A 54,223-nucleotide genomic window follows, 5' to 3' on the forward strand; every position below is an offset into this window, starting at 1 on the left:
TGCACTACGGCTTCGTGATCTTCGGCTGGCTGGCACTGGCCGTCATGGGCACCCTGACCCAGACCTTCTACAGCTTCTCGCACCTGTTCGAACGCGACCTGTGCCCGGACATCCGCTGATGCCGGCGTAGGTCCCCAAGGGCAGCCGCCTCCCGAGGGAGGCGACGATGCCGAAAAACCAGGGAGCCACCGTCCGCGCCCCCGGCTCGGGCGGTGGCTCTTTTCGTTCCAGTTTCACCGCCGCCGCCCTCGGGCGGGATAGGACATCCACCCATCCTCGTTTGCATAACTACTGACTCATTGTTACGATCGCGTTTCGACGCCCTGCGGCGCTCACCGGCAAGGCTCCACGCAAACACGAGACGACGCCTGTCGATGCCGCCCGATAACCGCACGGGGATGGAAAAACAAGAAAAAAAACGAGCCGCCCTGCGATGGGGGAAAACCGCGATCGGCGGGCGCTGGGGCTTGGTGGCTTGGGGCATCTCCGGCGCCAGCGCCATGGCGGTAGCCGTCTGGGGGCTGCAAACCGTGGCCATACCGCTCATCATGCTGAAGACCGCCTCCTGGGGAATCTGGGGATTCGGCGTTTTCAGGGAATCCCGTGCCCATCTGAAACAAGCCGGCCACGATGGCAAATCGGTCCCGCCGCGGGACTGATGCGGCGACGTACGTTCGGTCTGGCGGCAGCCTCGCCCGATCCGCTAGACTAGTCACCCCATTCAGGTCCTCGGCATCATGCAGCAAGCACGGGACATCTTCTCCTATCGAAAATTCTGGGCCAGCCGTTTCGGCATCGCCCCGCAATTGCCGCTGTCCCGCGCCGACATGGAGCAGCTCGGCTGGGACGCCTGCGATATCGTCCTGGTCACCGGCGACGCTTATGTCGATCATCCCAGCTTCGGCATGGCGCTGATCGGCCGCCTGTTGGAAGCCCAAGGCTTCCGGGTCGCCATCCTGGCCCAGCCGGACTGGCATTCGGCCGAGCCGTTCAAGGAATTCGGCCGCCCCAATCTGTTCTTCGGCGTGACCGGCGGCAATATGGATTCCATGGTGAACCGCTACACCTCGGACCGCCGCATCCGCTCCAACGACGCCTACACCCCCGACGGCGCCGCCGACCGCCGCCCGGACCGCTGCGTGCTGGTCTACGCCCAGCGCTGCCGCGAAGCCTACAAAGACGTACCGATCGTGCTGGGCGGGATCGAAGCCAGCCTGCGCCGCACAGCCCATTATGACTACTGGTCGGACAAGGTCCGGCGTTCCGTACTGGTCGACGCCAAGGCGGATCTGCTGGTCTACGGCAATGGAGAACGCCAGGTAGTCGAGATCGCTCACCGCCTCGCCGGGGGGGAACCGGTCTCCGCCCTCACGGACATCCGTGGCACGGCCTACCTCCGCCGGACGCCCGCTGCCGGCTGGCGCGAAATCGATTCCACCCAAATCGACCGGCTCGGTGCCATCAGCGCCGTTCCCGACCCCTATCGGGAATCCCCCGCCGGCTGTGCCCCGCCGGCGCCGGAACCCCGTGCGCTCGTCCACTTCGCCACCTCCGCCCGCGACCGGGGCAATACGGTGATCCGCCTGCCGGCTTTCGAGGCGGTGCACGACGACCCGGTACTGTACGCGCATGCCTCGCGGGTGTTGCACCAGGAAACCAACCCGCACAATGCCCGGGCCCTGGTCCAGCGTCATGGGGCCATCGATGTCTGGCTCAACCCGCCGGCGCTGCCGCTGACCACCCGGGAAATGGACCGGGTCTACGGCCTACCCTACAGCCGCCTGCCCCATCGCAGCTACGGCGACGCCCGCATTCCGGCCTTCGAGATGATCCAGCATTCGGTGACGATCATGCGCGGCTGCTTCGGCGGCTGCACCTTCTGCTCGATCACCGAACACGAAGGACGGATCATCCAGAGCCGCTCGGAAGAATCCATCCTCCGCGAGATCGAAGCCATCCGCGACACCTCACCGGCCTTCACCGGAGTGATCTCTGATCTGGGGGGGCCGACAGCCAACATGTACCGGCTGGCCTGCAAAAGCCGCGCAATAGAAGCGAGCTGCCGCCGGCCCTCCTGCGTCTACCCCGGCATCTGCAAGAATCTCGGCACCGACCACGGCCCACTGATCCGCCTGTACCGCCGCGCCCGCCAACTCCCTGGCATCAAAAAGATCCTGATCGGCTCGGGGCTGCGCTACGACCTGGCGGTGAGGTCGCCGGAATACGTCAAGGAACTGGTGACCCACCATGTCGGCGGCTACCTCAAGATCGCACCCGAGCATACCGAACCGGGGCCGCTTTCCAAGATGATGAAGCCGGGGATAGGCACCTACGACCGCTTCAAGGCGATGTTCGACCAATATTCACGCGAAGCAGGAAAGGAGCAGTACCTGATCCCCTATTTCATCGCAGCCCATCCCGGCACCACCGACGCGGACATGTTGAACCTGGCCCTGTGGCTCAAGAAAAACGGCTTTCGCGCCGACCAGGTGCAGGCCTTCCTACCCTCACCCATGGCGGTGGCCACGGCCATGTACCACAGCCGCAAGAACCCGCTGCATCGCGTCTCGCGCACCAGCGAAACCGTCGAAACACCCCGCAAGCTCACGCAACGCCGGCTGCACAAAGCCTTTCTGCGCTACCACGATCCGGAGAATTGGCCGCTCCTGCGGGAAGCGCTGAAGCGGATGGGCAGGACCGACCTGATCGGCAATGGCAAGCACCATCTGATCCCGGCCTGGCAGCCGCAGAAGCCGGGCACCGCCGAGACCGTGACGCACCACGGCACCAGGCCGTTCCGGACCCGGCACGCCGTCCTGCCCCTGCGAGCCCGAAAGCCGGCGGGCCGCAAACTGAAAAAAGGGCGCTGAGCTCCCAGCCTCCGGATTTCGAGCCAAATGATAAAGAAGAGGTCTTCCGTCATGTGGGGTTTCAATCTGCTTTCGGCCACCCGCACCCTAGAAAAGAGCATGGCCTTCGTGCTCCATCGCTGGCTCATCTATCTCGGCGTCGGGCTGGCCTACATCTTCGGCGCGATCATCGGTGCCGGCACCACCATCGGAATCGGCTCGCTGAGCTCCAACCCGATCGCGTTCGCCGGCACGGGTGCCTGGATCGGCATGGGCGTCGTCGGCTGGATCCTGTACAAGTTCCGCAACGGCTTCCTGACCGGCGTTCAGGCCCGCAACGCCGCGCTGCTCGGCGCCGAGGCACTCAGGGAGCCGGTCCCCAAAGGCAAAGCACAGATCGACTACGCCCGCCGCCGGGTAGCGGAACGTCTCCCTCCTCCGCCGGCGCTGAGCCCGTTGATCGCGGCGATACGGTCGGTAGCCTCCGCGCTTCCCGGCTGGAAGGAACCAGCGCCGCAAACGCTGCCGCAACGCTGGCTGCTCCAGGCAAAAGGCCTGCTTGTCACCACCGAGACACTGACCCTGCTCGGCTATCACTTCGCGCAGCCGGCCAACAGTTTCGCCCGCTCCGCGCGGGACGGCCTGCTCCTCCTGGCCGCGCATCTCCCCACGATCCTGCGTAACCGGCTGTACCTGTCCGGCTTCGGCTGGCTGGGCTGTTTCGCGGCCTTCCCGGTCCTGCTGGCAGCGATCCAGGGCATTCTCGCGGGTCTTCCGCTCGATCCCGGCATCTGGCCCTATGTGTTTGCGTTCCTGTTGGCCTGGACCATCAAGGCCGCTTTTCTGGACGCGATCGCCATGGCCGCCATGCTCGACTTGTTCCTGAAGCTCCCCGCCCCCGAGAATGGCAGCGAGCTCTCGGACGCCCTGGCGAGGGATTTCCCTGCGTTCGCCGGGATTTGCGCCCAGACGGACATCTGAACCGCCGCCGGCTCCACGCGGGGTCGGGCTCGGCGGGGCGGCAGGCATCAGACGGTTCACACGGCCCAGAAAAAAGTTATAATGATAAATTTTTACCTGCCGGGAGCATACCATGCGTATCGAACAAGAAGCGCTGACTTTCGATGACGTCCTGCTGGTTCCTGCATATTCGAACGTACTCCCCCGCGACGTTTCCCTGACCACCCGGCTCACCCGGGCCATTCCCCTGAACATCCCGCTGCTCTCGGCCGCCATGGACACAGTGACCGAAGCCAGGCTCGCGATCACCATCGCCCAAGAAGGCGGCATCGGCATCATCCATAAGAACATGACCACCGAACGCCAGGCGGCGGAAGTCAGGAGCGTCAAGAAATACGAAAGCGGCGTGATCAAGGAACCGATCACCGTGCCGCCGACCGCGACCATCCGCGAAGTCATGGAACTGACCCGGGCCCGCAACATCTCCGGCGTTCCTGTGGTGGACGGCGGCGAACTGGTCGGCATCGTCACCAGCCGCGACCTGCGTTTCGAGACGCGCTACGAAGAACCCGTCACCCGGGCGATGACGCCGAAGGAACGGCTGGTCACGGTGCAGGAGGGCTCCAGCAAGGAAGAAGCCATCCGCCTGCTGCATCAGCACCGCATCGAGAAAGTCCTGATCGTCAACGAGGCCTTCCAGCTCCGCGGCATGATCACCGTGAAGGACATCCAGAAATCCAAGGACTACCCGCAGGCCTGCAAGGACGAATTCGAACGCCTGCGGGTAGGCGCGGCCGTCGGCACCGGCGCCGGCACCGAGGAACGGGTCGAGGCACTGGTCGAAGCAGGCGTCGACGTGATCGTGGTCGACACCGCCCACGGCCACTCGCAGGGCGTGCTGGACCGGGTCCGCTGGGTCAAGACCCACTTCCCGCAGGTCCAGGTGATCGGCGGCAACATCGCCACCGGCGCCGCCGCCCGGGCACTGGCCGAAGCCGGCGCCGATGCGGTCAAAGTCGGCATCGGCCCTGGCTCGATCTGCACCACCCGCATCATCGCCGGCGTCGGCGTACCGCAGATCACCGCCGTCTCCAACGTCGCCCAAGCACTGGCCGGCACCGGCATCCCCGTCATCGCCGACGGCGGCATCCGTTATTCGGGCGACGTCGCCAAGGCGATCGCCGCCGGCGCCCATTGCGTGATGATCGGGGGGCTGTTCGCCGGTACCGAAGAATCGCCCGGCGAAGTCGAACTGTACCAGGGCCGTTCCTACAAGGCCTATCGCGGCATGGGCTCGATGGGCGCCATGGCCCAGCAGCAAGGCTCCAGCGACCGCTATTTCCAGGACAGCACCGAGGCCGAGAAACTGGTGCCGGAAGGCATCGAAGGCCGGGTCCCACACAAGGGCAGCCTCGTCGCCATCCTGCACCAGCTCGTGGGCGGCGTCCGCGCCTCCATGGGCTACACCGGCTGCCGCACCATCGAGGAAATGCGCGAACATGCGCGCTTCGTCCGGGTCACCACCGCCGGCATGCGCGAAAGCCATGTGCACGATGTGACGATCACCAAGGAAGCGCCGAACTACCGCCTCGACTGAACCCGTCCACCACACCCCCCGATGACCGACATCCACGCCCAAAAAATCCTGATCCTGGATTTCGGCTCCCAGTACACCCAGCTCATCGCGCGGCGGGTGAGGGAACTCGGAGTGTACAGCGAAATCCATCCCTACGACTGTGGCGACGATTTCATAACCGAATTCGCCCCGCAGGGCATCATCCTGTCCGGCGGCCCCGAAAGCGTCACCGGCACTGGCACGCCCCGCGCCCCGGCTTCGGTGTTCACCCTCGGCGTGCCGGTGCTCGGCATCTGCTACGGCATGCAGACCATGGCGGCCCAGCTCGGCGGCAAGGTGGAAGCCGTCGAACACCGCGAATTCGGCTATGCCCAGGTCCGCGCCCGTGGCCACTCACAGCTTTTGAATGGGATCGAGGACCACACCACTCCCGAAGGTCATGGACTGCTCGACGTGTGGATGAGCCACGGCGACCAAGTCGTCGGCCTGCCGCCCGGCTTCAAGCTGATCGCCAGCACCGAAAGCGCGCCCATCGCCGGCATGGCAGACGAGGAACGCCGGTTCTACGCCCTGCAGTTCCACCCCGAGGTGACCCATACCCGCCAGGGCAAGCGCATCCTGGAACGCTTCGTGCGCAAGCTGTGCCAGTGCGAGGCCCGCTGGACCACGGGCAACATCGTCGAAGACGCCATCACCAGGGTACGGAATCGGATCGGCGCCGAACGGGTGGTGCTCGGCCTCTCCGGCGGCGTGGACTCGTCCGTGGTCGCCGCCCTGCTCCAGCACGCCATCGGCGAACAACTGACCTGCGTGTTCGTCGACACCGGCCTGCTGCGGCTCAACGAAGGCGACCAGGTCATGGCCACTTTCGCCGAACACATGGGCGTGCGGGTGATCCGGGTCAATGCCGAAGAACGTTTCCTGCAGGCGTTGCAGGGTATCGCCGACCCCGAAGACAAGCGCAAGATCATCGGCCGGCTGTTCGTGGAGATCTTCGACGAAGAAGCCGCGAAGATCGAAGACGCCCGTTGGCTGGCCCAGGGCACCATCTACCCGGACGTGATCGAATCCGCGGGCTCCAAGACCGGCAAGGCGCATGTCATCAAATCCCACCACAACGTGGGCGGCCTGCCGGAGACCATGAAGCTGCAACTGGTCGAGCCGCTGCGCGAACTGTTCAAGGACGAGGTGCGCCAGATCGGCCTCGAACTGGGCCTGCCCTATGAGATGGTGTACCGCCATCCCTTCCCCGGCCCCGGTCTCGGCGTGCGCATCCTCGGCGAGGTCCGGAAGGAATACGCCGACCTGCTGCGCCGCGCCGACGCCATCTTCATCGAAGAGCTCTACCGCCACGACCTGTACGACAAGGTCAGCCAGGCCTTCGCCGTGTTCCTGCCCGTGAAATCGGTCGGCGTCATGGGCGACGGCCGCCGCTACGACTACGTGGTCGCACTGCGCGCCGTGGAAACCATCGATTTCATGACCGCCCGCTGGGCCCACCTCCCTTACGACTTCCTCGACCTGGTCTCGCGCCGCATCATCAACGAAATTCACGGCATCTCCCGGGTCACCTATGACATCTCGGGGAAACCGCCGGCGACGATCGAATGGGAGTGAGCGAACCCGGCTCGGACGAAGCATGGATGCGCCATGCCCTGATGCTGGCCCGCACCGCCGAAACGGCAGGCGAAGTCCCGATCGGGGCCGTGCTGGTCAAGAATGGCGAAATCTTGGGCGAGGGCCATAACCAACCCATTTCCACCCACGACCCCGCCGCGCATGCCGAAATCGTCGCCTTGCGCGCGGCCGGCGCGCGCCTGGGCAACTATCGGCTGGTGGATACCACGTTGTACGTCACGCTCGAACCCTGCGCCATGTGCATGGGTGCGATCCTGCATGCCCGCGTCGGCAGGCTGGTGTTCGGCGCCGCCGATCCCAAGCGCGGCGCGGTGGTGAGCGCGCTCCGGCTGAACGAGGCCGAGTTTATGAACCACCGCGTCGAGCTGTTGGAAGGCGTGCTGGCCGAGGAATGCAGCCAGCTCCTCCGCGACTTCTTCCGGAACCGCCGCTAGCCCCGCCCGGACGGGCCGGAGCGTTTCTTCTCGCTGAGGCGCACCAGCAGATCGTAGTAATGTCGCACCCGGTTGACGTATTGGACCGTCAGCTTCCCCCGGGCCGAAGGGTGGCGGAAACGGCCGCCGGAGCGTCCAGCTCCGACCAACGGCAGGGTCTTCTTGACCTCGGCCCATTTGTTGGGATCGCGCCCCAGCTTCTTCGCGAGCCGGCGTGCAGTCTCGACCCGGCCCGGGCCCAGGTTGTAGGCGGAAAGAGCAAACCAGGTCCGGTCGGGTTCGGCGATCTCTTCCGGCAGGCGCGACCACACCGCCTTCAGATAGCGGGCCCCGCCATGGATGCTCTGCCCTGGGTTGTTGCGATCGACCCCCAGTTCGCGGGCCGTCGCGCCGGTCAGCATCATCATGCCGCGCACGCCTTCGGCCGACACCGCATAACCGTCCCATCGTGATTCCTGGAAAGCCACCGCGGCCAGCAGCCGCCAGTCCAGACCATGGCGCGCCGCCGCCTCGACGAAGGTCCTGCGGTATTTGCCCAACTGGCGGCCGTAAGATTCACGCAGATTCCGATCCAGAGCAGGGTCCGCACCCTCGTTGTGACCGAAATGGCGGTCGAGCAACGGGTCGAGACCTTTCCGCTCGCACATATCGCGCAGGAAATGCTCGGCCATCATCGCCAGATGGTCCCCCTCCGGCTCAGCGAACATCCATGCCAGCGCACGCGGGCCGCGAACGCCGGCGTTTTCGGGGAAGGCCCACTTCAGTGTGTGTACACGGCGTGGCGAGTATTCCGCAAACGCCATCCGCGGATTGAATTTTTGCGCACTGTTTCGAGCCATGCCCTTCAGACCGCCAGCAAGCGCGCCGACCCAGCCTCCCACGGGCGTCACCCCGGCGAATGGCGGAAGCCCGCCAGCCGGCAAGACATCTCCGGCAACGGAACGGGAAGGCATCACCGCGAAATCGGCCTCCCCGTGAAGCAGCCGCTCCGTCACCGGGCGCGCATTGGCTGGGATGAACCGGAGCCTGACGCCGAGGTGACTGGCGAATCCATGAAGCAGGTCACGCTCGAATCCCACCGTCCCCGAAGCGGGGCGGGACGAGGCAAAACGCTTGTCGCGGACCAGCACCCGCAATTCCCCGGCCGCCCTGATCCTGTCGAAGTGGGACAGCTTGCGCTGCTCCGGAAGCGGAGCACCGCAGCCGTAAAGCTGGGACACCAGAAGCACCGCGGCCCCTGCGCCGAGGCAGCGCCGACGGGTACGGCGACTGAACTTGCGAAACAAAAGCCTGACTTGTCCGACTTTCAGAACGCCGTCCGCCATGAACTTCGAATTCATGTCACGCACCGTTCGTATGTCTGTAACGAATCAATTATGATATCATTACCCGTGCGGGAGAGGTACCGAAGCGGTCATAACGGCGCCGACTCGAAATCGGATGGTCGGGGAAACCCGGCACGAGGGTTCGAATCCCTCCCTCTCCGCCATTTACCTGTATCACCCCGTCTGCATGACGCATCAGAACCCGCGAGCCACGAGGCTTGGCGGGTTTTTTGCCGTCTCACCCCTTCTCACCGGATGAGACCGTCGGAAGGACCCGCCGCTCGGCGGCTTTGTCGCACTTCGTACACTCGACGAGCGCCTCACTCCCCCACGCTCAGAACAATAACAATGAGTTGAACACAGCCACCGGCATGGCATCAGTCCTGCTTGGAGGGATTCATTTGCAAGGTTCTGAAGCATGGAGACACAACTCGACTGGTCGGCCTACGACAGCTATGGCGCGGGCGATGCCTATGCGGCCGTGCCTTCCGAAGGCGGCGCCTACGGCAAGGCGGCGGCGGTCTGCATCGGCAACCGGCAGTGCCAGCGCACCGAAAAGGGCGTGATGTGCCCGAGCTTCCGGGTCACACGGGATGCGGCGCACTCCACCCACCACCGGGCCCAAACGCTGAAGGCGGCACTGAATGGCGAATATGGCCCCCAGCCCTTCGTCGGACCGGAGCTGGATGCCGCCATGGACCTGTGCGTGGGCTGCAAGGGCTGCAAACGGGAATGCCCCAACGGGGTTGACATGGCCCTGCTGCGCATCGAAGCGCTGGCGCAGCGCTGGAAACAGCTCGGCGGCGTGCCGCTGCGGGAACGCCTGCTGGCGCACATTCCGCACTGGGCGGGGAAGCTGGCCCGGCTGAACTGGCTGGTGAGGCTCCGCGCACGGATGCCGCTCCTGGCCAGGCTGGGCGAGCGCTGGATCGGCATCGCCGCCAAACGCTCGCTGCCCCTGAGCGCACCGATGGCGTTCCTCGCCACCGCCCCGACCGAACCGGTCGGCAACGCCGACGGACGCGAGGTCGTCCTGCTGGTCGACACCTTCTCCAACCATTTCGAACCGGAAACCGCGCAGGCGGCGCTCGACGTGCTCACCGCCGCCGGCTACCGGGTCCATGTCGCCCGCCCGCTCACCGGAGAACGACCGTTGTGCTGCGGACGCACCTTCCTCTCCCATGGCCTGATCGAGCAGGCGCGGACGGAGGCCGGACGCATGGTGGAAGCCTTGCGACCCCATGCCGAGCGCGGACTGCCCGTCCTCGGCCTGGAACCGTCCTGCCTCTTGATGCTGCGCGACGAATACTACGCGCTGGGACTGGGCGAGGCCGTGGCCGCCGTCGCGAAATCCGCCCTGCTGCTGGAGGAATTCCTGGCCCGCGAACACGACGCCAAGCGGCTCGAACTTCCGCTCCGCCCCTTGCCGCAGGCGCGGGCACTGGTCCATGGGCACTGCCACCAGAAAGCCTTCGGCGCGATGAAGTCGATGCGCAAGGTGCTCAGCCTGGTACCGGAGCTGCAGGCGGAACTCGTCGAATCGAGCTGCTGCGGCATGGCCGGCGCCTTCGGACTGGAAGCCGAACATTACGAAGTGTCCATGCAAATGGCCGAACTCGCCTTACTGCCACGGATACGCGAAACGGACAAAAACACTTTGCTGATCGCCAACGGCGTCAGTTGTCGCCACCAGATCCGCGACGGCGCGGGGCGGGAGGGCCTGCACTTGGCCAGGGTGCTCAAGGCCGCGCTCGCGGGCGGTGGTTCGGGAACCGGCAAAGCGAACGCTCAGCCCGCCTGTCCTGGCTCCTTTTCCGATCGACCCTGATCCTGCTGCCATTCCCCCGGACGGCCCATCCGCCCCTCCGCGCCCGGCCCAGCCTTCTGAAGAAAGGCCGATCGCACCACAAACAATCAATATGTCGCACCATATTGGTGCATTGCACTTTTTATGTGCGCGACATATTGACGCACCTCGCGCCATGCTCTAACGTAAGCCTGCTCGTATTGAATCGACACTTACAAAAAAAACAATCGGCGCTTCGAGCCGGCCGGATCGATCCACTGCGATCCGGCATGCCGACGCAGCCTGGAGTCCCGGCCCTCGCCTTGGCGAAAGGATGCCGGAGACCCTTGCACCCTACCCGAGGATTGATGCCATGACAGGAAGCATCGTTCCGGCTTCGCGCGCGAAGCCGCGAGTTCTTTTGGAACTCATGCTGGCCCCGTTGCGGTTCACCAACGCCCTGGCCCTGGTGATACACGGCCTGGGCCATGCGCTCGCGTTGTTCGCGGTTACCCGCGATCCGTCCGCTTTCTCCGCCACCACGATTCTGGAAGGAATCCCGTTCCGACACCTCGGCAGGAGCCTTCTGCCATTCGGCCCGATTCCCCAGTTGTCCTCGCATTCTCCCCGCATTCCGGCATCCTCGTGCGAGGGCTGGCGCTGCCGGGTGGTCGCGGCGGCCGGCACCGTCGCCAATCTGTTGGCGCTCGCCGCCGCCTCCCGGTGCCTGGAAAGCTTTGACGGGATCGTGGCAGTGCTCGGCTGGACCTGTTTCTGCGTCAGCTCGATCCTTGCAATGCTTTCGGTACCGGATGTCCTGGCCGTGGTCCGCGGTTCTACGCCTTACTGGGCCTGTGGCCCGGCGTTCGCGGTCCGTTGCAACCTGCAAGGGGAAGAGAACGATCCCCTGCTGATTTCTGACCGTCTTCGGGAAATGGCGCGGATACTGGCGCGTGAGGCATCGACCCGCGGCGGCCAATCGGCGGGATTCTCGGTACTGGTGGACAAAGGCGGCGCCCAGTCGGTCATCTTCGACAAAGTCGTCAAAGGCAAGCGGGACGACATCGTGGAAGTGCTGTCCGGGCGCCTGGACGGCCTGCTCGAGAAAGCCGGCCGAGAAGGCTACAGGCGCCCCCCGGACTTCGAAGCCATCCTGCTCCATCTGCGTTACGCCACCGGCGGAGCGACGCATTGGCACAATGCCCAGCCGCACTGGTACGAATACTACGACGCGATGATGCACCACCGGGTGGAAGGCCAGACCCTGGTATCCCAGCCCGGCGAAGTGTTCAACATGATCGCCCACAATGGCGACATGGACGGCGTCTACCTCGAGTTCACCGTGGACGGCGAGAAACGCCGGCATTTCTTCACTCAGCAAGAAGCCCGTGGGGTATTCCTGAGCATGATGCCCAGGACCAGTTCCAGGGGCGACTCGGATTCCCGCAGCGTCGCCGAATGGGTGGATTTCATCTATACCCAAGGACTGAGCTACAAAGCGCTGCGTTACGCCTATTTCACCGCCGCATTGGATTACAACCGTGACATCGCCGGCGGGAACTTCAACCTCGATCTGCTCCTCCGCTGGGCCGAAGCCACCGATCTGGCGTTGTTGAATCTACGCAAGGAACTGGGCCAGCGCGCCCTGGCGGCCCCGGCACGATCCCTGGCGGACCTCTCCGCCGAGTCCAGGCAACGGTTGCGCGAAGTACTGACCCGGGAAGTCGGAACCGCCCTGGAAGCGGACGTCCTCCCCGGCTTTCTCGCCACCTTCGAGGAAGCCTTCTGCCATCACGACCTGACCTGGGTGATGCGCACCGCTTCGCGCGACCTGGTCGGGGAATTCGCGCTGATGGTCTGTTCCACCCTGGAGCCCCGCATGGGCGTGTTTTCCCTGACCCAGGCCTTCTCCCTCGGCCACAACCGCACCCGTGGGGAAATCTTCGGCAGCGCGGAACCCTTGGGCGTCACCTCGGCCCTGCACCAGGGGGAGCCGGACGACGACGCGCTGCAGATCTACCTGGAAGACGGCCAGTACGCCACCATCGAGTATCGTGCGGCGAGTCCTTCGGAATTCATCCGCATCTATGACCGCGCCAAGGTGGGCGACGATTTCCTGCAAGCGCCCCGGCCCTCGCCCAAGGCATTGCAGCCGGGAGCGGAACAGCGGGCGGCGGGCGTCCGGTCCAACTGGTTCGCCGTCAACGACAACGCCAAGATCAGCCGTATTCATCAGCTGCCGGCGCCGGGGAATGCCGTGGAAAAAGACCTGCGGGAGATTCCTTTCGTGCTGAAGCGGGTGCTCGACTCGTTCGAACCCGGCGGCGAGAACCACGCCACGATGAACCATTTCGGCGAACTGCTGTTCCAGAATCTGCTGAATCCGAACCGGGACCCGCGAATGCACGACCTCGTGCTCTACGGGGTGGACTTCAACCAGGACCTGCTCAACGAATTCGCGATCGCCCTGCACTCCGTCCTGCCGGGCCTCCGCATCCGGGCGGAAAATTCCGGCAACGTCCTGAAAGAGATGAAGCGCACCCAGCGGGAAGGCATCGGCTGCTACGGTCCCTCGACCGTGTTCCTGGGCGTGAGCAATTCCGCCCAGACCCAGTCCACACTGGCCGTGGTGCGTAAGGCGCGCGACCTGGTCGGCGCGGAGCGCTGCTTCGTCCTTTCCCAATCGTTCCTGAACTCCATGACCGAAGCCCTGGGCCAGGGCTATCAGCCCGATGATCCGATTCTGCCCAACACCTTCGTCAACCTCAGCCACCTCTCCCCCGATGGCACCAGCGGCCGGCGTCGGGCCGAAGCGGCGACCATCGTGGTGGTGGCGACTCAGGCGGTGCTCACCGAAATTCTCATCCACCTGGCCCGGAAGGCCATCGAAGCCTATAGCACGCTGAGCCGGGAAGTCCTGACCGGACAAAGCGGCGATTTCGAACTGCGCAGCGACCTGCAGATGTCCGACATCAAGGCTTTCCGGGAATTCCAGGCCGCGGTCTACGGCGTCGACATTCCCAACCGGGTCGGCTGCAACGCGGCCGGTGAACGCATCGACTCGCCGGATACGGAGGCGTTGAACCGCGAAGCCGCGGCGCGGGCGGAAAACCAGGTGGAGTTCGTGCGCTCCTATGCCATTTTCGCGGCCTACATCGTGATCGCCACGGTGTTCGGGGTGCCGGTGTTCGGCCTGCTGTTCTCCCCGTTCGATTTCCTGGCCGGCGTCGGCTTGGCGGCCCACGTGCTGGACGCGGCGCTGTTCCTCACCGCGCTCTGGCTGATCCATCTCGGCGTCCGCCGTTGGCAGGGGCGGCCGGTGTTCGAGCGGATCGGCGCGCGAGCGGAAGTCTATATCGACCGTAAGTACATCGCCCGCATCGTCGAGCGTTACAACGCCACCCTGTTCTCCAACATGCCGGCGTTCCTGACTCCGTTCTTCTACTGGGCCGACACGGTACGTGACGCCTTGCACCGCTATGGCATCCGGGCCCATCGGGGAGTGGTGACCATTCACCGCCTGCCCGACGAACGCATGGGCATCGAGGAAGCCAACAACGCCGCCGAGGAGAACATGGTCTACGCCCAGCTCGGCGGCATCCGTTTCAACGGCGGGCAGCCGCAATCGCGGGACAAGGTGCGCCAGGGCTCCTGCTATGTCAGCGCATCGCGCCCCTACCAGACCGTACTGTCCGACAGCCTGGCGGGCCTGCGGGCGAAATATGACGGCAAACTGTCCCCGGAAGTGTTCCGCCTGGTGAACCGCCGGCTGATCGACCTTTGCGACGGTCTCATCACCGAATTCGTGATCGGTTTCCGGCGTAAGGAAATCGTCAACCGGGCGCTGTGGGACGTGATCCGCTGGATTCCCGGCGCAAGCCTGGTGTACGAAGTGTTCCTGCGCAACGGGCTGGATCTGACCAACCTCGCCGGCGAGGCCGATACCGCCAACCAGGCCCAGATCCAGTCCACCAAGCATCCGGTCTCCCCGCTGGACATCCATACCCGGACCATGGTTCCGAGATCGACTTTCGACGCATTGCGCACGGAAGAGCAGGCCCCCGACGACTCCTTCGCCGTCCTGGTGTTTTCCGAACATCACCTCGCCCTTCATCTGAACCGCCACGCCATGCTGGAGCAGCCGCAGGGACGGGTACAAGAGGTGATCCTGAAACCGGGGCGGGGCAGCGAGCGCGGCCGGCTGATCAGCGAAACGGGCGATGCCGCAGCGGGCGAATTCGTCGGCACCCTTGACCGCATCGACGGCGAACCCTGCCTGGTCATCCGCAACAAAACCGCCGACCTGAGGATGGCCGTCCTCTTGGGCAGCCTGAATCCGGAGCAGCGGCATTACCTGCTTCACCATTATCACCTCGGCTCACCGAGCCATTTGGAAGCAGCGGCCTGACAGACCGCTACACAGACTGGAGGTGACTCGCCATGCTACTGACCGCCGTCGCCGGTTTTCTCGTCGCGATCTCGCTCAACCTTTTCCTTTACCGCCTGATGCAAGGCCGTGGCAACACCATCGTCCGGCTTTACCGGACCGTACTGCTGCTGCTGGCCGGTCTGGGGCTGGTGGCGGAGGCGCTGGGATCCGAACTCAACCCCTACCTGGTCATGCTCTGTTTCACGTTCGGCCTGGCGTTCCTGACGCTGGAAACGCTGGCCGCGGGATTCTGGGGCAAGATCGGTTACGGAAGCCTGACCGTCGCCCATCTGTTCCTCGGCGGCTATCTGTACACCATGACCCAAGTACCCTACGGTGACCGCCCCTTCGCCGCGCTTTCGGCCAACCAGCCCAAACCGCTCTCCGATGCCGATTTCCGGGAGGAATGGATCGCCGGCCTGCCCCTCGGCAGCGCCGCCGGCACTTCCGTGCCGACCGCCCCCACCCCTGCCGGGACACCACCCCGGCCCACGGACAACGTCCGCATCAGCCTGAGCTGGAGCGACGTCGAACCGCTGATGGCGCACGACTCCCACGTCCGCGACGTGTTGATCGCACTGCGGGAGAAGCAGGAGCGCGACCTTTCGGAGATGCTCGCCAGCCTGAACCAGATCGCCGTGAACAGCACTGGCATGCGCCGCCATGCCGTCCACCGCGACAATGTCGAGAACCTCCTGCACGACGGGGCGATTTCCGAGGCGCGCTACCACACGATCCTGGAGACGTGGCGGCTGACCGACCGTGACGAACAGGCCTTCCGCTCGAAACAGGCCGAGGAACTGTTCCACGTGATGCTCCAACTGCTGGAAGACAGAGAAGTCGATGAGACTCACAAGGTCGAACTGATCGATTTCATGGTGGACCGCTTTTCCAGCGATGTCAGACTGGTCAAGCCGCTGATCAATCTCTACGAGGCGCTGGACAGCGAATATCCCCGCCAGAAACGCCTGAATCACGAGTTCCTCAGCCTCTACCTGCAGAAGCGCAATGCCATTCTCAGGGGGTTCGCACGGATCGGCCAGCCGGGGCTGCAGCCCCTGCTCGACTACCGCAAGAAAACCATTTCCGAGATTCGTTACTCGCAGGCCCGGCTCGACCGGTTTCTGGAACAGACGTTCGGACAGCGCGTACGCCCCCTCTACGGCCCGGTCGAACCCATCGCGGTCAAGGACTTCCTGAACCGGGAAAAATATCCGCCGCTGGGAAAACTCTCGGGAGCCGCCTACGAGCAGGACTACCTGCGGCACAGCCTCATCCGCATCGGCCTCGAAAACCGGGTCCCTGCGGCCGGCCAGCCGGTCATGGGTCTCGCCGCGGCGGATTACGCCAAGATCGTCCAGGCTTTCGAGGAGGGGTTGCCCGATGCCGTCGACGCCATGGTCATCGACGAGAATCCTGCCGTGCGCGGCAACCTGGCCTGGTATCTCGCCGAGCGCAAGGACCCTTATACCCTGCCGCTGATCTTCGAACTCATGCAGGACTCCCATCCGGAAGTCAGACGGCTGGCGGCGATCGCGGTAGGCAATTTCAAGATCATCGACATGCAGAGCGCGAACGACCGCAAATTCACCGAGATCGTCCGGATGCTGGTGAATTACCGGACCAATGCCGATACCTTCGCCCGGGTCTTCGCCCTCTATGCGCTGGCAACCGTCGGCGACCGTCAAAAAGCCCTCTACGTCCTCGACCTGATCTTCAATGACGGCGCCACGGTGCACTCCGTCATGGGACAGGCCGCGCCGGCCTGGAAAAGCGAGGAGGAGAAAGCCGCGGTGCAAAGCCTCATCGAAATATTGGGGGAGACTCCCGAGGAGCCCTATGTCAAAACCGAGGCGCTGAAGGTGCTTCTGGCCATGGAATCACAGGAATCCGTCGGCATCCTGCTGCATTACCTCAACCATATCTACGAGTCGACCCATGGCCGCCCCAGTCTGCTGCGTTATGTGGTACCGCACATGACCCTGCCGCAGGAAGCGGAGAACGTCGAGGACGTGGTGGACTATCTCGCCGCGCGCTACCGCGCCAATCCCGAGCATCTGCAACAACCGCTGAAGGCGCTGCGCGCCTATCTCGGATCGGCCTACGGCAACCACCGCAGCGGGGAATTCTTCCAGTTTCTCAAGTTTCTCGCGGCATACGACAGCCGGGAATACGAGGCGTACCTGAAACAGACGCGGGAACACGTGCTGCTCATGCGCATGCTCGAGTACGTGAAATCCACTTACGGTTTCTGGCTGGTGTTCTGGCCGCTCTCGCTGCTGATCCTGATCGTGGTGCAATACGGGCTGGGGCTGTCCCCCCGCTTCGCCCGTGCCGACGGCGGCGGGGCGGCAACCCGCCCCAACCGCCGCGCCAATCCGGCGGCGGACATCCGCAACCGGCGCCAGGCGCCCGCGGCGGCCGTGGTCCCGATCAAGATCGGCTCCGGCAAATCCTGAAGAAGTTTCGTCCAGGAACCGGTTCGAGAGACCACGCCATGCGCATCACCCTGTACGATTCGGCTCGAGTCCTGCTGCTGCGCCTCGCGCTTGCGGCCGGCTTGGGGCTCCTGCTCGACGGCTGCAACAAAATCGGCCCGGACTTCCACCGGCCGGAAATCAAACTCACCGATACCTGGCTGGATGCGCCGAAAAAAGCCGCCAAGGCCGGCGATTTCCGCAACTGGTGGAAACTGTTCAACGATCCGGTGCTGGATCGTCTCATCGAGAAGGCTTACCGGCAGAATCTGGACGTCCAGAAAGCGGCGATCCGCATCTATCAGGCGCGCGCCCAGCTCGGCATCGCCAAAGGTTATCTGTTCCCCCAGAAACAGAACGTGGGAATGGACACATTCTATGAACGCATCAGCGAATACTCGCCCTACTACCAGGGAAGCGATTTCCACACGTTCACCTATTTCCAGACCGGATTCGACGCCATGTGGGAGCTCGACATCTGGGGCCGGTTCCGCCGCGGCATCGATGCCGCGGGTGCGGAACTGGCGGCATCGACCCTGCAATATGACGACATGGTGGTGACGCTGACCGCCGAAGTGGCTGCCGCCTATGTCCAGATACGCACGTTCAATCAGCGCCTGGCGCTCGCCAAGGGCAATGCCGACCTGCAAGAACGCAGCTTCCGCGTCGCCGAATCGCAGTTCCGCAACGGCCTGAGCACCGAACTCGACATGCAGCAGGCCAAGGCGCTGCACCAGGCGACCCTGGCCGAGATCGCCAACCTGGAAGTGGGGCTGCGCCAGTCGAAGAATGCCCTGAGCGTCCTGCTGGGGATGCAGCCCAGCCACCTCGAAAAGGAACTGGGCCCGGACAGCGACATCCCCGCCGCCCGGTCGGAGATCGCCATGGGCATCCCGACCGACATCCTGCGCCGCCGCCCCGACGTACGCGCCCAGGAATACAAGGCCGCCTCCCAATGCGCCCAGATCGGGATCGCCGAGAGCGAACTCCTCCCCCGCCTTTCCCTGGTCGGCACCGTCGGCTTCAATTCCGGCAGCATCGACGGACTCGACGTGGCCAACGCCATCAGCCCTTCCGGGCTGGCGGGCAAATTCGGACCGACCGTCATCTGGCCGATCTTCCAGTACGGACGACTGACCAACAACGTCCGGGTCCAGGACGCCAAGTTCCAGGAACTCCTGACCGACTACCGCAGCACCGTATTGCGCGCCCTGCGCGAGGTGGAAGACGCGATCATCGCCTTCAAAAAAGCCGAGGAAAGGGTGGCCAGCCTGTCGGACGGCGTCCGGGCCTCCCAGCGCGCCGCCGAACTCGCCTTGCGGCAATACCAGAACGGACTCGAGGACTACACCCGGGTCCTCAATTCGGAACTGTTCCTGGTGCAGCAGCAAGACCGGCTGACCGCCAGCCGCGGAGACGTCGCCCGCAGCGTCATCGCCATGTACAAGGCGCTGGGTGGCGGCTGGGAGATTCGGGAAGGCCGGGAACTGCTGCCGCCCGGCGTGAAGAAGGAAATGCGCGAGCGTACCGACTGGAGCGACCTGCTCGAGGAACCCGTCGGCAAGGGAATCGACTAGCCACCAAGCGGGACCGGCGGACGCACCTCGCGCCGGTCTCGCGAAGAGAGGACAGGCGAATGAAACTGGTGACCGCAATCGTACCCTCACGCAAGCTGGATGAAGCCCGCGAGGCCCTCCTGGAAACCGGCGCCACCGGCCTCACCATCAGCCGCATTCTCGGCGAGGCGTGCGAAAGGCACGCGCCCCGCGCCGACGACTGCTCGTTCAAGCTGGAGATACTCGCCACCGAACGCATGGCGGGCGCCGTCGTCGAATCGCTCATCGGCATCCTGGGCCCGAAGGCGGCCGAGGATGCCCGGATACTGGTCTTCGAACCGGAACAGGCCGTCCGCATCCGCACGCAGGAAAGCGGCGATGCGGCCGTGGGCTGAACGCCGAGCGGCGTCTAAGCAAGGAGGCATCGCCAAAGCGGCCGGCACATCATCCGTATCGTATTGCCCAAAAAAAGCCAAAGGCAGTACATTGGCGTCTCATCGCTGACGAGATGCCGCCATGTCACGCCGGAAGGACGAAACCCTTTCCATACGCACCTCCGCCGAGATCAAGCAGCTGTTGCGCATGGCCGCAGAGCGCGAACGGCGATCCCTCGCCTCGATGATCGAGATTCTGGTGTTGGAGTACGCGCGGACACACTGGCTGAAGCCCGGTTGCGCCTGGAGTTGAAGCGGCAGGGTTATGTGTGGAAGCGCACGCGCTACAGCTTGAAAAAAACGCGACCCGGAGCGATTCGGGCAAGCCCGGGTAGAGATCGATGACTTGATTCAACGCGCGCAGGCGGGCGAATCCGAACTGGTCTATGTGGATGAGGCGGGGTTCGCGTCGCAACCGCCGAACCGCCCAGCCTGGAGCAAGGTGGGCGAAACGCATGCGGTGCTAGCGAAGCGGTCACAACGCCCGAATGTCATCGGTGTGCTGCTGTCCTCGGGACGGTTGATGCGGGCGAAGCTGTGGCAGAGCGTGACTGGCCTGTGGTTCTTCGGCTTTCTCATGGCCGTGATCGAGCGCGTCAGGAAACCGATGGTGCTGAAAGAAAAGGGCATGCGATTCTACTTCCTGCCGCCCTACAGCCCTGAATTGAACCGGATCGAAATCCTGTGGAAAAAGATGAAGACGAGTGGCTGCCCTTCCATTCCTTCACGCCGACTGAGTTGGAGCAGGCCATCGACCAGATCGGCACTGGCTTCGGCGCAAAATACCAACTGACTTTCTGCTAGGCACTTAATGGGTCATAATGTCCCTTAAAGTTCCCAAAAATGACAGAGCATGACCCATGCACAACCACTGGAGCTGCTGCGGCAGGCCCGCGACAGGTTCACTCAGCGCGAGATTGCCGAACACGTTGGCAAAACACCCAAGACCGTGAGGCGCTGGGAAAAGGGGGAAGTCCCCTGTCCGGCCATGCTGGAACCGGCACTGCGCGATCTGCTGCAGAAGTCCGCCCATACTCCGGCAAGCGGCTAAGCTCATATTCCCGCATCTCGTCGGACAGTGTCTAACCACTCACCGTAACCGATCGAACTGCCCAAGTACGTCGTGAGTTCTAAGCGCTGGAACAAAGAACAACTCAAGCTGGCTTTCAACCTGTATTGCCAGATTCCTTTCGGCAAACTGCACAGCCGCAACAGCGAAATCATCGAGCTGGCTAGATTGATCGGACGCACGCCTTCGGCGGTGGCAATGAAGCTTGTCAACTTCGCCAGCCTTGACCCGGCGATTACCGCATCCGGGCGGAAGGGTTTGGGTAACGCGTCGGCGCTGGATCGTGAGGTATGGGACGAATTTCATGCTGATTGGGAAAAGCTCGCTTTGGAATGCGCGACGCTCGATCAACAATTGCGCTCGGCGTCGACAATCGAACTAGCAACCGATTCGCTCGACAGCTTCGACTTGAACGACTACAGCGGCGAAACGCGCCGAGCGATTGTCGAGCAGCGCGTGAAACAGCTTTTTTTCAGGCGTGCGGTGCTGGCAAGTTACGGCGGGCGTTGCTGCATGTCCGGCTTGTCCGACGCGCGGCTGCTAGTGGCTAGCCATATCGTGCCGTGGAGCCGCGATAAGGTGAACCGACTCAACCCGAGCAACGGCTTATGTTTATCGGTGCTTCACGACAAGGCGTTCGACCGGGGGCTTATCACGGTTTCTGATGAATTCCGCGTTATGGTTTCCAGCCAGCTTCGAGATTCGCCCGACGGCTCGATGCTGAAATCGATTTTGGTAGCTTTGCGCGACCAACCTATCGAGAAGCCCGAGCGTTTCCTGCCTCGGGCTGATTTTTTGGCAAGGCACCGGGCTGAGGTTTATGTCGGCTGAATCTCGCACCTTGGGGCCCCAGATGTATTCGGTATTCGAGTATCTGTATAGGGATGCAGCCAATTACAAAGCGTGGGGGAGTGTGTTGTTACATGGTTTGCCGAGCCCTTCGGACATAGATTTGCTAGTAGGTTGTTTGGAAGACGGTGCGTATTTTGTTGCCGAGCAAGTTGGCATACCCGTTTTGTACGAAACGCTACACGCTGTGTCGGGTGGCCAGACCGAGGACGACCACGCTTTCCATGAGTTCGTCGCGTGGCAGGTGGTTACGCGGGAGGGCGAGGAAATGCTTACCGCTTGGGGAAGCGTCGAAGACTTGCTGAACGCATTTCGCGTAGCGAAACATAACTGGAATGTGAACCTGTCCCGCCATGCAGGATGCGATATGGGAGCCATGTCCATACCAGCGTGATGGAAAACCGGCTCAAGCCAGATTTCATCTTTCGCCGGCATCAGCCATTACCACAATGCAGCCTTCCCACAGGCAAGGCTGACGATGCTGGCATCGAAATCGACCTGCAAGGACAGGTGGCGGCAAATCCTCAACGAAGCCGCCCGCATTCCTGACAAGCACCTCCTGACACTTGAACCCAGCATCAGCGAGAACCAGACGGACGAGATGAAGGCAGAACGGGTTCAGCTTGTGCTGCCCAAAAGCCTGCACCCCACCTGTACGGCGGCACAGCAGGAATGGCTGATGGATGTGGAAACATTCATTGGGCTGACCCGGCAACGTCAGAACGCGTGATACTGAAAAAATGCGTCGAAGAGAACACCCACACTGAAACCCAGGCCTGTCTGAATTTTTGTGTTCGAGGCTGGGTACTGGGCCAGCTTGGTGATGCGGACCCGCTGGACATATTACGCGACCGGTCGTGTGAATCGCTGGCCGTAGGCGATGGTGAACTGGTTCAAGGCCTCTTTCCACTGCCTGGCTTCTCGGCCCCAGTCAGCCGTGATGTTGCGCAAGGTCAGCCACAGCAGCTTGGTGGCTGCATCATCGCAGGGAAAGTGCCCCCCGCGTCTTGATGATCTTGCGCAGCTGGCTGTGCAGGCTCTCGATGGCGTTGGTCGTGTAGATCACCGTGCGCACCGCCGGGCTGAAGGCAAAGAACGGGATGACACGGTCCCACACCCTGCGCCAGGCAGTTCCACGGTGGGGAACTTCTGCCCCCAGGGGCCGGCATCCAGGGCGTCGAGCTCGGCCTGTGCGGCTTCTGCGCTGGGCGCCGTGCAGATGGGCCTGAACGCTGCGGCCAGCGCCTTGCGATCCTTCCAGCTCGCGTAGTCCAGGCTGTGGCGGATCAGATGCACGCTGCAGGTCTGCAGCGTCGTAGCCGGAAAAACCGCTGCCAGCGCCTCGGGGATGCCCTTGAGCCCGTCAGTCACGGCAATCAGGATGTCGGCCACCCCGCGTGTTTTGAGGTCGTTGAAGACCTTCATCCAGAACTTGGCTCCCTCGGTGTTGTCGGTCCACAGACCCAGGATGTCGCGCGTGCCATCGGGCAGCACGCCGTCTTCGCGGATCTTCACGCGCAGCGCGTCGAAGAACACCACCGGGTACATCGCCTCCAGCGGCCGGCCCTGCCAGGCCGTTACCTCGGCCAGGACCTCATCGGTGATGCAGCTGATGAATTCGGGGCTGACTTCGGTGCCGTACTGCTCGGCCAAAAAAGCCTGGATTTCGCGCACGGTCATGCCCCGTGCGTACATGGCCACGATCTTGCCGTCAAAACCGGTAAAGCGCCGCTCATGCCTGGGGATGAGTATGGGCTCGAAGGAGCCTGCGCGGTCGCGCGGCACGTCAATGCGCAGCGGCCTGTTCTGGGTCAGTACCGTCTGGCAGACTTGCCGCTGCGCTGGTTGGCGCCTGCTCGGGGCGCTCAGCCCCCGGAGGGTAGCCCAGGTAGTGCGTCAGCTCCGCGCCCAGCGCCCGCCCGATCAGCGCTTTCTTCAACGCCATGGTGTTGGTGTTGATCTGCTCGCCCGTCATCGGCGTGGCGCCCCCGCTGAAGTATTCAAGGACTTCGGGGGGAATGGACGGCAGTGCTGCCATATCGGCTTTCGCCGCTTTCTTCTTGCTTGGCATAGATGTGCTCCTCTTTCAGCAGGCTATGCCTCAAACACAAAATTTTTGATAGGCTCATCAGAGGGAATTGAATCCCGTCCTGCTCAATCAGTTTTTGATATCTGATCGTGGGCAAAAGCAAATTGACAGTTTCCAGGCGGGTGGAAACAGGCAAGGGCTGAACTTCGGGCAAATTCGATCATTCGAAATTCCGCTGCCGCCTACTGAAAATGAGCAACAAGCAGTCGCCGACTGCCTCGGCTCCCTCGACGACCTCATCGCCGCCCAGGCCCAGAAGCTCGACGCGCTCAAGGCCCACAAGAAAGGGCCGATGCAGCAGCTATTTCCACCCATTCATAATTCACAATTAACCATGACCGACACCACGCCCCGCTGGCATTACCGCTTCGACAATTATCGCCGTGCTTTTTCGTTGTTGCGCGAGGCCATGGAACAGGAAAGGCCATTGACCCAACTGGAAAAGGAAGGCGTCATTCAGCGCTTCGAATACACCATGGAACTTGCCTGGAAAACCCTGAAGGATTATCTGGAAAGCGAAAACGTGGTGTTCGATCAAATCACGCCCCGCGCGGTCATTCGCCGCGCCTTCGAGGCGGGCGTCATTCGTCAGGGCGAAGCCTGGCAGAACGCCCTGGATGCGCGCAATCGCATGTCGCACACCTACAATTTCGAGACGTTCGAGCGGGTGATTGACGATATCCGCTCCAGTTATCTGGCGGCATTCGATGAGCTGTATGAATTCCTGCTGGCGAAACGGGCGGAAGGCTCATGAGCGACGATTTCGGCTTGTCCGCGGAGGCGTTGGAGATCGTGCGCGGGATATTGAACACGGCGGGAGACCGCATTGAGCGGGTGGCGGTTTTTGGCTCACGCGCGGCGGGACGGTATAAGCCGAATTCCGATCTGGATCTGGTGCTGTACGGGAGCGCCGACGATGCGGTTTGCGACCGTCTGTGGACATTGTTTCAGGAAAGCAGTTTGCCATTCTCCGTGGACATCAAGAGCTACGGTGACATTCAGCATCCGCCGCTGCGCGCGCATATCGACCAGACGGCGCGCACGCTTTTCGTGCGTAAGGATGCCGATCTGACGCTTTTCCGTCCCGATACCCCTGCAGCGCTGCAATCATTGGTTGCCAACGAACATTCGGCCGATAAACGAGAAACGGGCTCATGACCGAACAGGAACAGAAACAACTGGGCAATACCCTGCGGGGCATCGCCGCCCAATTGCGCGGGGCGATGAACGCGGACGACTTCCGCGATTACATGCTTTCCTGCCTGTTCCTGCGCTATCTCTCGGACAACTACGAAGCAGCAGCGAAAAAGGAGCTGGGGAGGGATTACCCGAAGCCGGCGGCGGATGACCGCCGCGCGCCCTTGGTGGTGTGGTATGAAGAGAACCCGGCCGACATCGCCGAGTTCGAAAAGCTGATACGGCGCAGGGAAGATCGAGACGGCCACTCAGCGGCACAACGGGTTTCTCCGGGAACTGGGGCTGCCGTTGCTACCGTCGGTCGAGCGGGCCTGACCGGAAAAAAGGGCATCCGCTGGACTCTCCCGATCCGGGGGCGCGGCTGAATCAGGCGAAATACCCGTTTTTTCCGTTGACCGCCGCCCAATGACCAACGCTGAAGGCCGCGCCGTTCATCCCGGAGCGAACCGCCGCCTCAGAAGTAATAGCCCTTGCCGTTGTGCGAACTCAAGTCCAGTCCTTCGGTCTCCTCGTCGGGGCCGACGCGCAGTCCCGGCCAACGGTTCAGACCTTTGAGTATGAAATAGCTGACGGTTCCGCTCCAAACTCCGGCGGCAGCGATCGCGACGAGCTGAACGCCGATCCGCTGCCCCACCCCCAAGTCACCCGGAAATCCCGAACCGCCCCAAGCCCCGCCGGCGACCAAGGGGGTGAGGAGCACGCCCAGCAGGGCGCCGGCCGCATGCACCGGGAACACATCCATGGCATCGTCGATTTCCAGCCTGCGCCGGATCCAGGGGATCGCGAAGAAACAGGCCAGCCCGCCCGCGCCACCGACGATGACGGCACCCTGCGGCCCGAGGTAACCTGCCGCGGGCGACAGCGCGACCAGGCCGGCGATCATGCCGGTCACCAGTCCGAGCAACGTGGGGCGACCGAAGCGCCACCACTCGGCCACCATCCAGACCATCGCGCCGGCGGAAGCGGCCAAGTGGGTGTTCAACATCGAGAGTGCCGCCGCACCGTTGGTGATCAAGGCGCTGCCGGCACTGAAGCCGTGCCAGCCGATCCACAGCATCCCGGCGCCGGCCGCCGTCAGGGTCAGATTGTGGGGCGGCATGAGCGCATCCGGAAACCCACGCCGCGGCCCCACCAGCCAGGCGGCCGTGAGCGCCGAGACGCCGGCGGTCGCATGGACCACCACCCCGCCGCTGAAGTCCGCCGCACCGAGACGGGCCAGCCAGCCGCCGCCCCACAGCCAGTGGCAGACCGGCGCATAGACCAGCAGCATCCACAGGGTGGTGAACCAAAGCATGGCCGAGAACTTCATCCTCTCGGCGAAGCCACCGACCATGACCGTCGGCGCCAGTACGGCGAAGCCGAGATGGTAGATGCAGTACGCCGCTTCCGAAACGGGCCCGACCGCCGAGTCGGCCGTCAGACCGTGCAGGAACAGCCTGGACGTGCCGCCGAGCCATGGCGACGAGGACTCCCCCCCACCCAGGGCGAGGCTGTAGCCGGCGCCCATCCAGACCAGAGACACCAGGGCGGCGACGGCAAAACACTGGGCCAGGACGGAGAGTACGTTCTTGGTGCGGACCAGCCCGGCGTAAAGCAAGGCCAACCCCGGCACCGTCATGAACCAGGCGAAGCCGGTCGATGTGAGAATCCAAGCGGTATCCGCTGCATCGAGCTCCGCCGCTTCGAGCGGCCGCGCCACCAGCAGACATCCCAACAAGCTGAAACCGAAGAATTTCGGACCTTGCCCCATCACTCCCCCGTCTGTGTATCGTGGCGCGGTCCGCGCCGACCGGAAGCCATCTCCGCCGGATTCTCACCCCTCCGGGAGACCGCATGCACCAAACGGGGGCAATGAAACCACGATTGGACGGGTGTGCCAAGGTTCGAGGAGACTTTCCGCCGGGATGCGATCACTCGCTCATGTCGGGGGACAGGATCACTTCGTCCGGAACGCCGTTTCCATTCCGCTGAAGATCGATCCCTCCCACCCGCGCATAGCCGGCATCTCCTTCGTAGAGAACGACGGCGTCTCTCGGCATTTCGAGCAGCGCCCGTATCAGTTGCTCCACGGTCATAGGTGGAACCGCCGGCTCACAGGTCGTCCGATATGACTTCCAGCGCGATCAGCTGTTCCCGCAGCGCCATGTGCGCCGGGAAGCCCTCCCGGCCCTGGTAGAACGGGTCGCCGTAAAGGGCGCGGGAGGCCGACTCGTCGGAAAGGTAGACCCGGCAGGCGTGGAGCCCTTCCGCGAGGGTTGCGACACAGGCTTCGAACTCGGAGACCGGCTCGGGGTCATAGACGCCTTCCCCCAGGAGATCGTCGGCCCGGTACAGGTCGGTGTCCCAGCCGTGCTTTTCCGCCAGTTCGAATATCGGGCCGTGGCTGGCCCCGGCTTCGGGGGATTGCGGCGTGAGGCCGGCGGCTTCCAGCAACCGGCGGGGGCTGGTCACGGTGAAAATCACGCGGCCTTCCCGTGCCTTGGCGACGCTCACCTTGCGGGAAAAGTCCTCCCGGTCGAAGGCGAACCAGGCGTTCGCCTTGCCCGGGCTTGTTACCTCGACGACATGGATCATGGGAGTTTTCCCGAGTGGAGGTGAATTCAATGAGTCAGGCGGGCGGCTACCACCTCTTCGCCCGACTCCGCCCGAACCGCAAGCTTGATGTCGACGGCGCGGCTCAGCCAGCCCAAGGTCACCGCGCGGAAGGCGGCTTCTTCGGCCTCGTCCCAGATCAGGCACAGCAGGGCTTCTTCGCGGTTGAGCAGTTCGTCCTGCTCCAGTTTGGTCACGGCAAGCTGGCAGGCCAGCGGGTCCGCCTCGTTGCGGGCGAACACCTCGCGCGCCGCCGCGATGCCGTCGGCAATCTCGTCTTCCGACGCGAGGGCAGCGTGCTCGCCCTCGATGGTGATGATGAACGCCATGGGTCTCTCCAATCGAATCTACGAAAATGCAGTGGAATATCCGTATGTATCAGCCTCGGAAAGTAGGCTTCCCTCACCCCTTCCCCTCTCCCAGAGGAAGAGAGGACGGGGACGAGGCTTCAAGCTACAAGGGCACACCGAAAAACCATTCCTCGCTGCCGCCCCAGGCGAGATGCAAGCGGTAGGCGGAACGCCAGCGCGCCGCCTCGGCCTCGTCGGCCGGACGGTGACTCAGTTCCGCGTTCGGCGTGTCGGCGGTGAAATAGGCACGGCCATTGCGCAGAAAGCGGGCGAGATCCTTGCGGTCGTTGGGCCGGACCACCGCCCTGGGCACACCGTCGACCAGGATCGTCGTCACCTGCATGGCTACCTCCGCTATCCGATGGTGATGATCAAGGGCTCCAATCCCGCGACGGTGGCCTCGATCACGTCGCCCTGGAACACCGGACCGGCCAGACCCGACGAGCCGGTGTAGATGAGGTCGCCGGGATACAGCTCCATCCGGGTGGAAAGATAATGCACCGTCTCGGGCACCTTCCACAGCATATCGGCCACGTTGCCGCTCTGCCGGACCTCGCCGTTGACCTTGAGCTCGATCCTGCCGCTGGCGATGTTGCCGGCGTAGAACTCCGGCGTGATCGCCGAGCATGGCGAGGAATGGTCGAACGATTTGGCCTTGTCCCAGGGCAGGCCCTGCGCGATGGCGTGATCGAGCGCATCGCGCAGGGTCATGTCCAGGCCCACGGCATAGCCGAACACATACTCGTGATCGACCCTGTCCGCGGGAATGTTGCGGCCGCCCTTGTGCAGTGCCACCACCATTTCCGCCTCGGGACACAGGGCGCCGGTGCCGGGCGGATACGGCAGCACGGCATTGTTATGGAGGATGGCGCCGGCTGGCTTCAGGAAGAAGCCCGGCTCGGCGGGCTTGACCGCTTCCCGGCCGGATTCAGGGTAATTGTGGGCGAGGCAAAAAATGCGGCGCACCGGAAACGGCTTGCTCGACATGGCGTCGAGGGTGATCACGGGGGCGGGTGGGAAGGCATAGTTCATGGTGGGTTCGATCCTGTTCCATTACACCAGCCGGTCCGGCCAACGGTATCCGGCGTCCGCTTCGAATTCCAGGTAATGAATCCTGAAATGCTCTTCCATCCTTTCGGCTTCGGGAAGGCTGCCTTCCCGCTCCGGGTACAGCGCCAGCAGCGCGCTGCGATGTGCGGCCCAGGCCTTGAGCAGCGCCCGACGGGCCGCCTCCACCGTGGCGCCGGCCCCTCGGAACATGAAGTGATGGGTGTTCATCTCTGCGACGACGAAACGTTCACCCATCGCGCCCCCCTTCAGCCATCCCGAGATCCATGCCGCGGAAGATCGAGCAGCGCTTGAACACCTCCAGGCTGGGCGCGGCCTGCTTGTGCGAGCAATATTTGGCCACCAGTTTGGCCAAGCCTTTGATGTCGCGTCCGGTGGCAGCCGGAAAGACGTCCGCCAGTTGGCCGATCAGGGCCTCGTCCACCGCCAGTGCGAACTGCTCGGTCATGACCCGCCAGATCTTGCAGCGGTCCTCCCGTTCGGGCGGATGGAACTTGATGAGGGCGATGCAACGGGAGACGATGGCCTCGTCGATGTCGTCCACCCGGTTGGTGGTCAGGAACAGCAGGCCGTTGAAATATTCCAGCACCCGCAGGAACACGCCGACCACCGCGTTCATGGTGATGTCGTCGTCGCGGCGCTTGATGTAGACATCCGCCTCGTCGATCAGCATGACGGCGCCCCAGCGCTGCGCCCGGGTCAGCACGTCCTTCAGCGAGGTTTCCATCGCCGCCACGTTGAGACCGAGCTGACCGGAATGCACCCGATACAGCGGACGCCGGATGATCTCGGAATAGACCTCGGCGGTGAGGGTCTTGCCGACGCCCGGGGGACCCGCACAAAGCACGGTGGTGCCGCCGGACTTGCCTGCCACGATGTCATCCATCAGCACGTCCATCTCGGCGGTGAGGATGTCGATCAGGTCGGTCTGCTCCTCCGGCAATACCAGCTTGCGCTTCAAGTCCGGCCGGTATTCGTAGGGAGCGATGTCCTCCACATGCACCCACAGATAATGATGCAGCTCCAGATGGAACATCAGGATGTAGGGATGCACCGGAAGCTGGGTGAACAGCCCTTCCGGCATCGCGTCCTGCAGCTCCTGGACTTCATCCTCGGCGTCGTAGCGGTTGCTTTTGGCCGCTTTGCGCAGATACGGCCCCAGAATGTCGCCCGTGGCATCGAGGGTCAGCGCCCGCTGGGTGAGGATGCCTTCGTCGTTCACCAGCCGAGCGCTGCCACCGCCCGAGGACAGCACCACCACATCCTTGCGCGACCAGTCGGTGTCGCGGTGGGTGGCGGCCGGATCCTCGGCATAGAAACCGACACCCTGCCCCGCAAACTGGTCTCCGTAGCGGGCGCGCCAGTCGAAATAGCGGGCGGTGATGCGATCGTAGTCGTCGATCAGCGCGGGCGTCTCCTTGAGGAATCCCTTGGTGGCGAAGATCTCCCCCACGGTGCGCCCGGCGACATCGCTGGCGGTGATCCGCAGCGCGACCGTGGCGAGACTGCCCTTGGCGTTGGCCTTCAGTTCGATGATGATCTTCCCGGTCTCGTCGTTCGATTCCGGAATGTAATCGAGCCGGGTGACGACGTAAGGCAAGGGCCGGTTGGTGACGTTGGCCGTGAACACCCAGCCGCGAATGGCATCGGTCGCGAGATAGCGGGCGATGGCGGGCACCACCTGCTCCAATTCGTTCGCCTCGAAGCGTACCCCATCGTCGTTGAGCGCTTTTTGCAGTACCGCAATCTGTACCGCCCGCTGCTTCAAGTCCGGACCGGCCTCCTCGTACAGGTTGCGCAGGAAATTGACCTCGGCATTCTCCAACTGGGCGAAGGCGATCTCCGCTTTGTTCCCGAACCGCAGCTGGTCCTGCAGCCCTGCCAGACGCGGGAATTCGGTGACCATGGCTTCCACATAAGGCTTTTCGATCTGAAGTTTCACGGCACTGCCCTCGCCCCAGGGTTCGATGGGTCATTTCAAGCGCGGACGCTCGGACGGTTTGTAATTGCTGAAGTGTCCCTCCCTGGCGGCCTGGGCACGGGCCTTCTGGATCAGTCCGGGCGTCTTCATGTGCGGCGCGATCTGAGCCAACTGCTTCTCCATGTTGGCGCTGCCGCAATGCGGGCAGAGCGGCGTGTCACTGGCCTTGATGAGCAATTCGGTGGTCTGGCCGCAGTCGCGGCAATGGAAATCGTATAACGGCATGGCTCGTCTCCTGATTGAACTCAAGCGGAACCGGCCTGCCGACTCCATTCCGCCGGCGTGTAGACCTTCATGCTGATGGCGTGCAAGGCGCCGGTGGACAAGGGCTCGCTGACGGTGGCCAGGACCCGTTGCTGGCGCTTTACGGGGCTGAGCCCCTCGAAGGCCTCGCCGATGACCACCACGGAGAAATTACAGCCCTCGCCTTCCACCCGGACTTCGCAGCCGGGGATACCCGCTTCGATGAGGGTGCGGACTTCGTCGATTTCCATGGACTCTAGCCTTGCGCCTGACCGGCCGCGGCCGCCTCGAGCAGGGACTTCAGCTCACCGCTCGCCGCGAGTTCGCCGACGATGTCACTGCCGCCGACCAGCTCACCGCCGACGAAGAGCTGAGGAAAAGTCGGCCATTGCGATACGCTCGGCAGCGTCTCCCGGATCGAGGGGGCCGCCAGGACGTTCACATAGGCGAACGGTACGCCGGCCGCCTGCAGGCAGGATACGGCCTTGGCCGAGAAGCCGCACTGCGGCATCTCCGGCACGCCCTTCATGTAGAGAAGGACCGGATGCTTGGCGATCTGGTCGCGGATGGTGTCTTCGATGGTGCTCATGGAGGTGCCTCTGGGACTGGAAGGGAATTTTCGCCCCCACCCTCTCCTTCCGGGACGATGCCGCCCAATCGCCGGTCGCTTCGTCCCCGGCAGGGGATGATGGCTGAGATTTCGCCGGCTTTCCCGAAAGGAGAAGGTGTGGAACGCACTACTTACAGGCCGGACGCGAAGCCCAGCAGTTCGACGGTGATGTCCTCCTCGCCGGTGACTTTGGCCTGACACGCCAGGCGGGACTTGGAACCGACGCCGACGATGGTGTCGAGCCGGGCGTTCTCTTCGGCGCCGATCCTGGAAACGCTCTTGCGCCCCGCCTGCACGAAGATGTGGCAGGAGCCGCACTGGGCGTTGCCTCCACACTTGTGCATGATGGCCTCGCCGGCTTCCATGATGAGTTCGAGCAGGGATGCGCCTTCCCGGGTCTCGACGGTTTTTCCGGAAGGCTGGATGGTCAGGATAGACATGTGACGTCCTCTCAAGTGTGTGTCTTGGTGGGTGTAAAAAATTCCAAAAGCCCGGTCAGGCCGCGCTCCCATCCGCAAAAGCCCGGATCACGGAGGCGCCGACACTGTCGGTCCGGTCCAGTTCGCCCAGCTTGGCCAACAGGCGTTCGCAGTCCTCCCTGTCGCCCCGGCGCAGGCGGATGAAGGCCAGCGCCTTGAGCGAGAACAGGTAGAAATGCTGGGGCGCGTCGTAGCGCTGCCAGTCGACGGTAGCCGGCGTCAATGCCTCGATGTCGTTCGGAAAACCGCCTTGCAGCGCCGCCGCCTCCAGCGCCATCCGCACGACCCGCTCGGCATCGGCCAGGCGTCCCTTGTAGAAATAGAATTTGTACATCGAGAAATAGACCGACAAGGCCTGGGGCGCCGCGGCGTGCGCCTGCCGCAAGTAGGCCTCGGCCTGCTCGGTGTCGGCATAGGCGCTCATCGCCTGCTCCAGGAGGACTCCCACCTGGGCGGGTACCTCGCCGGCATAGAACGAGCGCAGGGGATCGGCGCTGGCGGTCATCGTCCGGCTCCCGTCAGCTCCAGAGCGCGGCCGGGGCGAGCAGCCTTTCGACCGGCCGGCCGTTCTTCAGATGTTCTTCGATGATCTCGGACACGTCTGCCGGACTCACCTTGGAATACATCACGCCCTCCGGATAGACCAGGACGGTCGGCCCGAGATCGCAGGTGCCCAGGCAGCCGGTGCTGGTCAGCGCGAACTGGCCGTAGAGCTGGCCGGCCTCGAACTGCTGCATGAAGGTCTGGAATACCGCCGTGGAACCGAGCTGGCCGCAGGAACCGCGCGGATGGCCGGGCGGACGGGTCTGGGCGCAGACGAAGACGTGTTTACTGGGTTTTGGCATGAAAAGTCCTCTCCTTTGTTGAATCGTCGTCGGTCCCCTCACCGGGGACCCGCGGCACTCGTCCGCACACTTTCCCTTCCCGCAGGGGGAGAAGGGCGAAATCTCAGGCCCGCTGGCCGCGCGTGGCCAGGCTGGCCTTCAAGCTGTCCAGCGAGATGCTCTTGCCATCCTGATCCTGGAACACCTTGAAGACCTTCTCCTGGGCCGCCGTGGACTTCACGAAGTCGTCGTGGGCCTGTTTCAACAGCGCCTTGCAGGTCGCCATGGCGGTGACCTCGTCCATGTCGTCCGGGACGGGGCTGCGGTTCAGGTACTGGTTGAAACGCTTCAGGATGTGCAGCCGATTGACGTGCACGACCGAGGGCTCGTATTCCACGCCGAAGAAATCGAGGAATTCCTCGGCCGCGGAAAAACTTTGTAGGCGCTGCAAAACCGGATTCATGATGATTCCTTACCCTTCAGGTTTGTTACATTGCCGGTCCCGCGTCTCAGCCGAAAAGACCCGGACGCGGCTGGGACGACACCGAGGTTTCGGCGTAGAACAGCTTCAGTTCGGTCTCGCTGGGCGGGCGCTTGGTCTGGCTGGCGTGGATGCGGATGCGCTTGAGCAGCCTGCCGGCGTCCGTTTCGCTTAGCTCGATCCCGAGCTGGCGGAAGCTCCGCTTCACCGCGTGGGTGCCGGAATGCTTGCCCAGCACCAGACGGTGCTCACGGCCCAGATCCTTCGGATCCACGCCCTGGTAGTTGATGAGGTTCTTGAGCAGACCGTCGACATGGATGCCGGCCTCATGGGTGAACACGGCCTCGCCGACGATGCTCTTGTTCGCGGCCACCGGCCGGCCGGAGGCGGCCGCCACCAGTCCGGAAATCTCCGGGAAATGATCGACGGCGATGCCGGTATCGACGCCATAGAGCTGGTGCAGAGCCATCACGGTTTCCTCGATGGCCGCGTTCCCGGCCCGCTCCCCCAGGCCGTTGACCGTGGTGTTCACATGGCTCGCCCCGGCCTGCACCGCCATCAGGGTGTTGGCCGTCGCCAGCCCGAAGTCGTTGTGGGCGTGCATCTCGATTTCCAGATCGGTGGCCACGGCCAGCCGGCGGATGCGCTCGAAGGTGGACATCGGCTCCAGCAGGCCCAGGGTGTCGGCGAAGCGGACCCGCCGGGCGCCGGCCCGCTGCGCCGCCTCGGCGACCTGCAGCATGAAGTCGGGATCGGCGCGGGAGGCATCCTCACACCCGACACAGACCTCCAGACCGGTGTCCAGCCCCCGCTTCACGAAACGGTCGATGCTGGCCAACACCCATTCGCGGGTCCGGTTCACCTTGTGGCGGAGATGGATGTCCGATACCGGGATCGACAGGTTCATCCGATCGGCGCCGCAATCGGTGGCCGCCGCCAGATCCCGCTCGCACATCCGGCCCCAGACCATCAGCCGGGCCGATAGTCCCAGGCCGGCGATGGCCCGGATCACCTCCTGCTCCTCGGCGCCCATGACGGGAATGCCCACTTCCATTTCCGGCACGCCGGCCCGAGCCAGCGCACGAGCTATGGAAAGCTTTTCCTCGGCGGTGAAAGCGACGCCGGCGGTCTGCTCGCCGTCGCGAAGGGTGGTGTCGTTGATGGTGACCCGCTGTGTAACCATGGCTGGCCTCACTTGAGTTCTTTGGCCAGATTACGGCTGTAGCGTGGCAGTTCGATGACCAGGTCGGCCTTGCTCACCACTGCCTGGCAAGCCAGGCGGGAATGCGGCTCCAGTCCCCAGGCGCGGTCCAGCATGTCGTCCTCGGCGTCGTCCGCCGGGTTCAGCGATTCGTAGCCTTCCCGCACGATGACGTGGCAGGTGGAACAGGCGCAGGCCATCTCGCAGGCATGCTCGATCCCGATCCCGCCGTGGAGCAGCGCATCGCAGATGCTCTGGCCGTAGCTCGCCTTGATGACGGCGCCTTCCGGACACAGCTCGGCATGGGGCAACACCTTGATCTGCGGCATGCTCAGACTCCCAAACTCTCCAGCTTCTGGCCGGTAAGGGCGGCCTTGATGCTGTGGTCCATCCGTCGCCCGGCGAATTCCGTGCTTGCCTCGTTCAGCGCGTCGGCGGCATTCTTGATCGCCTGCCAGTCCGAGCCCTCCATTGCGCCTTTGAGAACCTGCAAGCCTTTCACCAGCACCTCGAGCTCTTGCTCGCTCAGGAGTCCACCGTCCTCGGTCAAGGCCGACTCGGTGGCCTCGATCAGGCGCGCGGCTTCGACCTTCTGCTCCTGCAGCCGCCGCGCTTCCAGATCGTCGCGGGCATGCAGATAGGAGTCCTCGATCATCCGCGCCACTTCGGCGTCGCTGAGCCCGTAGGACGGCTTGACCTCGATCCTCGCCTCGACCCCGCTGGTCTGCTCGGCTGCGGTCACGTTGAGGAGGCCGTCGGCATCGACCTGGTAAGTCACCCGGATGCGCGCCGCGCCCGCCGCCATCGGCGGGATGCCGCGCAACTCGAAGCGCGCCAGCGAACGGCATTCGCTCACCAGTTCACGCTCGCCCTGTACCACATGGATGCTCATGGCGGTCTGGCCGTCCTTCCAGGTGGTGAACTCCTGGGCCCGCGCCACCGGTATGGTGGTATTGCGCGGCACGATCTTTTCGCACAGGCCGCCCAAGGTTTCGATGCCCAGCGACAGCGGAATCACGTCTAGCAGCAGCCAGTCGCCGCCCGCGCGGTTGCCGGCCAGCAGGTTGGCCTGCATGGCGGCGCCGAGCGCCACCACCTTGTCTGGATCGAGATCGGTGAGCGGCGTTTGCTGGAAGAATTCGGCCACCGCCTCCCGGATGCAGGGCATGCGGGTGGCGCCGCCGACCAGGACCACGCCCTTGATGTCGTCGATGGCCAGTCCGGCGTCGCGCAGAGCCTTGCGCACCGGGGTGAGCGTTTTCTTCACCAAACCGGCGGTCAGCTCCGCAAAGGTGTCGCGGCTCAAGGTCGCCACGATCCGGGAGCCGTCCGACAGCACGGTGTCGACGGTCGTCTCCGTCTGTTCGGAGAGCCGTTCCTTGGCGGCACGGGAGGCGGTAAGGAGAAGACTCGCGTCACTGCTGGAGAGGCCGTTCAGCCCGCTCTGGGCGAGCAGCCAGTCGTAGACCGCGCGGTCGAAATCATCGCCCCCCAGGGCCGGATCGCCATTGGTGGCGAGCACTTCGAATACGCCGCGGGTGAGCTTGAGCACCGAGATGTCGAAGGTGCCGCCCCCTAAGTCGTAGACCGCGTACACGCCCTCGGCGGCGTTGTCCAGCCCGTAAGCCACCGCCGCCGCGGTCGGCTCGTTGAGCAGCCGGAATACCTCCAGCCCGGCGAGCTTCGCGGCGTCCTTGGTCGCCTGGCGCTGGGCCTCGTCGAAATAGGCCGGCACCGTGATGACCGCCCCCGCCAGCTCACCGCCCAGCTCCGCGACCGCCCGGTCGCGCAGGACCTTGAGAATCTCGGCCGAGACCTGGACCGGGCTGATGCGCCCGGCGCGGGTGTCGAACTGCACCATGCCCTCGCCTTCGACGAAACGATAGGGCGCGCCGTGATGGCTGGCGAGGTCGCCCAGTCCGCGGCCCATGTAGCGCTTGACCGACACGAAGGTGTTCTCGGGATCTTCGGCCTGCCGGGCCTTGGCCTCGTAGCCGACCTCGATCGCGCCGGCACCGAGGTACCGCACCACCGAAGGTAACAGAACCCGCCCTTGGTCGTCGCCCAACACTACCGTCTGTTCGCCCCGGACGGTGGCCACCAGCGAATGGGTCGTACCCAGGTCGATCCCCACCGCGAGCCGCCGCTGCGGCTTCACGCCGGCGCCGGGTTCGGAAATCTGTAGCAGCATCAGTCCTCCAGCAGGGCGTGCGCCTGATCGAGATCACGTTTGAGTTTTTCCAGGAAGGCGAGCTGGCGCACCAGCACCGCGGCATCCGGATGCGATTGCTGGACGTCGAGCATGGCGCCGAGCGATTCGATCAGATGATCCATTTCCTTCTTCAGCCGGAAACCGAGCCGGTCCAGCGCCGCTTCGCTGCGGCCGGCGATGGCGTCCTGCATTTCCTCCCGCCATTCGATCTGCTCCAGCAGGAACTCCGCCGGCATCGCCGTATTGTCTTCTTCCCGCGTATCCACGCCGTGGATGCGAAGCAGATAGCGCGCCCGCTCCAACGGGCGCTTCAAGGTCTGGTAGGCCTCGTTGGCGAAAGTCGCCCATTGCAGAGACAGGCGCTTTTCCACGTCGCTCAGATGGGCCGCCTTGTCCGGATGGACGCGGGCTTGCAGCTCCAGGTAATGGCTGTCCAGGACGCTCTGGTCCAGCCGGAACATTTCGGGCAACTGGAAAAACTCGAAATAGTTACGGGGCGCCATTTCGCTCATGGCCATCGCTCCTAGACGTTGAAACTCTCGCCGCAACCGCATTCGTTCTTGACGTTGGGATTGTTGAACTTGAAGCCTTCGTTCAGGCCTTCCCGCACGAAATCCAGTTCGGTGCCTTCCAGATAGACCAGGCTCTTCGGATCGACCAGCACGGTGACACCGTGGCTTTCGAAACGTTGATCCTCCGGTGCCGGCTCGTCGACGAATTCCAGGGCATAGGCCAGACCGGAACAGCCCGACGTCTTGACGGCGACCCTCAAGCCGACGCCGGTACCCCGCGCCGCCAGATGCTTCTGGACCTGTGCCGCCGCTTTTTGTGTCAGTGTCACCGCCATCTCGTCCTCCTTCTGGCACACGGGTGTCAGTGAGACGAACAGCTTGCGCCGCCGTCGACCGAGAATGAACTGCCGCAACTGCAGGACGACGTGGCGTTCGGGTTCTTGATGACGAAACGGGAACCCTCCAGCCCCTCCTGGTAATCGATCTCGGCGCCCTGCAGATACTGCAGACTGGTCGGATCGACCAAGAGGACGACACCATCCTTCTCCACTGTCGTGTCGTCCTCGTTCACGGCCTCCTCGAAAGCAAAGCCGTACTGCATCCCCGAGCAGCCTCCGCCCGATACATAGACCCGGAGCTTGAGCGCCGGATTACCTTCCTCGGCGATCAATTCGCTCACCTTGGCCGCGGCGTTGCCGGTAAATATCAATGCAGGCTCGGAAGGCGTCAGATCGACGATGCTGGTCATGGCTGTCATAACGTCGTCCTCGCCTTCAGGCGGCCGATTTGCGAATTTCGTAGCCATCATCGGCCACGCCCAGTTTGGCCTTGTAGTCCGAGACGGCGGCCTTGATGGCGTCTTCGGCCAGCACGGAGCAGTGGATCTTCACCGGTGGCAGCGCCAATGCCTCGGCGATGTCGGAGTTCTTGATGGCCAGGGCCTCGTCGACGGTCTTGCCCTTGACCCACTCGGTCACCAGCGAGCTGGAGGCGATCGCCGAACCGCAGCCATAGGTCTTGAATTTGGCATCCTCGATCACGCCTTCCTCATTGATCTTGATCTGCAGCTTCATCACGTCGCCGCAGGCCGGAGCGCCGACGACGCCGGTGCCCACGCCGTCTTCGTCCTTGTCGAAGGAGCCGACGTTGCGGGGATTTTCGTAGTGGTCGATGACTTTATCGCTGTATGCCATGGTTGTTCTCCCGATTGGATGGTGAAGAAGGTGGGGCGTGTCTAATGCGCGGCGGCCCACTGAACGGTGTTGAGGTCGATCCCGTCCTTGTACATCTCCCACAGGGGTGAGATCTCGCGCAGGCGAGCGACCTTGTCCTTGATCAGGGAGATGGCGAAATCCACGTCCTCCGCCGTGGTATAGCGGCCCAGAGTGAAGCGGATCGAGCTGTGGGCCAGCTCATCACTGCGGCCCAAAGCACGCAGCACATAGGAAGGCTCGAGGCTGGCCGAGGTACAGGCCGAACCACTGGACACCGCCAGGTCCTTGATGGCCATCATCAAGGACTCACCCTCCACGTAGTTGAAGCTGATGTTCAGGTTGTGCGGCACCCGCTGTTCCAGATCGCCGTTGATGAACACCTCTTCCATGTCCGCGAGACCGGCCAGCAGCCTGTCACGCAGCCGACGGATGCGTTCGTTCTCCGCCGCCATCTCCTCGCGGGCGATGCGGAAGGCTTCCCCCATGCCGACGATCTGGTGCGTGGCGAGGGTGCCGGAGCGCAGACCCCGCTCATGGCCACCGCCGTGCATCTGTGCCTTGAGCCGGATGCGCGGCTTGCGGCGCACGTAGAGGGCGCCGATGCCCTTGGGACCATAAGTCTTGTGGGCGGAGAAAGACATGAGATCGACCGGCAGCTGCTCCAGATCGATCTCGACCTTGCCAGTGGCCTGGGCGGCATCGACGTGGAAGATCACGCCGTGTTCCCGGCAGATCCGCCCGATCGCCGCGATGTCCTGAATCACCCCTATCTCGTTGTTGACCTGCATTACCGAAGCCAGCACGGTGTCGGGCCGGATCGCCGCCCTGAAGGCGTCCAGATCCAGGAGACCGTTGGCCATCGGCTCGAGATAGGTAACCTCGAAACCGGACGACTCCAGCTCACGCATGGTATCGAGCACCGCCTTGTGTTCGGTCTTCACGGTGATCAGATGACGGCCTTTGGTCTGGTAGAACTCGGCCGCACCCTTGATGGCGAGGTTGTCCGACTCGGTCGCGCCGGAGGTCCAGACGATTTCCCGGGGATCGGCGTTGACCAGCTTCGCCACTTCCTCCCGCGCGTTCTCCACCGCCTGTTCGGCGGTCCAGCCGAAGGTATGGGAGCGGCTGGCAGGGTTGCCGAAGTTTTCCGTCAGGAATGGAATCATCTTCTCGGCAACACGTGGGTCGACCGGCGTCGTAGCCGAGTAATCGAGATAGACCGGTAGCTTCATTGGCTGTTCTCCGAGTTCGCCAGAGGGACGGGCGGTTTGCCTTGACCTCTATCTAGCAAACGCCGGGCCACTCCCGGACAAACACATAGCCTTTTGATTTTGCGGTGTTTTGGTCGAATACGGAGACTCCGGGGTTTGTCTCGTTTTCGACAAGGGCGGACCGGGCAAACCGGCGGGGCATCCTTCGCGGAAGGACCGGCCCGGCAAACAGGACCGGTATGGTACGGATTGGGAAGGGCTGGAGGGTCAAGACGACCCGACGAGCGCCCCGTTGTCAGGTTTGCGACAAACCGACGGAATGCACCGAACTGGTGAACGCTACATTACCGAGCGCGCTGCTTCCGCCTGGCCTCATTCAAAGGGGCAGATTTCGGCCTGCGAGTGGTTGGCATAGGTGTTCCATCTCGGGTAATAGTTTTCGTCCGCCTCGTTACCCCACACCGACCACCGATCCCGCGCACCTCGTGCGAACAGTTCCAGATACGGTCCCGGACTGCACGCCTCGATGATGCCGTACATCTCATCGGGCTTTCGCGAGTGTTCGCGCTTCCGGGTAGCCAAGAAATTCACCTGGCGACGGCCCGCCGCCAGAGTACGCGCATTTTTCCCGCGCACGCCGAACAGCACCAGCTCCGTGACGTTCCGGAAATAAAATCCGACGCCTCGGCCATCCGGACCACCGTCTTTGCGGATCTTGTGCCAGACGAGATTGGTCTTGTAGGTGAATCCCCAGGCCTCCATGACCTTCAGACCCTCCAGCAGCAGGGCATTCGGCACCCACAGATACAGGTGCGCTGTGTCGGCCGTTAGCCGCTCCACCGGTAATCCCGCGATTGCCTCGAGGCTCATCGTGCCGTAACGGTTCAGGCGCTTGTGCTCCGGCGCCATTTTGCCCGTGCGGTTCTGAAACTGCCACGGCGGATCGGCGAGGATCGTCCTGAAACGTTTGTCGCCGAGGCGCTCGAGCAAATCGGCGGCGGGATCAAGCGTGTTCTCTGTCATATTCTTCCCAGTCCGTTATAAGCTTGGGTGTAATGCCAACGGCCAAGACCGGGCAACCGCCGTGCCGTCCGGCATTCAGCCGGTACGGCAGCTTGCCCATCCATGTCGTGCTGGCGCCGTATTTGGACTTGATGAGTTTGGGCCGGCCTTTGCCGTCGAGCCTGGGATTTCCGTCGCGATCCAACTCCGGACCCAATTTTTCGAAAACCGTATTGAGCGAAGCGCTGCGCGTCAGAAGAACCGCCGCGTCGATCGAATCGCACTCATGGAACGCGCGGAAAGCATGGAGATCACGATCGAACGTCCGGTCCTTGCTGTTCCATTCCAGATCGAACGCGACACGATTCCGTCGAGTGCGTCTCCCTCATCTCCCTCGCCATCGTCCTCCAATCCGAGGACTTTTCCGCCCGATCCTGCCACCTTGGTAATGAGAAGATCGCCCTTGATCCGCGTTTCCATCCAGCCTTTGGCGCGCAGCAGCCCGGAAACCCGCTTCGGTATGTCCGACTCATTACCACCCGGCTTGCGAATGTCGGCCAGGCTCAGCCGAAAGGCGCTCAGCGCATCGATGATTTCGTGAAACTCCTCCGGACAACCCGTCGCCAGCACTTGCGCCGCATTGCGATAATTATGGATCTCATGGAGCGTCCGGATATCTTCAGGAATGAAGGAGTCAATGGGATTCGCGCTCATCGGGAGATATCGTTCGACGTCGTAGATTCAACCCAGCCTGCGGGGGTGACATCTTACACCCGAATACGACACCACCCTAGGAAAATGAAAGGCCAGGTCGCCCTGGCCTTTCTTCCATTGCCGGCCCGCTAGGCCGAAACGCGCTGCCTCTCTACGCTGCGGTACACCCTATGAGGCTCGGCTTCGCCACGGATCACCTTCGCGTCGATCACGACCTTCTCGACATCCTCGGCAGAAGGTAATTCGTACATGGTATCGAGCAGTGCATGTTCGATGATGGTCCGCAGGCCGCGCGCGCCAGTCTTGCGCTCCATGGCGCGCCGGGCGATGGCTCCGAGGGCCTCCGGCAGGATTTCCAGCTCGCAGCCTTCCATTTCGAACAGCCGGGCGTACTGCTTGACGAGGGCGTTTTTCGGCTCGGTCAGGATGCTGACCAGTGCCGCTTCGTCGAGTTCCTCGAGCGTCGCCACGACTGGCAGGCGGCCGATGAACTCCGGTATCAGACCGTAGCGGATCAGATCCTCGGCCTCGACGCCCGCCAGGATCTCCCCGACATTGGTGTTTTCCTCCTTGCTTTTTACCTCGGCGGAAAAGCCGATGCCGCTCCTTTCCGAACGGGAGCGTATGGTCTTGTCGAGGCCGGCAAAGGCGCCGCCGCAGATGAACAGGATGTTGGCGGTGTTGACCTGCAGGAACTCCTGCTGTGGATGCTTGCGCCCACCCTGCGGCGGCACCGAAGCGACGGTGCCCTCCATCAATTTGAGCAGGGCTTGCTGCACGCCTTCCCCGGACACGTCGCGGGTGATGGATGGGCTGTCGGCCTTGCGGGAAATCTTGTCGATCTCGTCGATGTAGACGATCCCCTGCTCGGCCTTTTCCACGTCGTAATCGCAGGCCAACAGGAGCTTCTGGATGATGTTCTCGACGTCCTCGCCGACGTACCCGGCTTCGGTGAGGGTGGTGGCGTCGGCGATGGTGAAGGGAACGTCCAGCACCCGCGCCAGGGTCTCGGCCAGCAGAGTCTTCCCGGAACCGGTCGGACCGATCAGGAGGACGTTGCTCTTGGCCAGCTCCACATCGTTCCTGAAGGTTCTGGCCTTGAGGCGCTTGTAATGGTTGTACACGGCGACCGAGAGGATGCGCTTGGCCTTCTCCTGGCCGATGACGTATTGGTCCAGAATCGCCTTCATTTCCTTCGGCTTGGGAAGGCCCTCCACGCACCCCGCCTCGCTGCCCTGCAACTCCTCGCGGATGATGTCATTGCACAGCTCTACGCATTCGTCGCAGACGAACACGGCGGGGCCTGCGATGAGTTTCCTTACCTCGTGCTGACTCTTGCCGCAGAACGAGCAATACAGCAGCTTGCCGGACTCTCTGTTTTTCCTGTCTTCGTTCATGGCGCTTGACTCCCCGGGTTGGGAACGGTGTTTGGCTGTCACTCACCCATTGACTGGTGGGCCGTGCGCCGGATCGCGGCCGCTCAGGCCGCGCCGGATGCGCGACTCACGAGTACTTTATCGATCAGGCCGTATTCGACCGCGTCGTTTCCGCCCATGAAGTTGTCGCGATCGGTGTCGATCTGGATCTTCTCGATGGGCTGGCCGGTGTGATGGGCGAGAATCTTGTTGAGGCGGTCGCGCACCGCCAGAATCTCCCGGGCATGAATGTCGATGTCCGAGGCCTGCCCCTGGAATCCCCCCAGCGGCTGGTGAATCATGATCCGCGAATGCGGCAGGCAGTAGCGCTTGCCGGCCGCGCCTCCGGCCAGCAGCAGCGCCCCCATGCTGGCGGCCTGGCCGACACAGAGGGTGCTGACGTCCGGCTTGATGAACTGCATGGTGTCGTAAATCGCCAGTCCCGCCGTCACCAGCCCGCCGGGGGAGTTGATGTAGAGATGTATGTCCTTGTCGGGATTCTCCGATTCCAGGAACAGCAACTGCGCGATCACCAGATTGGCCATGTAGTCCTCGACCTGGCCCACCAGAAAAATCACGCGCTCTTTCAGCAGCCGCGAATAAATGTCGAAGGCACGCTCGCCGCGCGCCGACTGCTCGATCACCACCGGAACCAGTCCGCCGGCGGCCCTCGTCGCGTAATCCATGCCGTACCCGCCCTTCACGAAGTTCATCGGATTCGTCCTCGTCCTGTGGGAGATTCAGTGCAGCCGGCGCGGGATTGCGAGGCTGAACGCGGCGATGGGCGCCTCGAACGGCATCCCGTCGTCGGCGATCAGCTGATAGCTGCCGTGCATACTGCCGACCGGGGTGGCGATGGTCGCGGCGCTGGTGTACTCGAAGGCCTCGCCGGGGCGGAGATAAGGATGCTCGCCGACGACGCCCTCCCCGACCACCTCCACCGTCTTGCCGTTGGCATCGGTGATGATCCAGCGCCGTCCCAGGAGCTTGGCGGGAACGGTGCCGGTGTTCTCCATGGTCACGGTGTAGGCGAAGGTGTACTGATGAGCATCGGGCCGGGAGTGCTCCCGCAGATAGACGGCCTTGACTTCGACTTTCAGTTCATAGGGTTTACGTCGCATGGCATTGTCCTTTCGTTCAGGATCAACGTGAAAATCACGGGACCTCGCCGCCTCAGCAGCCGGCGTCGGAAAGCGGCGGCTCATCGTCCTGGTCGGCGAACACCAGCAATGGACCGTCGGCACTGCCGAGGCGGATGCCCCCCTGCGCCTTTTGTTCGAGCACGACCACGGCGAGCATGGTGACCGGATACTCTCGGCCATCCTTCGCCGCCGAGACCACGAGACCGACGCTTTCGTCGAACCCCGGCCGATGGAGCCGGGTGCCCGGTGCGGGAACCTCCGGACAGTCGGCATGAGCCAGGAAGACCTTGCGCTTGAGTTGGCCCCGGTAATGCAACCGGGCGATCACCTCCTGTCCGGGGTAACAGCCTTTTTTGTAGCTCAGACCACCGAGCGCTTCGAGGTCCAGCATCTGAGGGATGAACTCGCCGGCCGTCTCGGTGGTGATGTAAGGAATACCGGCCAGTATATCCAGCAAGGCCCAAGCACCCGCTCCCGCGGGCCGGGCCGACGGCGCAGCCTTGTTCCAAAGCGCGCTCACGGCCGGGGGAGTACCGACGGCCAGCCAGCGCGGCCTGGGTTCGCCACCCAGGGCGAGCAATGTGCAGTCGCCGACCGACATGGTACCGCCGCGTGGCTCCGGCAAGGCCGAGCCCAGCGTGTCGGCGATCCCGGCGCCAGACAGGCCGATCCGGGCCAGCGTACCGCTGGCATCGGTGATGGTCGCCTTGGTGCGCAGGAGGAACATCTTCAGCCGTGTGATCACGCCGGGCAGCAGCGCCTCCGGCAGCAACAGGTAATAGGCGCCCCCCCGCTTGAACAGCCAGAACGTCGCCTGGATCCTTCCCTTGCCGTCGCACCAGCTGGTGAACTGGCCCTGGGTCTCCGACACCAGGCGCACGTCGCCGGTCAGCATGCTGCCCAGGAACTTGCCGGCCTCCTCGCCCTTGACTTCGATCAGCCCGAAATGGGACAGATCCACGACGAGGTCGCCCCCCAGCGCCAGTTCCGCGCCTTCACCGCCGGGCGCGCCACGGCGGTCCAGAAAATCCACCCATTCGGCGGGCGCATTCAAGGCGGCGCACCCCGGCATCTGTCCCTTCAACGCTTCACCGGCTGCCATGCATCATCCTCCTCCGGTCCGAAACAGTTCGCATATTCGTCGCACTCCGCACAGGTCGGCGACCGGCAGACATGGGCACCTTCGCGCTCGCAGAGCTGCTTGTAGAAGAATTTTTTCCAGCGCATGCCGCCGTCGTTGCGAGCGTACAGCGCGGGGAAATGGCGCGCCAGGAGATCCGAGAGCGTCTTCCGGTCTGCCAAACCCATATCCTGCCACAGGTGGTCGTCGCCCATGCAGCAGGCGGCGATGGCATGCGCAAGCCAGCGGGATTCCACGGCGTCGCCGCGACAATGTTCGAGCAGCAGGCCCAGGAGGGAGTCGAACTCATCGGCCGGCGCCCGCCCCGCTCCGCCCGCCGGCTTGACGTAAACGCCGCGCGCGCCGGGAAAATAGCGGTCGAGCAGCGTGCAGAATTCGGCGGGATCGAGGCCGAAGCAGCCGCGGCCTGCCAGCCTGGATGAACTGCGCGCCAATTCTATGGCCGATGCGAACGCGAGAGTCAACGGCTCGCTCGGATTCTCGGCATAAGCCAGCAAGGGGTCATGGCTGAAAACGCCGTTTCTGGCCAGCATGCTCCTCCCTCCCCGGCACCAATGAAAAACACGCCTCACAAACCCTGGATCAAGCCGCCAAGGGTACGTGAGTGTAGCACTGCTTGGGGCAGATCTTGGCGCAGGACTCGCAGCCTATGCAGTTGTCGGCATTGGCGATCGACATCACCTTCTTGTCGTACTCGTCGTCGTCATCGTCCTCGCCGGCGCTTATGGCGACCGCTTCGCCATCTTCGTTGATGCCGACCATTTCCAGCACCTCACGCCCGCAGACCTTGTAGCAGCGCCCGCAGCCGATGCACTTGTCCTGGTTTATCTCGCCGACGAACTTCGGCACCCAGACTTTCCCACTGGGGAGGGTCACGGAAAATTCACTCATGATTTGACTCCTAACTGGCCGTGCTCTTACGGAATTCATCGAGCTGGCGGTATGCCTCATAGGTCTTTTCGGCGACTTCCATGATCCTGTTCCAGCCGGTGGGCAAGTCCTCCGCCAGATCGTGCAGGTCCATTTTGAGCGCCGTGGCCTGGGCGTTGAGTTTCTTCAGTTTGGCCTTCAGTTCTTCTGCTCCTTCACTCATCGACGAACCTCCGATCAACTGTAATTCGCCACATCGGGATAGCGGCGGATCATTTCGACACCGGCATTCACCAGCTTTTCGCCCTCCTCGGCCAGCTTCTCCATGGAAGGGAAGCCAAAGCGGTGCACGTCCCGCAGCTGCTTGTTGACCACGATCAGCCGACCGGCGATCAGGACCATGCGGCCGAAACCTTCATGGGACATCTTCATCATCGGGGTGACCATCACCTTGGTGGCACGCTCGATCGAAAGGCCCACGGCGTTGTAAAACAGCTCCAGCCGCCACAAGGTTTCCGGATCGGGATCGCCGATGATGGGAATCGACGCGCGCTTCTCTTTGTCCAAGATGTACGGATCGAGCAACTGCTCGTCGCTCTTGCCCTCCCAGGTTCCGTACGAATCCTGGGCTCGCCACTGTTTGACCAGCTCCTTGATGAACGCCGATTCCATCGGCGAGGCGGGGACTTCCGCCATGACTTTGGCTGCTTCAGCCATGTTGCACCTCTTCGTCGTCTTCAAAATCGAATGAACGTTCCCGACCCTTGTTTTCCTTCGCCAGCACCTTGCGCAGCCAGGGCGGCGGGTTGCCGCGGAGGACATCCCGCAGTTTGTCCAGCAGCTCGGCGATCGGTTCCGGCTGGGGCACCTTGATCGGATGGATGCCCTGAGCCACGACCCGCGCCGCCCCGGAGCCGCCGATGGCGGCCACGTAGAGGATGGCGCAGTCCCTGATGGCCTCGAGCTTGGGCGCCAGCTTGTCCTCGTTGCCGTCTTCCTGCAGGTCGCCTTCGAACTGGATCGCCTCGACGAAGTCCGCGCCTTCGGCGGAAAGCTCGTAGACGGCGATGTTCTTGGCCCAGCCGAAGTGGGCATCGACACGCTTGAGGTCCTGGGTAGCGAATGCGACTTTCATGCTTCCTCCGCGATTAAACGATTCGTCCGATACGTCTGGGGCTTTAATGAGCCGCAAGCGTCTTCTCGCCAACATGTCCCGTTTCCTCAGGATAAGCCCAGGTTTCAGGGGTGGGCTCGTGGCCGCTGGCAATGAACAAGTTACCGATCTCGAAAATTAGATCGCGGGTCCCCCGGTAGCCGACGATGGTCTGGTGCGCCGCCCCCAGGCGGTCGAACATCGGGATGCCGATGCGGTAGAACGGGATCGCCAGCCGCTCCGCCGCCTGCCGGCCGTGGGAATGCGTGACCAGCAGATCGCACCCGGCGGCACGCGCCTCCAGATCTTCCAGGTCGCCGAGCAGCACCTCGTCGGTCGCGATGCGCTCCAGCAACGGCGATTCGGTGGTGGTCACCGCCGCCGCGACCTCGGCGCCCATTTCATGGAACCAGCCACTCAGCGTCCACAACAGGTCCGGTTCGGCGCCGATGGCGATGCGCTTGCCGCCGAAATGGAAATGCCCGTCCAGCATGGCATCGACCAGCTGACTGCGCTGGCGCTTGATCTTGTTCGGCACCGGCCGGCCGCTCAGACCCGCCAGCAGAGCGATGAATCCGTCATTGGCTTCGAGCCCGGTGAGGCGGTCGAACAGGGTGTACGGAACGCCGGTCTTTTTCTCCAGCGCCCCGGCGGCAGGCCGCATCTGCTCGCCCACCGCGATGGTATGGCGCGAGCGTCCCATGCCGGCGATCTCTTCCAGCGAGATGCCGCCGATGGTGGTGGGAGTGAAATCGTCGGGCACATGCCCATCCAGCGATCCCGACAGATCGGGCAGGATCACCGGCTCCAGCCCGAAGGCCTCGATCAGGTCGCGCAGTTCGTCCAGATCACCCGGCGTCACATGGGCGCCCGGCAACAGGTTTACCTTTGCCGGATCGCGCACGGTATCGGCCGGTACCGGTTCGACCAGTTGCTCGACCATCCGGGTCACGGTCTTGGCCCAGCCGTCCTGGAACGCATCCTTGAAATCCGGCGTGGAGACGTACACCAGTTTGATGTGATCCAGCTCGGGGTGCTTTTCTCGGATCAGCTTGAGGTATCCGTCGACGTCATCGCCCTTGGTTTCGGTCACCCCGGTGGAGGAGATGCCGATGATGGCAGGCCTCTGCCGGTTGGCGATGGTGAGGATGGCCTGCTCCACGTTTTCCAGGCCGCCGAGCACCGTGGCGACCTCGCTCATGGCCGTAGTCTGCAGCGGGATGGCTTCCTTGAAATGGCGCACGAACAGCACCAGGCCGAACGAGGTGCAGCCCTGCGAGCCATGGAACAGGGGCATGCAGTTCTTCAGTCCCATGAAGGCCAGCGCGCTACCGATCGGCTGGCTCATTTTCAGCGGGTTGACCGTGCAGGATTTCTGCGAATGGGTGACCTTGGCCATGGCCGCCTCACGCTGCCCGTTTTGCCGGTTCAGCCGAGGGAGCCGGTCGCCAGTCTTCGATGCCGTCGAGGATGCCGGCGATCGTTCCGGTGCAACCGGTGCAGCCGCTGCCCGCGTGGGTACGCTCGGTGACCGCTTCGACGCTTTCCAGCCCGTACGCGAGGATGGCGTCCTCGATGGCGCCGCGGTCCACCGCCTTGCACTTGCAGATGCGGGCGGCGCGGCGCTGCGCCTTGGCCAGCTCCGGATCGGCGGCCAACGCGGCGGCTTCGGCGGCGAGAGCCGCGTCGGCCCGCTCTTCCCAGGTGGTTTCCTCCCACGGTGCGCGCTTCCTCACCTGTTCCCAAACCGGATTGAACAGCGCCTTGTCGATTTCCTTGACCAGTTCCACCATGCCCACATAGCCCATGTAGGCGTGATGACGCTCCTGGTTGATGTCCAGCCAGGGCATCTTGGCCTTCAGAGCCACGAACTGGGAGCGGCCGCCGGACAGCATGATGTCGGCCTTGGCCTCCTTGAGCATCTTGTACATTTCGCGCGGCGTCATGTCGTCGATCATGTGGGCGTCCTCGCCCATGATTTCCTTGATGCGCTCCTTGTCTTCCTTGGTCGATTTCTTCACGCTGGTGCCGACCACCTCCATGCCGCTTTCCTGCAACGCGGCCACCACGGACCAGGATTTCACGCCGCCGGTGATGAGCAGCACCTTCTTGCCGGTCAGGCGCTTCTTGTACGGTTCGATCGCGGCCCAGGCCCGGGCTTCCTCACGGGCTATCAGGGCTTCGGTGCGCTCCATCAGCTCCGCCGGCGCGCCCCGCTCGATCAGCAGCCGCGCAATCTCGCGCAAGGCGTCGCTGGTGTCGCCGATGCCGTAGAAAGAACCCTCGAAGAAGGGGATGCCATAGCGCTCCTCCATCTTGCGGGCGATGTTGATCATCGATTTGGAGCAGACCATCATCGCCGCCCGGGCCCGGTGCGAACAGGCCACGTCGCGGTATTTGGCATCGCCGGAGATGCAGCACAGGATGCGGATGCCGAGCTCGTCCAGCAGCGGCTTCACCTGCCATAGCTCGCCGGACAGGTTGTATTCGCCGATGATGTTGATGTCGTAAGGCGTGGTGTAGGAAGGCTCCTCGGTACCGATGACATGGTCGAGGATGGCTTCGCCCGCCAGCTTGTTGCCCAGGTTTTTGGGGCCGACGAAGCCGGGCGAGTTGACCGGGATCACCGGCTTGTTGAATTTCTTCGAGGCGGCCTTGCAGACCGCGTCGATGTCGTCGCCTATCATCGCCGGCACGCAGGTCTGGTAGACGAATACCGCGGGCGGGTCGTATTTCTCGACGATCTCCTTGATCGACTTGTACAGCCGCTTCTCGCCGCCGAACACCACGTCGGTCTCGTTGATGTCGGTGGTGAAACCGGTGCGCCAGAGATTGGAGCCGGATGACTTGGAGCCGCGGTTGTCCCAGGAATTGCCTTCGCAAGCGATGGGGCCGTGGACCAGATGGGCCACGTCGGTGATCGGCTGCAGGGCGATCTTGGCGCCGTCGAAGGCGCAGCCGCCGGCGGCCCCGCCGGGCTGGAGTTGCTTGGTGCAGCCCTTCTTGCGTTCCTTCTCGGACTTGCCCTGGTTCTTGCCGCAACCCGGCTCGTTGAAGACGTCCTGAATCTTGCTCGATAAGCTGCTCATACCCCACCTCCGCGACTGCACGTACCTCAGTCATGCAGAGGATGTGCCATCCGTGCATCCAATTGATTTCGTGCCGATTTCCGAACCCCGGTCACGACGCTGGCTGTTGCCTTGTCAACAAACCGAACGAGCGATGTAAGAAAACGCACAAGTCGAGTAACCGCGGTTCGATTGAAGCGACCGAGCAAAAAAACGGGGAAATGCCTAAAACATGGGGGCCCGCCGAAGACACCCCTGGGATGCGAGGGAGCCCCCCGACCGCGCAGGGGGAATGCGGGCTGTGATCTCCCTGCGAAGACGAGGAAGACGTTTGTGACGAGGCGATCCGGTTTATCTCGGAGCGACGGTGTGGTCCGAAGTGGTCCGCAAATTCCGGGTCAGACGGAGGATACGCCGGCGGACAAACCACCGGCGTTGCCGACGAATAACGTCACTGTACTCAGACGACGCCGGGCTCACCGCTGAACCGGACCAGGATGTCTTCGTCGCGGACGATGTACTGGCAGGCCAGGCGATAGCGCGGCGGCCTGTCGTTGACGACCGCTTCCTCGATCTCCGCCTTGGAGAGTTTGCCCGCCGCCACCAGGGTGGCACGCTCCTTCTCAGTGAGGTCCTGCGCCATGAAGGGCTTGTCCGACAGCGACACCACCTCCATCACGCAGGAGCCGCAGTTGCCGTCCTCGCACTCGAAGGGCAGGGGAATCTTATTCTTCTGCGCCACCTTGAGGAGGGTGTGGGTATCGCCGGCCACTGCGTAGACGGTGACGTCCTTCGGCAAGAGCGGGGAGGAAAAAGTCACGTTAGCCATGTTGTTGTCCTTGATCGACCAGTTGGAAGGAAATCCGGGCGGGCGGGACGAATCCCGCGCCCACAAGGCATTGTATCGAAAATAACCACACTTTTTGTGAAGTATTTACCGTGACTGCTGCCATGGCACTGTCCAGCCGGACAGAGGGCAGAGCGATGGCTTGCGAACGGACCTTTTCCGGCCTGCCGCGCGGGTGAAGGGGGCACTCGCGCGGACAGGAGGAAAAGACCTACGTGCCGCGACTCAGCGAATGATGTCGAAGCTGTAGTCGGTTTTGGCGGGAATGTTGGTGTTGGCATCGATCGCCTCGAACATGCGATCGAGAATCCAGACCAGAACATTCAGGCCGCCTTGATAGCCCCACACCGGATAACGGTGCTTGTGGTGGCGATCGAAGATCGGGAAGCCGATGCGGATCAACGGCGTGCCGGTGTCGCGCTCCAGATATTTGCCGTAGGTGTTGCCGATCAGGAAATCGACCGGCTCGGTGAACAGCAGCGAGCGCATGTGCCACAGGTCACGGCCGGGGTAGACCTTGCAGTTCTTGCCGAACGGCGACGAATCGAACAGTGCCTGCATCTTGGTTTCCCAGGCCTTGCCACCGTTGGTGGCAAGGACATGGGTCGGCTCCGCGCCCAGTTCCAACAGGAACTCCGCCAAGCCGTAGCACAGATCGGGATCGCCGTAGATGGCGAACTTCTGACCATGGATATGGGCGGTGGAATCGGCGATGGCATCCACTAGACGGCCGCGTTCCTTCTCCAGCTCCACCGGAATCGGTTTGCCGGTCAGGCGCGAGATTTCCATCAGGAACCTGTCGGTCCCCTTCACGCCGATCGGGTGATTCAGAGCGACGACTTCCTGGCCATGCTCGGCGATGAACGGAAGCGTCTTCTCCGTGCAGAACTCCTGCATGGATATCGTGGCCTTGGCGTGCAGCGCGTTGGCCGCCTGCTCCAGGGTGGTGCCGCCGTCGTACATGCGGAACTCGCCGTCGGTGGGGGTGTCCCACACGTCGCTGTTGTCGCCGATGATGGTGTAGTCGATGCCGAACAGATTGAAGATACGCTTGATTTCCCGCAGATTGCCTACCGTGTAGCCATCGAAACCACCGAGGAAATTGATGGATTCATTGGGCTGGCGCACCAGCGGCTCGACGGTGCCGGACTTGCCGTCCCAGAAGTGCTGCAGGATGCCTTTCATGACGTTGTCGTAGCCGGTGATGTGGCTGCCGACGAAGGCCGGCGTATGGGCGAACGGAACGTCGAAATCGGCCGGAATGCTGCCCTTTTCCTTCGAGGTCTTGATGAAAGCGTTCAGGTCGTCGCCGATCACTTCCGCCATGCAGGTGGTGGAAACCGCGATCATCTTCGGCTTGTACATGTTGTAGGTGTTGGCCAGGCCGTCGATCATGTTGTTCAGACCGCCGAACACCGCCGCGTCCTCGGTCATGGACGAAGACACGCAGGAGGTCGGCTCCTTGAAGTGCCGGCTGAAATGCGAACGGTAATACGCCACACATCCCTGGGAGCCGTGGACAAAGGGGATGGTGCCTTCGAAACCGACGGCCGCGAAGACCGCGCCCAGCGGCTGACAGGCCTTGGCGGGGTTGACCACGAGCGCTTCGCGGGCGAAGTTCTTTTCCTTGTATTCCTCGGTCTTGGCCCATTCACGCACTTCCTCGACCTGCTGGTCGGGCGGCATGAACTCGAATTCTTTACGCTTGCTCTCGAACAGATTGATGTATTCCGGTTCGCGGAACAGGTTGAAGTGGTCTAGGACTTTTTCTGCATTCTGACTCATGTTCAGACTCCAAATCTCGGTTGTAGGATGCACCAGGAGAGGCGCACCGCTTTGCTATGTGTAGTGCGCCAGGCGCACCCTACTGACCTTCTCTTCCGGCTATGGCTTAAGCCGCGCTCTTCCACGGGGCCTTGGTCATCCCCCAGACCGGGTTGTTGATGGCCATGTCCATGTCCCTGGCGAAAATGGCGAAGCCGTCATAACCGTGGTACGGACCGGAATAGTCCCAGGAGTGCATCTGCCGGAACGGCACGCCCATCTTCTGGAAGACGTACTTTTCCTTGATGCCGGAGCCGACCAGGTCGGGCTGGATGGCTTCGACGAACTTCTCGAACTCATAGCCCGTCACGTCGTCATAGATCAGCGTGCCGTCCTTGACGTAGTGCGTGGTGCGCTGGTAGTCGTCGTTGTGGCCGAACTCGTAGCCGGTACCGACGATCTCCATCCCCAAGTCCTCGTAGGCGCCGATCACGTGACGCGGACGCAGGCCACCGACGAACAGCATGACCTTCTTGCCTTCCAGACGCGGACGGTACTTCGCGATCACCGCATCCATCAGCGGCTGGTACTTGGCGATGACGCGCTCCGCACCTTCCTTGATCTTGTCGTCGAAGAAGCTGGCGATCTTGCGCAGCGACTCGGCGATCTTGGTGGGACCGAAGAAGTTGTACTCGACCCAGGGCACGCCGTACTTCTCTTCCAGGTGGCGGGAGATGTAGTTCATCGAACGGTAGCAGTGCAGCACGTTCAGCTTGGCCTTCGGCGTGTTTTCCAGCTCGGCCAGGGTGCCGTCACCGGACCACTGGGCGATCACGCGCAGCCCCATTTCTTCCAGCAGGATGCGGGAAGACCAGGCATCGCCGCCGATGTTGTAGTCGCCGATGATGGCGACGTCGTACGGCGTGGACTGGAACTCGGGGTGCTTGTCGCCGGCCTTGTCGAACACCCAGTCGCGCACCGCGTCGTTGGCGATGTGATGGCCCAGAGACTGAGACACGCCGCGGAAACCTTCGCAACGGACGGGAACGATGGTCTTGCCGCTGTATTCCTTGGATTTCTTCTTGGAAACCGCTTCGATGTCGTCGCCGATGAGGCCGATCGGGCATTCCGACTGAACGGTGATGCCGTGGTTCAGCGGGAACAGTTCCTCGATTTCGTCGATGATCTTCTCCAGCTTCTTGTCGCCACCGAAGACGATGTCCTTCTCCTGGAAGTCGGAGGTGAACTGCATGGTGACGAAGGTGTCGATGCCGGTGGTGCCGATGTAGTAGTTGCGGCGCGACGCCCAGGAATACTGGCCGCAGCCGACCGGACCGTGGCTGATGTGGATCATGTCCTTGATCGGGCCCCAGACCACGCCCTTGGAACCGGCGTAGGCGCAGCCGCGGATGGTCATGACACCGGGGATCGACTTGATGTTGGATTTGACCCCGCAGTCGG

Annotated in this window: 61 protein-coding genes, 1 tRNA gene and 1 pseudogene (1 of these 63 cut by a window edge); 21 read left to right on the plus strand and 42 right to left on the minus strand. The window is 63.2% G+C overall.

The window, feature by feature from the left end; genetic code table 11:
- Positions 1-14 precede the first annotated feature (14 nt).
- The 7 genes from ACSHWJ_RS06370 (at position 15) to tadA (ending at position 7,457) form a co-directional block, all read left to right on the plus strand.
- Positions 15-119 (plus strand): hypothetical protein, encoded by a 105-nt coding sequence (locus ACSHWJ_RS06370; protein WP_432539647.1) that lies wholly within the window; start codon positions 15-17, stop codon positions 117-119.
- A 279-nt stretch (positions 120-398) separates the two neighbouring features.
- The gene (locus ACSHWJ_RS06375; protein WP_017364685.1) at positions 399-659 is read left to right on the plus strand and encodes a hypothetical protein; all 261 of its coding nucleotides are present in this window, start codon (positions 399-401) and stop codon (positions 657-659) included.
- Between the two features lie 78 nt (positions 660-737).
- Complete coding sequence (locus ACSHWJ_RS06380) at positions 738-2,870, plus strand: YgiQ family radical SAM protein (protein WP_432539503.1); 2,133 nt, start codon at positions 738-740, stop codon at positions 2,868-2,870.
- 27 nt (positions 2,871-2,897) lie between these two features.
- Positions 2,898-3,830: a hypothetical protein gene (locus ACSHWJ_RS06385; RefSeq protein ID WP_432539504.1), complete on the plus strand. Its 933-nt coding sequence runs from the start codon at positions 2,898-2,900 to the stop codon at positions 3,828-3,830.
- A 112-nt stretch (positions 3,831-3,942) separates the two neighbouring features.
- On the plus strand, positions 3,943-5,406 hold the full coding sequence (guaB, locus tag ACSHWJ_RS06390) for an IMP dehydrogenase (protein WP_017364687.1): 1,464 nt from the start codon (positions 3,943-3,945) through the stop codon (positions 5,404-5,406).
- A 21-nt stretch (positions 5,407-5,427) separates the two neighbouring features.
- On the plus strand, positions 5,428-7,002 hold the full coding sequence (gene guaA / locus ACSHWJ_RS06395; RefSeq protein WP_432539505.1) for a glutamine-hydrolyzing GMP synthase: 1,575 nt from the start codon (positions 5,428-5,430) through the stop codon (positions 7,000-7,002).
- A complete protein-coding gene (tadA, locus tag ACSHWJ_RS06400) occupies positions 6,993-7,457 on the plus strand; it encodes a tRNA adenosine(34) deaminase TadA (protein ID WP_432539506.1) in 465 nt (154 codons plus the stop codon). Before guaA ends, tadA begins: the two co-directional genes overlap by 10 nt.
- Here the strand turns inward: tadA and ACSHWJ_RS06405 are convergent.
- Positions 7,454-8,797 (minus strand): transglycosylase SLT domain-containing protein, encoded by a 1,344-nt coding sequence (locus tag ACSHWJ_RS06405; RefSeq protein ID WP_432539507.1) that lies wholly within the window; start codon positions 8,795-8,797, stop codon positions 7,454-7,456. The two genes, tadA and ACSHWJ_RS06405, sit on opposite strands and share 4 nt — an antisense overlap.
- A gap of 56 nt (positions 8,798-8,853) precedes the next feature.
- Between ACSHWJ_RS06405 and ACSHWJ_RS06410 the strand changes: the two genes are divergently transcribed.
- From ACSHWJ_RS06410 to ACSHWJ_RS06460, 11 genes are all read left to right on the plus strand, one after another.
- Positions 8,854-8,946, plus strand: a tRNA-Ser gene (locus ACSHWJ_RS06410).
- Positions 8,947-9,200: 254 nt separating this feature from the next.
- Positions 9,201-10,610, plus strand: coding sequence for a (Fe-S)-binding protein (locus ACSHWJ_RS06415; RefSeq protein WP_432539508.1), 1,410 nt, complete (start codon positions 9,201-9,203; stop codon positions 10,608-10,610).
- A gap of 331 nt (positions 10,611-10,941) precedes the next feature.
- A complete protein-coding gene (locus ACSHWJ_RS06420) occupies positions 10,942-14,976 on the plus strand; it encodes a hypothetical protein (RefSeq protein WP_432539509.1) in 4,035 nt (1,344 codons plus the stop codon).
- Positions 14,977-15,008: 32 nt separating this feature from the next.
- Complete coding sequence (locus ACSHWJ_RS06425; RefSeq protein WP_282213597.1) at positions 15,009-17,456, plus strand: HEAT repeat domain-containing protein; 2,448 nt, start codon at positions 15,009-15,011, stop codon at positions 17,454-17,456.
- A gap of 38 nt (positions 17,457-17,494) precedes the next feature.
- Positions 17,495-19,051, plus strand: coding sequence for an efflux transporter outer membrane subunit (locus tag ACSHWJ_RS06430; RefSeq protein WP_017364694.1), 1,557 nt, complete (start codon positions 17,495-17,497; stop codon positions 19,049-19,051).
- A gap of 59 nt (positions 19,052-19,110) precedes the next feature.
- Complete coding sequence (locus ACSHWJ_RS06435; protein WP_218797110.1) at positions 19,111-19,425, plus strand: P-II family nitrogen regulator; 315 nt, start codon at positions 19,111-19,113, stop codon at positions 19,423-19,425.
- A gap of 121 nt (positions 19,426-19,546) precedes the next feature.
- On the plus strand, positions 19,547-19,717 hold the full coding sequence (locus ACSHWJ_RS06440) for a hypothetical protein (RefSeq protein ID WP_432539510.1): 171 nt from the start codon (positions 19,547-19,549) through the stop codon (positions 19,715-19,717).
- 93 nt (positions 19,718-19,810) lie between these two features.
- Positions 19,811-20,257: a transposase gene (locus tag ACSHWJ_RS06445; RefSeq protein ID WP_432539511.1), complete on the plus strand. Its 447-nt coding sequence runs from the start codon at positions 19,811-19,813 to the stop codon at positions 20,255-20,257.
- A 60-nt stretch (positions 20,258-20,317) separates the two neighbouring features.
- Complete coding sequence (locus ACSHWJ_RS06450) at positions 20,318-20,515, plus strand: helix-turn-helix domain-containing protein (protein ID WP_218800822.1); 198 nt, start codon at positions 20,318-20,320, stop codon at positions 20,513-20,515.
- Positions 20,516-20,587: 72 nt separating this feature from the next.
- Positions 20,588-21,364, plus strand: coding sequence for an HNH endonuclease (locus ACSHWJ_RS06455; protein ID WP_432539512.1), 777 nt, complete (start codon positions 20,588-20,590; stop codon positions 21,362-21,364).
- Between the two features lie 451 nt (positions 21,365-21,815).
- Positions 21,816-22,112 (plus strand): type II restriction endonuclease, encoded by a 297-nt coding sequence (locus tag ACSHWJ_RS06460; protein ID WP_432539648.1) that lies wholly within the window; start codon positions 21,816-21,818, stop codon positions 22,110-22,112.
- Positions 22,113-22,225: 113 nt separating this feature from the next.
- Here the strand turns inward: ACSHWJ_RS06460 and ACSHWJ_RS06465 are convergent.
- Positions 22,226-23,453 (minus strand): annotated as a pseudogene (locus ACSHWJ_RS06465) (IS256 family transposase).
- A 67-nt stretch (positions 23,454-23,520) separates the two neighbouring features.
- Here ACSHWJ_RS06465 and ACSHWJ_RS06470 point away from each other — a divergent pair.
- The 3 genes from ACSHWJ_RS06470 to ACSHWJ_RS06480 are packed head-to-tail and all read left to right on the plus strand — an operon-like array spanning position 23,521 to position 25,033.
- Positions 23,521-24,225: an HI0074 family nucleotidyltransferase substrate-binding subunit gene (locus ACSHWJ_RS06470; protein WP_218800819.1), complete on the plus strand. Its 705-nt coding sequence runs from the start codon at positions 23,521-23,523 to the stop codon at positions 24,223-24,225.
- Positions 24,222-24,629, plus strand: a complete 408-nt coding sequence (locus ACSHWJ_RS06475) for a nucleotidyltransferase family protein (RefSeq protein ID WP_432539513.1) — start codon at positions 24,222-24,224, stop codon at positions 24,627-24,629. The genes ACSHWJ_RS06470 and ACSHWJ_RS06475 overlap by 4 nt, the downstream gene beginning before the upstream one ends.
- A complete protein-coding gene (locus ACSHWJ_RS06480; RefSeq protein WP_432539514.1) occupies positions 24,626-25,033 on the plus strand; it encodes a type I restriction-modification system subunit M N-terminal domain-containing protein in 408 nt (135 codons plus the stop codon). The genes ACSHWJ_RS06475 and ACSHWJ_RS06480 overlap by 4 nt, the downstream gene beginning before the upstream one ends.
- Before the next feature lie 89 nt (positions 25,034-25,122).
- Here the strand turns inward: ACSHWJ_RS06480 and ACSHWJ_RS06485 are convergent, their stop codons facing one another.
- The 40 genes from ACSHWJ_RS06485 to nifD all read right to left on the minus strand — a co-directional run.
- A complete protein-coding gene (locus ACSHWJ_RS06485) occupies positions 25,123-26,418 on the minus strand; it encodes an ammonium transporter (RefSeq protein ID WP_282213601.1) in 1,296 nt (431 codons plus the stop codon).
- A 160-nt stretch (positions 26,419-26,578) separates the two neighbouring features.
- Positions 26,579-26,743: a hypothetical protein gene (locus tag ACSHWJ_RS06490; RefSeq protein ID WP_017364703.1), complete on the minus strand. Its 165-nt coding sequence runs from the start codon at positions 26,741-26,743 to the stop codon at positions 26,579-26,581.
- A 16-nt stretch (positions 26,744-26,759) separates the two neighbouring features.
- Positions 26,760-27,242, minus strand: coding sequence for a hypothetical protein (locus ACSHWJ_RS06495; protein ID WP_218800816.1), 483 nt, complete (start codon positions 27,240-27,242; stop codon positions 26,760-26,762).
- A 26-nt stretch (positions 27,243-27,268) separates the two neighbouring features.
- Positions 27,269-27,589 carry a hypothetical protein gene (locus tag ACSHWJ_RS06500; protein ID WP_282213602.1) on the minus strand — a complete coding sequence of 107 codons (321 nt, stop codon included), beginning with the start codon at positions 27,587-27,589 and terminating at the stop codon, positions 27,269-27,271.
- Positions 27,590-27,713: 124 nt separating this feature from the next.
- Entirely contained in the window at positions 27,714-27,953 is a 240-nt protein-coding gene (locus tag ACSHWJ_RS06505; protein ID WP_282213603.1) for a hypothetical protein, read from the minus strand.
- A gap of 11 nt (positions 27,954-27,964) precedes the next feature.
- Entirely contained in the window at positions 27,965-28,642 is a 678-nt protein-coding gene (locus ACSHWJ_RS06510) for a fumarylacetoacetate hydrolase family protein (RefSeq protein ID WP_282213604.1), read from the minus strand.
- 21 nt (positions 28,643-28,663) lie between these two features.
- Positions 28,664-28,915, minus strand: a complete 252-nt coding sequence (locus tag ACSHWJ_RS06515) for a hypothetical protein (RefSeq protein WP_282213605.1) — start codon at positions 28,913-28,915, stop codon at positions 28,664-28,666.
- On the minus strand, positions 28,908-30,620 hold the full coding sequence (locus ACSHWJ_RS06520) for an AAA family ATPase (RefSeq protein ID WP_282213606.1): 1,713 nt from the start codon (positions 30,618-30,620) through the stop codon (positions 28,908-28,910). The genes ACSHWJ_RS06515 and ACSHWJ_RS06520 overlap by 8 nt, the downstream gene beginning before the upstream one ends.
- 30 nt (positions 30,621-30,650) lie before the next feature.
- On the minus strand, positions 30,651-30,884 hold the full coding sequence (locus ACSHWJ_RS06525; RefSeq protein WP_282213607.1) for an FmdB family zinc ribbon protein: 234 nt from the start codon (positions 30,882-30,884) through the stop codon (positions 30,651-30,653).
- A gap of 20 nt (positions 30,885-30,904) precedes the next feature.
- Complete coding sequence (locus ACSHWJ_RS06530) at positions 30,905-31,153, minus strand: BolA family protein (RefSeq protein ID WP_010959624.1); 249 nt, start codon at positions 31,151-31,153, stop codon at positions 30,905-30,907.
- A gap of 5 nt (positions 31,154-31,158) precedes the next feature.
- The gene (grxD, locus tag ACSHWJ_RS06535; protein WP_432539515.1) at positions 31,159-31,491 is read right to left on the minus strand and encodes a Grx4 family monothiol glutaredoxin; all 333 of its coding nucleotides are present in this window, start codon (positions 31,489-31,491) and stop codon (positions 31,159-31,161) included.
- 152 nt (positions 31,492-31,643) lie between these two features.
- Positions 31,644-31,952 (minus strand): 2Fe-2S iron-sulfur cluster-binding protein, encoded by a 309-nt coding sequence (locus tag ACSHWJ_RS06540; protein ID WP_017364710.1) that lies wholly within the window; start codon positions 31,950-31,952, stop codon positions 31,644-31,646.
- A gap of 55 nt (positions 31,953-32,007) precedes the next feature.
- Entirely contained in the window at positions 32,008-32,496 is a 489-nt protein-coding gene (locus ACSHWJ_RS06545; protein ID WP_432539516.1) for a hypothetical protein, read from the minus strand.
- 13 nt (positions 32,497-32,509) lie between these two features.
- Complete coding sequence (locus ACSHWJ_RS06550) at positions 32,510-32,836, minus strand: (2Fe-2S) ferredoxin domain-containing protein (RefSeq protein WP_010959620.1); 327 nt, start codon at positions 32,834-32,836, stop codon at positions 32,510-32,512.
- 103 nt (positions 32,837-32,939) lie between these two features.
- Positions 32,940-33,278: a nitrogenase-stabilizing/protective protein NifW gene (nifW, locus tag ACSHWJ_RS06555; protein WP_010959619.1), complete on the minus strand. Its 339-nt coding sequence runs from the start codon at positions 33,276-33,278 to the stop codon at positions 32,940-32,942.
- A gap of 46 nt (positions 33,279-33,324) precedes the next feature.
- Positions 33,325-34,479, minus strand: coding sequence for a homocitrate synthase (gene nifV / locus ACSHWJ_RS06560; RefSeq protein ID WP_432539517.1), 1,155 nt, complete (start codon positions 34,477-34,479; stop codon positions 33,325-33,327).
- Positions 34,480-34,487: 8 nt separating this feature from the next.
- On the minus strand, positions 34,488-34,826 hold the full coding sequence (gene fdx / locus ACSHWJ_RS06565) for an ISC system 2Fe-2S type ferredoxin (RefSeq protein WP_010959617.1): 339 nt from the start codon (positions 34,824-34,826) through the stop codon (positions 34,488-34,490).
- Positions 34,827-34,828: 2 nt separating this feature from the next.
- Positions 34,829-36,688, minus strand: coding sequence for a Fe-S protein assembly chaperone HscA (gene hscA, locus ACSHWJ_RS06570; protein ID WP_282213609.1), 1,860 nt, complete (start codon positions 36,686-36,688; stop codon positions 34,829-34,831).
- On the minus strand, positions 36,688-37,221 hold the full coding sequence (gene hscB / locus ACSHWJ_RS06575; RefSeq protein WP_010959615.1) for a Fe-S protein assembly co-chaperone HscB: 534 nt from the start codon (positions 37,219-37,221) through the stop codon (positions 36,688-36,690). Before hscB ends, hscA begins: the two co-directional genes overlap by 1 nt.
- Before the next feature lie 11 nt (positions 37,222-37,232).
- Positions 37,233-37,556 carry an iron-sulfur cluster assembly protein IscA gene (gene iscA / locus ACSHWJ_RS06580; protein WP_010959614.1) on the minus strand — a complete coding sequence of 108 codons (324 nt, stop codon included), beginning with the start codon at positions 37,554-37,556 and terminating at the stop codon, positions 37,233-37,235.
- A 26-nt stretch (positions 37,557-37,582) separates the two neighbouring features.
- Positions 37,583-37,969: an iron-sulfur cluster insertion protein ErpA gene (gene erpA / locus ACSHWJ_RS06585; protein ID WP_010959613.1), complete on the minus strand. Its 387-nt coding sequence runs from the start codon at positions 37,967-37,969 to the stop codon at positions 37,583-37,585.
- A 25-nt stretch (positions 37,970-37,994) separates the two neighbouring features.
- Complete coding sequence (iscU, locus tag ACSHWJ_RS06590) at positions 37,995-38,414, minus strand: Fe-S cluster assembly scaffold IscU (RefSeq protein WP_010959612.1); 420 nt, start codon at positions 38,412-38,414, stop codon at positions 37,995-37,997.
- Positions 38,415-38,455: 41 nt separating this feature from the next.
- On the minus strand, positions 38,456-39,667 hold the full coding sequence (locus ACSHWJ_RS06595) for an IscS subfamily cysteine desulfurase (RefSeq protein WP_017364717.1): 1,212 nt from the start codon (positions 39,665-39,667) through the stop codon (positions 38,456-38,458).
- A 351-nt stretch (positions 39,668-40,018) separates the two neighbouring features.
- Positions 40,019-40,669: an MT-A70 family methyltransferase gene (locus ACSHWJ_RS06600; protein ID WP_017364718.1), complete on the minus strand. Its 651-nt coding sequence runs from the start codon at positions 40,667-40,669 to the stop codon at positions 40,019-40,021.
- Positions 40,650-40,997, minus strand: coding sequence for a BglII/BstYI family type II restriction endonuclease (locus ACSHWJ_RS06605; RefSeq protein ID WP_432539649.1), 348 nt, complete (start codon positions 40,995-40,997; stop codon positions 40,650-40,652). The genes ACSHWJ_RS06600 and ACSHWJ_RS06605 overlap by 20 nt, the downstream gene beginning before the upstream one ends.
- A complete protein-coding gene (locus tag ACSHWJ_RS06610; RefSeq protein WP_432539518.1) occupies positions 40,901-41,362 on the minus strand; it encodes a BglII/BstYI family type II restriction endonuclease in 462 nt (153 codons plus the stop codon). Before ACSHWJ_RS06610 ends, ACSHWJ_RS06605 begins: the two co-directional genes overlap by 97 nt.
- Positions 41,363-41,490: 128 nt before the next feature.
- Positions 41,491-42,759, minus strand: a complete 1,269-nt coding sequence (gene clpX / locus ACSHWJ_RS06615) for an ATP-dependent Clp protease ATP-binding subunit ClpX (protein WP_026597564.1) — start codon at positions 42,757-42,759, stop codon at positions 41,491-41,493.
- An 83-nt stretch (positions 42,760-42,842) separates the two neighbouring features.
- On the minus strand, positions 42,843-43,463 hold the full coding sequence (gene clpP / locus ACSHWJ_RS06620; protein WP_010959607.1) for an ATP-dependent Clp endopeptidase proteolytic subunit ClpP: 621 nt from the start codon (positions 43,461-43,463) through the stop codon (positions 42,843-42,845).
- Positions 43,464-43,517: 54 nt separating this feature from the next.
- Positions 43,518-43,898: a Co2+/Mg2+ efflux protein ApaG gene (gene apaG, locus ACSHWJ_RS06625; protein WP_010959606.1), complete on the minus strand. Its 381-nt coding sequence runs from the start codon at positions 43,896-43,898 to the stop codon at positions 43,518-43,520.
- A gap of 52 nt (positions 43,899-43,950) precedes the next feature.
- Positions 43,951-45,021, minus strand: a complete 1,071-nt coding sequence (gene ygfZ / locus ACSHWJ_RS06630) for a CAF17-like 4Fe-4S cluster assembly/insertion protein YgfZ (RefSeq protein ID WP_282213613.1) — start codon at positions 45,019-45,021, stop codon at positions 43,951-43,953.
- Positions 45,000-45,593, minus strand: a complete 594-nt coding sequence (locus tag ACSHWJ_RS06635) for a nitrogen fixation protein NifQ (protein ID WP_432539519.1) — start codon at positions 45,591-45,593, stop codon at positions 45,000-45,002. The genes ygfZ and ACSHWJ_RS06635 overlap by 22 nt, the downstream gene beginning before the upstream one ends.
- 49 nt (positions 45,594-45,642) lie before the next feature.
- A complete protein-coding gene (fdxB, locus tag ACSHWJ_RS06640; protein WP_010959603.1) occupies positions 45,643-45,951 on the minus strand; it encodes a ferredoxin III, nif-specific in 309 nt (102 codons plus the stop codon).
- A gap of 10 nt (positions 45,952-45,961) precedes the next feature.
- Positions 45,962-46,153 (minus strand): CCE_0567 family metalloprotein, encoded by a 192-nt coding sequence (locus ACSHWJ_RS06645; RefSeq protein ID WP_010959602.1) that lies wholly within the window; start codon positions 46,151-46,153, stop codon positions 45,962-45,964.
- 14 nt (positions 46,154-46,167) lie between these two features.
- Entirely contained in the window at positions 46,168-46,647 is a 480-nt protein-coding gene (locus ACSHWJ_RS06650; protein WP_017366066.1) for a NifX-associated nitrogen fixation protein, read from the minus strand.
- Positions 46,640-47,065 (minus strand): nitrogen fixation protein NifX, encoded by a 426-nt coding sequence (gene nifX / locus ACSHWJ_RS06655; protein WP_017366065.1) that lies wholly within the window; start codon positions 47,063-47,065, stop codon positions 46,640-46,642. The genes ACSHWJ_RS06650 and nifX overlap by 8 nt, the downstream gene beginning before the upstream one ends.
- Before the next feature lie 43 nt (positions 47,066-47,108).
- Positions 47,109-48,482, minus strand: coding sequence for a nitrogenase iron-molybdenum cofactor biosynthesis protein NifN (gene nifN, locus ACSHWJ_RS06660; protein ID WP_218800805.1), 1,374 nt, complete (start codon positions 48,480-48,482; stop codon positions 47,109-47,111).
- Between the two features lie 7 nt (positions 48,483-48,489).
- Positions 48,490-50,172 carry a nitrogenase iron-molybdenum cofactor biosynthesis protein NifE gene (gene nifE, locus ACSHWJ_RS06665; RefSeq protein WP_282213615.1) on the minus strand — a complete coding sequence of 561 codons (1,683 nt, stop codon included), beginning with the start codon at positions 50,170-50,172 and terminating at the stop codon, positions 48,490-48,492.
- Between the two features lie 439 nt (positions 50,173-50,611).
- Positions 50,612-50,980, minus strand: a complete 369-nt coding sequence (locus ACSHWJ_RS06670) for a 2Fe-2S iron-sulfur cluster-binding protein (RefSeq protein WP_010959597.1) — start codon at positions 50,978-50,980, stop codon at positions 50,612-50,614.
- Positions 50,981-51,223: 243 nt separating this feature from the next.
- A complete protein-coding gene (nifK, locus tag ACSHWJ_RS06675) occupies positions 51,224-52,783 on the minus strand; it encodes a nitrogenase molybdenum-iron protein subunit beta (RefSeq protein WP_010959596.1) in 1,560 nt (519 codons plus the stop codon).
- A 106-nt stretch (positions 52,784-52,889) separates the two neighbouring features.
- On the minus strand, positions 52,890-54,223 hold the 3' portion of the coding sequence (nifD, locus tag ACSHWJ_RS06680; RefSeq protein ID WP_010959595.1) for a nitrogenase molybdenum-iron protein alpha chain. It continues 127 nt past the right edge of the window; 1,334 of the gene's 1,461 nt are visible here — the last part of the coding sequence; its start codon lies beyond the right edge, outside the window; the stop codon is at positions 52,890-52,892.

The sequence above is a fragment of the Methylococcus sp. S1M genome (assembly GCF_051295855.1).
GTDB lineage: Bacteria > Pseudomonadota > Gammaproteobacteria > Methylococcales > Methylococcaceae > Methylococcus > Methylococcus capsulatus.

Excerpts from the sequence above, each read along its gene's own strand:
- ACSHWJ_RS06405 (WP_432539507.1), bottom strand. The coding sequence starts at position 8,797 with ATGAATTCGAAGTTCATGGCGGACGGCGTTCTGAAAGTCGGACAAGTC.
- ACSHWJ_RS06425 (WP_282213597.1), top strand. The coding sequence starts at position 15,009 with ATGCTACTGACCGCCGTCGCCGGTTTTCTCGTCGCGATCTCGCTCAAC.
- ACSHWJ_RS06500 (WP_282213602.1), bottom strand. The coding sequence starts at position 27,589 with ATGGCGTTCATCATCACCATCGAGGGCGAGCACGCTGCCCTCGCGTCG.
- ACSHWJ_RS06530 (WP_010959624.1), bottom strand. The coding sequence starts at position 31,153 with ATGGAAATCGACGAAGTCCGCACCCTCATCGAAGCGGGTATCCCCGGC.
- nifK (WP_010959596.1), bottom strand. The coding sequence starts at position 52,783 with ATGAGTCAGAATGCAGAAAAAGTCCTAGACCACTTCAACCTGTTCCGC.
- guaA (WP_432539505.1), top strand. The coding sequence starts at position 5,428 with ATGACCGACATCCACGCCCAAAAAATCCTGATCCTGGATTTCGGCTCC.
- nifX (WP_017366065.1), bottom strand. The coding sequence starts at position 47,065 with ATGAAAGTCGCATTCGCTACCCAGGACCTCAAGCGTGTCGATGCCCAC.
- ACSHWJ_RS06545 (WP_432539516.1), bottom strand. The coding sequence starts at position 32,496 with ATGACCGCCAGCGCCGATCCCCTGCGCTCGTTCTATGCCGGCGAGGTA.
- clpX (WP_026597564.1), bottom strand. The coding sequence starts at position 42,759 with ATGAACGAAGACAGGAAAAACAGAGAGTCCGGCAAGCTGCTGTATTGC.
- ACSHWJ_RS06595 (WP_017364717.1), bottom strand. The coding sequence starts at position 39,667 with ATGAAGCTACCGGTCTATCTCGATTACTCGGCTACGACGCCGGTCGAC.
- ACSHWJ_RS06490 (WP_017364703.1), bottom strand. The coding sequence starts at position 26,743 with ATGACCGTGGAGCAACTGATACGGGCGCTGCTCGAAATGCCGAGAGAC.
- iscA (WP_010959614.1), bottom strand. The coding sequence starts at position 37,556 with ATGGCGGTGACACTGACACAAAAAGCGGCGGCACAGGTCCAGAAGCAT.
- apaG (WP_010959606.1), bottom strand. The coding sequence starts at position 43,898 with ATGCGACGTAAACCCTATGAACTGAAAGTCGAAGTCAAGGCCGTCTAT.
- ACSHWJ_RS06450 (WP_218800822.1), top strand. The coding sequence starts at position 20,318 with ATGACCCATGCACAACCACTGGAGCTGCTGCGGCAGGCCCGCGACAGG.
- fdx (WP_010959617.1), bottom strand. The coding sequence starts at position 34,826 with ATGCCGCAGATCAAGGTGTTGCCCCATGCCGAGCTGTGTCCGGAAGGC.
- ACSHWJ_RS06495 (WP_218800816.1), bottom strand. The coding sequence starts at position 27,242 with ATGATCCATGTCGTCGAGGTAACAAGCCCGGGCAAGGCGAACGCCTGG.
- ACSHWJ_RS06550 (WP_010959620.1), bottom strand. The coding sequence starts at position 32,836 with ATGCCAAAACCCAGTAAACACGTCTTCGTCTGCGCCCAGACCCGTCCG.
- ACSHWJ_RS06525 (WP_282213607.1), bottom strand. The coding sequence starts at position 30,884 with ATGCCGTTATACGATTTCCATTGCCGCGACTGCGGCCAGACCACCGAA.
- nifE (WP_282213615.1), bottom strand. The coding sequence starts at position 50,172 with ATGAGCAGCTTATCGAGCAAGATTCAGGACGTCTTCAACGAGCCGGGT.
- ACSHWJ_RS06435 (WP_218797110.1), top strand. The coding sequence starts at position 19,111 with ATGAAACTGGTGACCGCAATCGTACCCTCACGCAAGCTGGATGAAGCC.
- ACSHWJ_RS06510 (WP_282213604.1), bottom strand. The coding sequence starts at position 28,642 with ATGAACTATGCCTTCCCACCCGCCCCCGTGATCACCCTCGACGCCATG.
- guaB (WP_017364687.1), top strand. The coding sequence starts at position 3,943 with ATGCGTATCGAACAAGAAGCGCTGACTTTCGATGACGTCCTGCTGGTT.
- ACSHWJ_RS06645 (WP_010959602.1), bottom strand. The coding sequence starts at position 46,153 with ATGAGTGAAGGAGCAGAAGAACTGAAGGCCAAACTGAAGAAACTCAAC.
- ACSHWJ_RS06540 (WP_017364710.1), bottom strand. The coding sequence starts at position 31,952 with ATGTCTATCCTGACCATCCAGCCTTCCGGAAAAACCGTCGAGACCCGG.
- ACSHWJ_RS06635 (WP_432539519.1), bottom strand. The coding sequence starts at position 45,593 with ATGCTGGCCAGAAACGGCGTTTTCAGCCATGACCCCTTGCTGGCTTAT.
- ACSHWJ_RS06380 (WP_432539503.1), top strand. The coding sequence starts at position 738 with ATGCAGCAAGCACGGGACATCTTCTCCTATCGAAAATTCTGGGCCAGC.
- tadA (WP_432539506.1), top strand. The coding sequence starts at position 6,993 with ATGGGAGTGAGCGAACCCGGCTCGGACGAAGCATGGATGCGCCATGCC.
- ACSHWJ_RS06515 (WP_282213605.1), bottom strand. The coding sequence starts at position 28,915 with ATGGGTGAACGTTTCGTCGTCGCAGAGATGAACACCCATCACTTCATG.
- ACSHWJ_RS06420 (WP_432539509.1), top strand. The coding sequence starts at position 10,942 with ATGACAGGAAGCATCGTTCCGGCTTCGCGCGCGAAGCCGCGAGTTCTT.
- ACSHWJ_RS06415 (WP_432539508.1), top strand. The coding sequence starts at position 9,201 with ATGGAGACACAACTCGACTGGTCGGCCTACGACAGCTATGGCGCGGGC.
- erpA (WP_010959613.1), bottom strand. The coding sequence starts at position 37,969 with ATGACCAGCATCGTCGATCTGACGCCTTCCGAGCCTGCATTGATATTT.
- grxD (WP_432539515.1), bottom strand. The coding sequence starts at position 31,491 with ATGAGCACCATCGAAGACACCATCCGCGACCAGATCGCCAAGCATCCG.
- ACSHWJ_RS06440 (WP_432539510.1), top strand. The coding sequence starts at position 19,547 with ATGTCACGCCGGAAGGACGAAACCCTTTCCATACGCACCTCCGCCGAG.
- fdxB (WP_010959603.1), bottom strand. The coding sequence starts at position 45,951 with ATGAGTGAATTTTCCGTGACCCTCCCCAGTGGGAAAGTCTGGGTGCCG.
- hscA (WP_282213609.1), bottom strand. The coding sequence starts at position 36,688 with ATGCTGCTACAGATTTCCGAACCCGGCGCCGGCGTGAAGCCGCAGCGG.
- ACSHWJ_RS06485 (WP_282213601.1), bottom strand. The coding sequence starts at position 26,418 with ATGGGGCAAGGTCCGAAATTCTTCGGTTTCAGCTTGTTGGGATGTCTG.
- ygfZ (WP_282213613.1), bottom strand. The coding sequence starts at position 45,021 with ATGGCAGCCGGTGAAGCGTTGAAGGGACAGATGCCGGGGTGCGCCGCC.
- hscB (WP_010959615.1), bottom strand. The coding sequence starts at position 37,221 with ATGAGCGAAATGGCGCCCCGTAACTATTTCGAGTTTTTCCAGTTGCCC.
- iscU (WP_010959612.1), bottom strand. The coding sequence starts at position 38,414 with ATGGCATACAGCGATAAAGTCATCGACCACTACGAAAATCCCCGCAAC.
- nifV (WP_432539517.1), bottom strand. The coding sequence starts at position 34,479 with ATGGTTACACAGCGGGTCACCATCAACGACACCACCCTTCGCGACGGC.
- ACSHWJ_RS06480 (WP_432539514.1), top strand. The coding sequence starts at position 24,626 with ATGACCGAACAGGAACAGAAACAACTGGGCAATACCCTGCGGGGCATC.
- clpP (WP_010959607.1), bottom strand. The coding sequence starts at position 43,463 with ATGGATTACGCGACGAGGGCCGCCGGCGGACTGGTTCCGGTGGTGATC.
- ACSHWJ_RS06430 (WP_017364694.1), top strand. The coding sequence starts at position 17,495 with ATGCGCATCACCCTGTACGATTCGGCTCGAGTCCTGCTGCTGCGCCTC.
- ACSHWJ_RS06385 (WP_432539504.1), top strand. The coding sequence starts at position 2,898 with ATGATAAAGAAGAGGTCTTCCGTCATGTGGGGTTTCAATCTGCTTTCG.
- ACSHWJ_RS06670 (WP_010959597.1), bottom strand. The coding sequence starts at position 50,980 with ATGGCTAACGTGACTTTTTCCTCCCCGCTCTTGCCGAAGGACGTCACC.
- ACSHWJ_RS06600 (WP_017364718.1), bottom strand. The coding sequence starts at position 40,669 with ATGACAGAGAACACGCTTGATCCCGCCGCCGATTTGCTCGAGCGCCTC.
- nifW (WP_010959619.1), bottom strand. The coding sequence starts at position 33,278 with ATGAATCCGGTTTTGCAGCGCCTACAAAGTTTTTCCGCGGCCGAGGAA.
- ACSHWJ_RS06475 (WP_432539513.1), top strand. The coding sequence starts at position 24,222 with ATGAGCGACGATTTCGGCTTGTCCGCGGAGGCGTTGGAGATCGTGCGC.
- ACSHWJ_RS06505 (WP_282213603.1), bottom strand. The coding sequence starts at position 27,953 with ATGCAGGTGACGACGATCCTGGTCGACGGTGTGCCCAGGGCGGTGGTC.
- ACSHWJ_RS06650 (WP_017366066.1), bottom strand. The coding sequence starts at position 46,647 with ATGGCTGAAGCAGCCAAAGTCATGGCGGAAGTCCCCGCCTCGCCGATG.
- ACSHWJ_RS06610 (WP_432539518.1), bottom strand. The coding sequence starts at position 41,362 with ATGAGCGCGAATCCCATTGACTCCTTCATTCCTGAAGATATCCGGACG.
- nifN (WP_218800805.1), bottom strand. The coding sequence starts at position 48,482 with ATGGCCAAGGTCACCCATTCGCAGAAATCCTGCACGGTCAACCCGCTG.
- ACSHWJ_RS06375 (WP_017364685.1), top strand. The coding sequence starts at position 399 with ATGGAAAAACAAGAAAAAAAACGAGCCGCCCTGCGATGGGGGAAAACC.